This is a genomic window from Campylobacter volucris (genome assembly GCF_008011665.1).
Taxonomy (GTDB): domain Bacteria; phylum Campylobacterota; class Campylobacteria; order Campylobacterales; family Campylobacteraceae; genus Campylobacter_D; species Campylobacter_D volucris_A.
Map to the genome: position 1 here is coordinate 1 of NZ_VOWJ01000021.1, position 57671 is coordinate 57671.

Here is a 57671-nt window from a genome sequence, read left to right on the forward strand (position 1 = left end):
TAGGTCAAGCACTTATAAAAGCTAATAAAACTTGGTATAAGGGTGGATATATTAAACTATGGTTTGAGGTTAGGAAGATAAGAAATCAAAAGAAAATGGATAAAATAAAGATACTTCTTTTATCTAAGTATCTTTATTTCAGTTTCTGTTGCTATTATGTCTTTATTATAGCCACTGTTTCTTAGATATTTTATAATTTCTTGTTCATATAATGGAGCAGCTATTATAATACAATCGATATTTTTTAAATTTTCTATGCAAGGTTGTATAATTTTTGCATTAGAAAATTGTAAAAATTTACCTTGTTTTCTTTCATCAAGATCAAAACATTTTTGTATTTTTTGTTTGTTTGTGTTTGATAAGAAATTTATTAAAGAATTTCCATGAGCTCCTGCACCATAAATAGCTATATTTTTATAATTTAAAAGCATCTCGTTTAATTTATTTATATGAAAGTCAAAATGGAAATTTTCATATAATTGAATTGGATATTTTGACTTAGTAAATGTTTTCATTTTTTTAAAAAATAAACCCATATGCTGTTCTCTAAATGGATATATTTCATTAAATAGAGTAAAGCCAAAGATATTCATTGTATTTACTAGAGTATTTTTTTGATAGTACCCACAATGATCGTTAAAAAATTCATAAAATCTATTATGTTTTAGTATTTCTGTAAGATTTGGTACCTCGATGTAAATAATAGTATCGTTATTAGCTATTTTGCAAATATCTTGCAAGAAAATATAAGGTTTATCTATATGTTCTAATAGATGTCTAAAAATAATAAAATCTATATCATATTTTAATTTATTTTTTATAAGATTATAATCAAAGAAATTTTGTATATGAAATATATTATCGATTCCTTTTATTTCTAGTGATACTATAGATGGATCTATTGTGTAGTATGTATCAGCATTTATTGCTAAAGATGCAGCTAAATCTCCGCTACCAGGAGCTATTTCTAAATAATTTTTTTTATTGAAAAATAATATCTTATCTCTTAAATTTTTTATAATGTCACTCATTGAGTTAGATACAATTTTTCTTGAAAAATAGTTATTTGAAGAGTATTCTTTTTTGATCAATTCGAAGTTAAAATTTTTATTATAAATATATCCACAATTTTTGCACTGAATTAAGGTTATATCTGTAATCCTCCCCCCCCCCATATTATTTATATTTAGAGCTTCTTCATAAGATATATCATTTAATTTTCCTGAAGATACACAGCATTTACTATTAAATAAAATATTTTCATTGTGAAAATTATTGCATAATGGACAATTCATTTTTAATTCCTTTTAATATTTATTTAGTTATTATACTTAAAAATAATAAAATATGGAATTTATTGTGAAACAAATCATAATTGATTTAGATGGAACTTTAACTATTGATAGCAAATGTGATTATGAAGATAAACCGATCAATACAAAAGTACTTAAGCAGATTAGGTATTATAAAGATTTGGGATTTAAAATTGTGATCTTTACTAGTAGAAATATGAGAACTTATAAGGGTGATGTTAAAAAAATACAAACTTATACTTTGCCAATTATAATAGACTGGTTAAAAAAAAATGATGTACCTTATGATGATATTATCATAGGAAAGCCTTGGTGTGGATTTGATGGTTTTTATGTTGACGATAAAGCCATTAGACCTTCGGAATTTGTAAAAAAAACCTATGATGAAATTTTAGAGATTTTAAAAACAGAAAATCCTCATAAAGATGGAGGAAATAGATGATTATTATTATGTCTGCAGCTTATTGTTCTCCTGATTTTGAATTAGAATTTGGTAAAATTCCTCCAACTTTTTTACCATTAGGAAATAGAAGATTATATGAATATCAGATTAATTTATTTAAAAATATAGATGATAGTATCATAATTGCTCTACCAAAAAGTTTCAAAATTAGCAAATATGATTTTCAAAAAATTACTAGCTTTGGAGTTAAAATACTTTATATACCAGATAGTCTATCTTTAGGAGAAGCCTTGGTTTATGCAATAAATATGAATTCTCCAATAAATGAAACTTTATATATATTTCATGGGGATTCATATTTTGAGCATATAAGTTTTAATAAAAATTCACTTACAGTTACAAAAGTTAGAGAAAACTATAAGTGGGCTTATTTGTTTGATGGTGAAAATTTAAATTATAGCATCAAGAATAATATAGACATAGATAATGAATTAATATTATCTGGCTTCATGAATATTGAAAATCCGTATATTTTAGTAAAGTGTATAATAGAAAGTAATTACTCATTTATTGAAGCTTTAAAGCAATATTCTATCTTTTGTCCTTTTGAAATTTTAATTAATTATAGCTGGCTGGACTTTGGTTTAATAACTAATTATTTTCATTCAAAAAAAGCAATTAGTTCTCAAAGATGTTTTAATAAATTAAAATTTTGTAACGATGGATATATAATTAAAACTTCAAAATGGGATAAAAAAATACAATCTGAAATTAATTGGTTTTTAAATTTTCCAAAAGAATTAGATATATATATACCTAAATTTAAAGAGCAATCAAATCAATCGTATAAAATTGAATATTTATACAATAATACATTATCAGAATTGTTTGTATTTGGTAGTTTACCATCGTATGTTTGGGAAAATATATTTAAATCTTTAAAATTTTTTTTAGATAAATTACATCGGTATAAAAATATTGATACAAATATATGTTTTGACTATAAAAATAAAACATTAGAAAGATTAAAATTCTTAAATGATGATAGTTTTTTTAATGATTTAATAAATAAAAAGTATTGCTATAATGAAAAAAATCCTATATCGTTAAAAGATATATTAAATGATATAAATTTATATCTTGTTGATAATAAAGAATATTCTATTATTCATGGCGATTTTTGTTTTAGTAATATAATGTTTGATTTTAGATCAGGTTTTATAAAAGTTTTTGATCCAAGGGGTATGGATTTTAAAGAAAATATAACAATATATGGTGATATGCATTATGATTATGCAAAATTAGTTCATTGTGTTTTTGGAATGTATGATTTTATAATATCTGGCTTTTATACTTGCAAAATAAAAGACAATAAGATCTATTTTGTAATAGATATGCCAAATGAGATTTATAACATTCAAAGAAAATTTACAGAAATTTTTCAGTTAAATAAAAATATTTTTGCTATCACTTTGCATCTTTTTTTATCCATGTTGCCTTTGCATCATGATAGCAAAGAAAGACAAAAAGCATTGTTTGCAAATATTTTTAGGTTATACTTTTTATTTAAAGAAGAAGGTTTATTGTGATAATTGTTTTTCCTATGGCAGGGCTTAGTTTGAGATTTTTTAAAGCTGGATATAAAAAACCTAAATATATGCTAGATGTAATGCAAAATTCCGTTTTTTATCATGCTGTTATTGGATTTAAAGAGTATTTTAACGAGTGCACTTTTTTATTTATTTATAGAGATATTTTTGAAACTAGAAAATTTATTGAAAATGAATGTAAAAAAATGCAAATAAAAAATGTAATTTTTATTGAATTAGATAAAGAAACTCAAGGTCAAGCACATACTGTGATGCTTGGATTAGAAAAAGCAAAAATTAGTGATAATGAAAGTATTTTGATTTTTAATATAGATACTTTTAGAATTAATTATAAATTGCCAAATTTTGATTACGATTATATTGATGGTTATTTAGAAGTATTTAAAGCAGATGGAGAACATTGGTCTTTTATTTTACCAGGTGATGATAATAATGTTTTAAAAACAACTGAAAAAGAAAGAATATCTAATTTTTGTAGCAGCGGATTGTATTATTTTAAAAGAACAAAAGATTTTAAAGATATATTTTATATGATAAGGAAAAATAATATTTTGATAAAAAATGAATTTTATATTGCTCCTATGTATAATTATTTAATACAAAAAGGTAAAATTATAAAATATTATGAAATAAATATAGATGAAATTATATTCTGCGGGACTCCCGAAGAATTTAGGAATATTAAATTATGAAAAAAATAGCAATTCAATTGTATGGTCATATGAGAACTTATAAATACACATATGAAAATTTTTTTAAGTATATCATATTTCCTAATATAAATGATGGTTATGCTGTGGATATTTTTATACATACTTGGGAGCAGTTTAATAGATATAAATCTTGTTGGTATGATCATAATTTAGCATTTCCAACTTTAAATAATAAATTATTAACAGAAAATGATATAGATGAAATTAAAGATATATATAAGCCGGTTTGTTTTTTGTTAGAGGAGCTTGGAGAGAATGTTAATGGTCAATCTATTTCTTTAGATAGGGTAGCTAATTTGCGTTTAGAATATGAAAATTATAATAAAATTAAATATGACTATATATTTACAACCAGACCAGACATATTGTTTTATAGAAAGATTAGGATAAAACATTATTTAGATTTATATGAGAATGAAGTTGAATTAAAAGGTACATTGCCAAATAAATTTTTGTTTTCTAGTACTATATTATTCCGTTTAGGTGTTATAGATGGTAGATATGCTAATGAAGGTGATTTGGTATTTTTTTCAAATTTTGATGCAAGATGGTCAGATATTTTTAGAGGAAATATTCCTAGGATCTTTATGTGTGCTTATGGTGATGATTTTATAATGCTTAGAGAAAATATGTTAAACGAAGAGTATCTTATTCCACCAAAACAAAGACAAATTAAAATTTTGGAAGATTATTTTTTGAAAGAAAATAAGATGTGTAATAGAAATTTGCTTTCTTTCCAAACCAAACACGGCACAGCTAAATCTAGAATTCAAAACCAACTCTCCTATAAACTAGGTCAAACTTTAATAATAAATTCAAAAAGTATATTTGGCATACTATGTATGCCAATATATATAATATCAACTATAATAAATCATAATCAAGAACAAAAAATATATAAAGCAAAAATAAAAAAAGATCCATCTTTAAAATTACCTCCATTAGAATCTTATCCTGATTATAAAGAAGCTATTAAACTTAAAAATCATCTTTCTTATAAATTAGGACAAGCTTTAATAAAAGCTAATAAAACTTGGTATAAAGGTGGATATGTTAAATTGTGGTTTGAGATTGGGAGATTGAAGAGGGAATTTAAGAAAAAAATAAACTTTATTTGATGAAAGTATTGTATAATCCATTCTTTATAAAAAAGGAAACTAAATGCTAAATCCACATAGCGCAACAAGTAGAATCAAAAATCAATTAGCTTACAAGTTAGGTTCATGTGTAATAGAACATAATGCCAATGGCGGGGGGGGGTATTTAAGCTTAATATATAAATTATATAAAATAAAAAAAGAAAACTTTAAAGAAAAAAAACTATATAAACAAACTATAAAAATATTTCCAAATCTTATATATCCTGATATAAAAACATTAAACGATTATAATGATAGCATAAGAATTAAATTTCATCTTTCTTATATGCTAGGACAAACTTTAATACAAGCTGATAAAAACAAATTTAAAGGTGGATATTTTGCTTTATTTAAAGATATAAAGCAAACTAAAAAAGATTATAAAATAATAAAAACATTATTAAGTGATTTCAATGTTGTATCTCCTAGTATGTGCAATGCAATAGCAGATAATAAAAAAATTTTTATTAAAAACCTTAATAAAATAAATAATATTATTCAAACTCATAAAAACTATCAAGCTATAATAGATAATATCTTTCATAATTTTGACTATGTATTAAAACATTTAGATTTAATACAAGAATGGCTATTATCAGATGATTTTTATCAAAAATATAAAAAAGAAAATCATCCTTATCCTTCATTGCTTGATCCTAAAAAATTAAATGACGAAAATGAAGAGATTAATTATAATAATATATCAGCTGAACTTGCTTGGGAAATGAATTTGCCTTTGCCGGAGAATTATGGGTTTGTATTTTTAGTGATACATGGAGCAGGAACTAGTGCTGCAACCTATTATTTTAGACTCTGTCAAGTTACTTTAAATCGTCATTATGGAGATCCCCTATATCAATTTTTAGATTCTTATAAAATGCTAGTAAATAATAAAAATACATTTAATGCAATTATATTAGCCGGAAGAGATTATGGTCATAAAAAAGAAATCGCAAAATTTTATTCGTTGATTCAAAAAATAGTTCCTGCGGTTTGTTTCATTAGAGATCCCATTTCTGTTTTAAAACCTATTTTAAATCATTTTGGAAGATTAGATTTTTCCATAATCAAGAAAGAAATCCCTGTGTTTTTTCCATACGACAAGCTTTTAAATATTAAAATAGATTATTGTTACAAAGACAAAGATGGAAATCCAAATATAGAAATTTTAGATGCATATTCTAGAGATTATGATAATTATAATATTTTAAATGAAAGGATAAAGAAAATAAAGATTTCCAAGATATATTACATAACTATGGATGAAATCTTGCCGAATAGAGCTTTTGATACCTTTGAAAGTTTATCAAATAAGTTAAATTTTTTCTCTCCAAATAAAAAAGATAAAAATAATTTTTTAAATTTTTCTAATGCTTCTAATGATCATGCTGATCATTATTTTTTTCCGAAAGAGTTTTATTATATTTTGGAAAATCAACATAAGATTGTTTTTTATGTTGAAAAAGATTATAGTAGAAAAAATTATATCAATTGTATTGAAGAATTTCTTGATACATCATTCTTTTTAGATAAAAGAATCTCTGTCAATATTCAAGAAGAAGAATTAAATTTTTTAAGAAAAAATAAAAAACTTTGGGAAGATATTGTTCAATATTTTAAAGAATACTTTATTTTATTAGAAAAATTTTATATAAATGAAAGAATAAAGTTAAAGGTAGAAAAAGATATATTGCTATATTTAAAAAATAATTCAGATGTTTTGTTAAGATATAAAAATAAATTTGATGAAGATTTAGAGCATGTTAAACAACACCGTCCAGACATCGTAGCTTCATGGAGGTATTATCAAGAATTTGAAAAAATGTGTGAAGAGCTAGATGGTAAAGATAAAATAGAACAAGAATAAATAAAAAATAAAATAAAAATATTATAATTGTAAATAATTTTCAAAGGAGTTTCATGAAACAAGGTGATTTTAGCGAAGTTGCAAAACATTATCATAATAGACCTGCATATTCAAGTATGCTTATAGAAAAACTTATAAAATGCGTAAATGATAAAAACAAACCTATCTTAGATGTAGTAGAAGTTGGAGCTGGTACAGGTAAGCTAACTAAAATGCTAGCTGATGATTTTAATCTAAATATAAATGCCATTGAGCCAAATGATAACATGAGAGAAGAAGGTATAAAATTTACTCAAAATTCTAAAAATATTATTTGGCACAAAGGAAGTGGAGAAGAAACAAATATGCCTAGTGCTAGTGCTGATTGGGTTATTATGGCTAGTTCTTTTCATTGGACTGATCCTAAAAAATCTTTACCCGAATTTGCAAGAGTGTTAAATGGGGGGGGTATTTCACTGCTATATGGAATCCACGCCATATAATTAAAGGTTCTGTGTTTTATGAAATTGAAGAGGAAATTAAGAATATTATACCAGAGCTTAATCGTGTGAGCAGTGGTACTCAAAATGTTAAAAAATGGGAAGAAACCTTAGTAAGCACAGGAGATTTCAAAGATTGCTTTTTTATGGAATGTGATTATTTTGAGCTTATGGATAAAGAAAGATATCTTGGGGCTTGGCATTCTGTAAATGATATTCAAGCACAAGCTGGAAAAGAAAGATGGGAAGAAATTTTAAAAATGATAGAAAATAAAATTTCTTCTATGGATATTATAAAAATACCTTATAAAATTCGTGCATGGACGGTTAAAAAGGCATAAAATCAATATCCTTTGACTTTTTAGGCTTGTTGCTTTTAAAAAGTTAAAGGATAAAAATGGAAAAAATAGTAGAACAAGTGTGGGATTATACAAAACATGCAAAATTTTATAGTTATAGACCAAATTATGCATCACTTAGCATAGATATGTTAGTTGAACTTGCTAAAAAAACTAGCAAAAGTTCTAAAATAAAAGTTGCGGATATTGGTGCTGGAACAGGAAATTTAAGCATTATGCTTTTGGAAAGAAATTGTGAAGTGGTTGCTGTTGAACCAAATGATGCCATGAGAGAAATTGGCATAGAAAGAACAAAAAATCAAGATATAACTTGGGTTAGAGCTACTGGGATTGATTCTACCTTAAAAGATGGTGAATTTGATTGGGTTAGTTTTGGAAGTAGCTTTAATGTTATGGATCGATCTATGGCGTTAAAAGAAAGCTATAGACTTCTTAAAAAGGGTTGTTATTTTACTTGTATGTGGAATCATAGAGATTTAAACGATCCTATTCAAAAAATAGCAGAAGACGTAATAATTAGTTTTGTTCCAAATTATACAAGAGGAACAAGAAGAGAAGATCAACGCCCTATAATAGAAGCTCATAAAGATATTTTTGATAATATTATTTACCTAGAAGAGGATTTCTATTTTCATCAAAGTGTTGAAAATTATATAAATGCGTGGAGAAGTGTTAAAAATCCTTATTGGGATTTAGAAACACAAGAAGGTAATGAGTTATTTAATAAAATAACAAATAAATTAAAACAAGAATTGCCAAATGAATTTGATATAAAATACACAACAAGAGCATGGGGCGCTAAAAAAATATAATTAAAAGAGGAAGCTATGGAAAAACTTAAATTTAATACAAAGGCTCGTAATTTAATAAATTTAAAAAATAAATTAAAAAGTGCTAAAGTTTTAGATTTAATAATTTGTTCGTTAAATGATTTAAAAAAAGATAAAAAAAATATTATCAATAAAATAAAATCTCTAAACAGTGATAAATTAATAATCCGTAGCTCCTCTAAAAATGAAGATAGTTTTGCAAATTCAAATGCTGGAGCATTTTTAAGTCTTGCTAATATCAATTCAAAAAATGAAAAAGAAATAATAAAAGCCATAGAAGAAGTTGGAAATTCTATGCCTTTTAAAGATGATGAAATTTTAATACAACCTATGCTTAAAAATATAAACAAATGTGGAGTTGCTTTTAGTGTAGATAAAGATAATTTTGCTCCTTATTTTTGTATACAATACGATGAAAATGGCTCAAACAATGCTATAACAGATGGAAGTGCTAAAAATGCTAAAACTTATTTTCATTATAAAGATGATGAAAATATCAAAGATTATCATATGAAAAAAGTCATTTTTATGATTAAAGAATTAGAGCTTTTATTTGATTGTCATTTTATAGATGTAGAATTTGCTTTTAATGATAAAAATGAACTTTTTTGCTTGCAAGTTAGACCACTGATAATGCAAAATAAAATTAATTTATACAAAAGCATAAAAAAAGAAGCTTTAAAAAGATTACAAAAAAGATTTATATCCTTGCAAGATCCAAGACCAAGAATTTTTGGCAAAAGAGCTATTTTTGGAGTTATGCCTGATTGGAATCCAGCTGAAATTATAGGACTTAGGCCAAAAAGACTAGCTTTTAGTCTCTATAAAGAAATAATCACTGATAATATATGGGCCTATCAAAGAGATAATTATGGTTATAAAGATTTAAGATCTCATCCTTTAATACATTCTTTTTTAGGCATTCCTTATGTTGATGTGAGATTATCTTTTAATTCTTTTATACCTAAAGATTTAGATGATGAAATAGCTAAAAAATTAGCAAATTTTTATCTTGATAAATTATATAAAAATCATGATTTACATGATAAAATAGAATTTAACATAGTATTTTCTTGTTATGATTTTAATATAAGTAAAAAATTAAAAGAATTATTAAACAATGACTTTAATGAAAACGAAATAAAACGCTTAGAATTTTCATTATTAAATCTTACAAATTCTATACTAAGTCCGAAAAATGGATTATGCTTCAAAGATATAGAAAAATCAAAAAAGATGATGCTTTATTATGAAAATATAATCAATTCTAAACTTTCTTTAATAGATAAAATATATTGGCTTATAGAAGAATGTAAAAGATATGGAACGCTACCTTTTGCTGGGGTTGCAAGAGCTGCTTTTGTGGCTATGACCATGCTAAATTCCTTGGTAGAAATAGGATTTTTTTCAAAGGAAGAAAGAAATGATTTTTTAAATTCTTTACACACTATAAGCAAAGATTTAAGTGAAAAAATAAATAATTTAGAAGAAAAAAATAAAAAACAATTTTTAAAAGAATTTGGTCATTTAAGGGCTGGAACTTATAATATATTATCGCCTAGATATGATGAAGATTTTGAAAACTATTTTGATTTAAATAAAAAATCAAAAAAAGAAGAAAATAAAAAATTTAAACTAGATAAAGAAAAAATAATAAAATTAGAAAAAATATTAAAAGAACATGGCATTTTGATAAATACAAATGAATTTTTTAACTTTTTAAAAATAGCTATAGAAGGAAGAGAATTTGTAAAATTTGAATTTAGCAAACTTCTTTCAAAAGCCATACAAATGATAGGAGAACTTGGAGAATATTACGAAATTTCTAAAGAAGATATGGCGCATTTAGACATAAAAAGTATATTAAATCTTTATTCTACTTTATATTCTAAAAATCCTAAAAATGCATTTTTACAACAAATTAAAGAAAACAAAGAAGAATATAATATAAGTTTAGCTTTAAAATTACCATCATTGATTACAGATGCTGAACAAATTTTTGGTTTTTTTGCAAGCAATATAAATCCAAATTTTATAAGTCAAAAAAGCATAAGTGCTGATACAGCTTTAGAGAATGATAAAAATCTAGAAGGTAAAATAGTCTTAATATATGCGGCTGATCCCGGATATGATTATTTATTTACTAAAAATATAGCTGGTTTTATAACTTGCTATGGAGGAGCAAATTCACATATGGCAATTAGAGCTTCAGAACTTGGTATGCCGGCTGTTATAGGAGTTGGTGAAGAAAATTTTAAAAAATATTTAAAAGCAAAAAAGATAAAAATAGAATGCCAAAACGAACAAATAATTTGCTTATATAAGGAATAATTTTGAAATTTATAGCTATTAGCCAAAGAATTATAAAAAATAATACTTATTTTGAATTAAGAGAATGCTTGGCTTTAGAATGGGGAGAGTTTTTTAATAAAAATTTGCAAAATTTTTTACCATTGCCATTAAGCTATGAAATTGACTTTAAAAAGTATGCTCGATCAATTAGTGCTGTGATTTTAAGTGGTGGAAATGATTTATATGAATTTGATAAAAATGATATATCAAAAAAAAGAGATGAATATGAAAGCAATATTATAGCTTATTGTATAAAAAATGATTTACCACTTCTTGGAATTTGTAGAGGAGCTCAAATGATAGCTTCTTATTTTAAATCACACTTCATAAAATGTGAAAATCATATACAAAATCATGATATTTATATAAAAAATAAAAAAATAAATGTAAATTCATTTCATAATTTTGCTATAGATAAATTATCTGATGAATTTGAAATTTTAGCTAGGGCAAACGATAATACCATAGAAGCATTTAAACATAAAAATTTAAATATATATGGCATAATGTGGCATATGGAAAGACAAAATGGATTAAATGAAGAAAATATTTTTAAAGATTGGCTAGGAAAAATAAAATGAGAGCTATTATACTTGCAGCAGGGTTTGGTTCAAGACTTATGCCGCTTACAAAAAATAATCCAAAATGTATGGTAGAATATAAAAATAAAAAAATAATAGATTATGAAATAAAAGCTCTAAAAGCAAATAATATAGATGAAATTTGTATAGTTGGCGGATATTTATTTGAAATTTTAAAAAAGTATCTAAACGAAAAATATAATATAAATTTATTTTATGAAAACAAAAAATATGATAAAACTAATATGGTTCAAACTTTATTTTGTGCTAAAGATTTTTTGCAAAAATGTATAAAAGATAAACAAGATTTGATAATATCCTATGCTGATATAGTGTATTTTGAAAATAGTATTAAAAAATTAAAAAATGATAAAAGCGATTTTGCCATATTAATAGATAAAGATTGGAAAAAATTATGGAACAAAAGATTTAAAAATCCTTTAGATGATGCTGAAACACTAAAAATAAAAGATAATTATATAATAGAACTTGGGAAAAAAGCTAAAGATTATGATGAAATTCAAGGTCAATATATGGGATTGTTTAAATTTTCTCATACTTTTTTAAAAGAAGTGATTAATATATATGAAAATTTAGATAAAAACAAAGATTATGATGGTAAAGATTTTGAAAATATGTATATGACTAGTTTTTTACAAATTTTGATAAATAAATTTAACAATGCGACAGCTATATACACAAATGGTAATTGGTGCGAAATTGATTTTATGAGTGATTTGAAAGTAGAGATTTAATGAAAAAGCCTTATATTATATGGTTTACTGGTTTAGCTGGTAGCGGTAAAAGTACCATAGGAAAAGCTTTATATAAAAAATTAAAACAAGAGTATAAAAATATTATTTATCTTGATGGGGATGAATTAAGAGATATAATAGGTCATTATGGATATGATAAACAAAGTCGCATAGATATGGCGCTAAAAAGGGCTAAATTTGCCAAATTTTTAAATGAGCAAGATATGATAGTAATAGTTACGACTATTTCTATGTTTAATGAAATTTATGAATATAATAGAAAAAACTTTGAAAATTATATTGAAGTTTATATTAAATGTGATTTGCAAGAACTTATAAAAAGAGATCAAAAAGGACTTTATACTCAAGCTTTAGAAGGAAAAATAAAAAATGTAGTTGGAATTGATATAAAATTTGATGAACCAAAAACTGATTTTATTATAGATAACTCTTTGCAAAATGATTTAGATGATAAAGTGGATAAAGTTTTAAGCAAATTGTATGGCATTTTATAGCACTTCAAAAAAACTTATAGCCAATGTTAACAATTTTTATAAAGTAATTTTTTTTAGTATATTTAAATCTATCAATAAAGAAGATATCTTTTTAGGTTGGGGTAGGAAAAAGTCAGGCTTTAAGGCTATAAAATTAGCCAAAAAGCATAATTGTAAATTTTTACTTTTAGAGGATGGTTTTTTGCGTTCTTTGAATTTGGGTATAGAAAATAGCCCTAGTTTTTCTATAGTTAAAGATGATGTGGGAATTTATTATGATGCGACTGCACCATCTAGACTTGAAAATATTTTAAATACATATAAATTTAATGAAAAAGAATTAAAACAAGCAAAAAAAGCTATAAAGCTCATAAAACAAGAAAAATTAAGTAAATATAACAATAATTTATCCTTGCCAAAAGATTTGTTTAGCCAAAATGAAAAGCGAGTATTGATAATAACTCAAGTTTATAATGATGCTTCTTTAAAATACGGCCTAGCAGAAAATTTTTCTACGCAAGAAATTATAAATGATGCTATAAAAGAAAATCCTCAAGCTAAAATTTATATAAAAATTCATCCTGATGTGTTAAGCGGCAAAAAACAAAGTGATTTTGATGTTAAAGATATTCCAAAAGAATGTATCTTAATAAAAGAAAATTATAATCCAATAGAGCTTTTATCCTTTTTTGACAAGGTTTATACAAAAACTTCTGGCATGGGTTTTGAGGCTTTGATGATGGAATTGGAGTGTATTTGTTATGGCAAGCCTTTTTATGCTGGTTGGGGTTTAACTAAAGATAAGTTAGAGTGTAAAAGAAGGTTTAAAAAAAGAAAACTAGAAGAGGTTTTTTATGCTGCTTATATTTTGTATAGTGAATATTTTAATCCTTATTTAGATAAAAAAAGCGATATTTTTGATACCATAAATACTTTAGCAAAATATAAAAAAATAGAGCAAATAAATTCAAATAATTTATATTTTTTAGGATTTACTTTATGGAAAAGATGGTTTATAAAACCTTTTTTTCAAACTAAAAAAAGTAAAATTATATTTTTAAATTCTTTTGATGATATATTAAAATATAAAATTAATGAAAATGATAAATTTTTTATATGGGGACAAAGATTTAAAAAAAAAGATTTACAAATTTATTTAAATCAAAATAATATAAAAAATGACAATATCTTTTTAGTTGAAGATGGCTTTTTGCGATCAGTTTTTTTAGGATCTGATCTTACTAGGCCTTTTTCTTTAGTGGTAGATAGTAAGGGTTTATATATAGATCCAAATCAAGAAAGTGATTTAGAATATATTTTACAAAATTATGAATTTGATGAAAATTTAAAGCAAAGAGCTAAAAATTTAATAAATACTATAATTGCAAATAAATTTTCAAAATACAATGGCTTAAAACATGAAGATTTGAAATTTAATACAAATAAAAAGATCATTTTGATTCCTGCTCAAGTAGAAGATGATGCTTCTATGATTTTAGGTGGAGCTGGTTTTGATACCTTAAAACTTTTGCAAGTTGTAAGAAAAAATAACAAAAATACCTTTATAGTTTTTAAGCCTCATCCTGATGTTTTAAGCGGAAATAGAAAAGGTTTAAAAGATAAAGATATAATTTTAAAATATTGCGATGAAATAATTGAAAATGTAAGTATAGATAGTGCTATAAATGTAAGTGATGAAGTGCATACCATAACTTCTACTAGTGGCTTTGATGCCCTTTTGCGTGGTAAAAAAGTTTTTACTTATGGCAAGCCTTTTTATGCTAATTGGGGTTTAACAAATGATATGCATAATATATCAAGAAGAACTAAAAAATTGAGCTTAGAAGAATTAGTAGCTGGAGTTTTGATAATTTATCCAAGATATATACATCCAAAAACTAAAAATTTATGTGAAGTTGAAGTTGCTTTAGATATAATGTTAAAAATGCAAGAGAAATATTTTTCAAATTTTTATTATAAGATGATTTTGGATTTTAGAATTTTTATACTTAGAAAAATTAGAAGAGCAATAGAGTTTGTTATAGGTAGATGAATTTAGGTAAAAAATTAAAAAAATTTTCTGGAAAAAATGTTTTATTACTTCAAGGACCAGTTGGAAGGTTTTTTTATAAAATTTCTAAAAAGATACCCGATGCTAATGTATATAAAATAAATTTTAATGGCGGAGATTTCTTTTTTTATCCTTTTAAAAGTGTAAATTATAGAGGTAGTTTAGAAGATTTAGAAAATTTTTATATTAATTTTTTTAAAGAAAAAAATATCCAAATTATTATCATGTATAATGATTGTCGTAAAATTCATGAAATAGCCATTAAAGTGGCAAAAGAAATGGGTATAGAAATTTGGATATTTGAAGAAGGTTATATAAGACCAAACTTTATAACCTTTGAAAAAGATGGAGTAAATGCAAATTCTACCCTACCAAGAGATAAAGAATTTTACTTAAATCATAAAAAATTTGATAAAGAATACGAAATAAAAAATTTTTCTAGCACTTTTAAAAATATGGCTTTTGCTTCGTTTTTGTATTGGTTTTTTTCTGCTTTGTTTGCTTGGTATTTTAATAATTCTTTGCATCATAGATCTTTAAAGTTTTTTGATTTTACTCCTTGGCTTTTGTCTTTATATAGAAAGAAAAAATATAAAATCACTGAAAAATCAATCAATGAAAAAATCATTAGTCTTAAACAAAAATATTTTTTAGCTATTTTGCAAGTTTTTAATGATACACAATTATCTCATCATTATAAAAAAACTACGGAAAAATTTATAGAAGAAGTGATTATTTCTTTTGCTAATCATGCTAGAGCAAAGTCTTATTTAGTTTTTAAACATCACCCTATGGATAGAGGTTATAAAGACTATACTAAATTGATAGAAAATTTGAGTTTAAAATACAATGTAGAAGGTCGAATTTTATATGTACATGATTTGCACTTGCCCATGCTTTTAAGCAATGCTAGAGGCACTATAGTCATAAATAGCACGGTAGGGCTTTCAGCCTTGCATCACGGGAGTCCTTTAAAGGTTATGGGAAAAGCATTTTATGATATAGAAGGACTGACCTATCAAAAAAGTTTGCATACTTTTTGGAAAGAATGTAGAGCTTATAAACCTGATGCAAGATTGCATGCTAAATTTAGAAATTATATCATTTATAAAACCCAAATAAATGGGAATTTTTTTAAAAATACTAGCTTAGATTAAATTTTCTTTTTATAATTTTTAGCAATTTTTTTAAGCTTAAAAGGCAAACTTATATAGCCAATCTTAAAAGGAGTTCTTGAAGCTTGCAAAAGTGCATTTCCTAAAAGATAAGGCAAATGAGTTTTAGCAATTTGAGCTTGTTTGTAATCAGCATAAGCTTTTAGAGGTGGTAAGTCTTTAGTGTTTGTTTGGTTTTTTAAATGATGTTTTTTGGTTTTTATTAATTCAAAAGGCATTTTTAAATACCCTGTAAAACTTTTACTATTTTTAATAATTACTTCTCCAAGTTTATAGCTTAATTTGTCTTTGATTCTTAAATTAGCTCCGTAAAGCTTGGTATTTTTAGATATAAAAAGTTCAAATTCAGCTTTTAAATTTTTATGTGTTAAAAATTGCATGAGATTGTGATTTTGACTTTGCAAGAAAGATTGTTTATCAAATTTAATATTTTCTTCGTATTCGTAGATTAATTTTGCATAAAATTCTATAGGAGGGATTAAAAAATTTTCATTTTTTTTCTTAAGATTTAAATTGTTTTGACGAAAATCATCATTTTGTAAAAGCAAGATTCCTATTAGATCGGCATAGTTTAACTTAGTGGTATTTTTGCTTATGCTAACTCCACCACTCGATTCATTTTGCGTGATATTTTGAGTATTAACATAAAAACAAGTTTGTGTGTCTATAAAAGCTTTATCATTTTGCAAATCTTGAAAATTATTAATCGTATTAAAATTTTTATGGATTTTAAAATTAGCACCTTCAATGCTTATGGTAGATATAGCATGAGTAATTAAATTAGTTTGAGTCCAAGTGTGAATTCCTAAAATTTGACATCCTAGGTATTCTTGTGGGAAAAATATTTTTTCTAAAGCATTAATTCTTACTACTTTTTCACAAAAAAATGAATTTTTATGTTCAAATTTAGCTAAATTTGGAGTAAAAATAAAATATTTTCTCTTAGAACAAGAAATATTTTCTTTAGATTTTTTAAAATAATCTAAATGATTGATGATATTTTTACCAAGCTCTTGCATAGCAAGTGGCATAGGATGGAATTTATAGTTTTGATCAAAAGCATAAAGATTGTTTTGCTTAAAATAAAGATCTACATCGATTAAATTAAAACCATAGTGATAGCAATTTTTCCTATGAGTTTCATTAATAGCTTTAGCTTTATCATTTTGCACAGGTATAGGTAAGATTAAAACAATAGTTGTTTTTTGCATTTTATATAATTGCTCATAAAAATAATCAATATTTCTAAGCAAAATAGCTGTATTGATAGGACTTAAATACTCATTGATATTTGATTCGCTGATGATAAAATCAGCATTTTTTATGGTTTTTTCATGGCGAATTAATTCATATAAATTTTGCAAAGAAGTACTAAGCCCTAGGGCAAAATTATGCAAGATGGTATTTTTGTGTTCAAGTCCTATTCTAAGACCATTTTTAACAACACTATTACTCCCACCTAGTAAAACTATCTCCATAGCACCTTCTTTAATTTTTATTTATGAATTTTATAAAATATTTTTTAATAAATAATGTAAGAGTAAAAAACTCTTTTAGTCTTAGTATTTAAGCATTTGACAAAGATAATAACTTTAGCTATATTTTTGAGTTATTTTTAAGTTGGGTTTGCTATGGAAAAAGAGTGTAAAAAAAGAGATGTTTTTTATATAGCTGGTTATGATCCTAGAGGATATAGGCATTATTATACTATGTTTAAAAAGAATTTATCTTTGCAAAATGAAATTTTAAAATACAACTATACAATTTCAAAAAGCCAAATAAAACCCAATTTCTTTCCTTTTTGGGAGATAAATACTGAAAAAACTCAGATTAGATATACTTTTTTAAGCTGGAATGATATAGTTAAAAAAAATTGGTCGCAAGATTTAAAAGATGCTTTGTATGATTGTTATAGTTTTTTTAGAATTTATACCATCACAGGGCTTTTTATAAAATTTGGAAAAGAATCTTTTAATCAACTTGCTACAGGGTATTATCCATTTTTTTATGTATTATTGAGTTTGATTTTTACTTTAAGTTGTGCTTTTGGAGCTTTGTTTTATCTTAAAAATTTTCATTTAGTATTAGGAATTTTAGCTTTTATTGCGTGTTTATTTGTTTTGCCAAAAATATTATTTAAATTTGGAAAAAAACTAGCCGTGTTTTGGATAGCTAGAATTTGTTCATTTTGTGCAAATTGGGAAAAAAATAGACAGGGTCAATTAGAACAAAGGATGCAAGAATTTTCTCAAACAATTTTTGAAAATTTAAAAACTCATTCTAAAGAAAAAGATTATGAATTAATTTTAATAGCTCATAGTGTAGGAACGATTTTATGTATCAATGTTTTGACTAAAGTGCTAAAAAAATGCGAGCAAGAAAATATTGATTTTTCAAATTTAAAAATACTCACTTTAGGAGAGTGTATTCCACTAGTAAGCTATCAGAAAATATCACATGAGTTTAGAAAAGATTTAGAGTATTTAGGAAGTAAAAATTTAATATGGTATGATTTTACTTCTATCATTGATGGAGCTTGTTTTGCACAGGTTGATTTCATACGCACAAGTGGAGTAAAAGCTAACTTTAGTCCAAAATATCTTTCAGCTAAATTTCATACTTTATATCACAAGCAAGATTATAAAAAAATCAAAAAAGACAAATACAAAGCACATTTTTTATATTTATTTTCTACGCAAATTAAAGGCGTATATGACTTTTTTGACTTTATAATGGGCAAAAATATGCTAGAAGAAAAAATCAAATAAAGGAGCAAATCATGGATCAATGTCCTTTTCATCCAAAGCCTTATAAAAATAAGGCTTCCACTCTTATGACTTTTTTGCTCAAAAGAAGATCTTGGCTTGATGGGTTGTATGAAAGAAGTTATAAAATGATGATGGGTAGAGTCCAAATGCCTGGTTTTGATCTTTATGTAGTAAATGATCCAAAAGAAGTAAGACGCATTATGGTTGATGAGGTAAGAGAATATCCAAAAAGTCAGCTTTTACATGAACTACTTGAGCCGCTTTTGGGTGTTAGTATCTTTACTACTAATGGCAAGGTTTGGGAGAAACAAAGAGAGCTTTTAAGACCATCTTTTGAAATGACTAGAATTTCTAAGGTGTTTGGTTTGATGAGTGAAGCAGTGTCTGATATGATGACAAGATTTGATAAATATGAAGATGGTGCCATCATTGAAGTAGATGAAGCGATGACTTTTGTGACTGCAGATGTGATCTTTAGAACTATTATGTCTTCAAAATTAGATGAGGTTAAAGGAAAAATAGTCTTAGATGCTTTTATAACTGTGCAAGAACAAACAGTCAAAACTGCTATGAGAAGAATGTTTCGTTTTCCAACTTGGCTTTCAAATCTTTTGGGTGAGAAAAAAAGATTAAAAGCTGGTATGACTATAAGAAAAGTTTTATCTGATATTATCAAACCAAGATACGAAAATGCTTTAGCTGATAAGGGAAAATATGAAGATATTTTATCTTCTTTACTTATGGTGGTAGATGCAGATACCAATGAAAGATTTTCTTTTAATGAAATTTTAGATCAAGTAGCAATGTTGTTTTTAGCAGGTCATGAAACTACTGCAAGCTCACTTACTTGGACGCTTTATATTTTAAGTATCAGTGAAAAAGAACAAGAAAAAGCTTATGAAGAAATCATGCAAGTTGCAGGTGATAAAAAATTTACCATAGAGCATATTAAATCGATGAAATATCTTACTAATATTTTCAAAGAAAGCTTAAGACTTTATCCTCCTGTGGGATTTTTTGCTAGAGAAGCAAAACATGAAAGTAAAATGCGTGATAAGCTTATAAAAGAAGGTTCGGGAGTAGTGGTAGCTCCTTGGCTTATACACAGACATGATAATTTTTGGGAAAATCCGCATGAATTTGATCCAAGTCGTCATGAAGATAAAAGTAAAATCAAAAAAGATACTTATATGCCTTTTGGTATGGGAGAGCGTATTTGTATAGGGCAAGGTTTTGCTATGCAAGAAGCAATTTTAATTTTAGCAAATATTTTAAGGACTTATAAGCTACAATTAGAAGAAAATTTTACACCGGATGTTGTGGGAAGACTTACTATAAGATCAGCTAATGGTATGAATATTAAATTTATCAAAAGGAAAAAATGAAAGAAAAATTAGCAGGAACAATTTTACTTTGTGCTATTGTTCCTTTGGCAGTGATTAGCTATCTTTTTATAGTTATAGTCGGTACTTTTGGAGATGCAGCTAGGGTTAGACAAGGTGTTAGAGCGTTAGATCATTTTGTCAATGCGACTTTGTTTAATGGCTATGCTTGGGAGTCTTTGTCTTCGCATGCTTGGAGAGAGCGCCATAAAAGATGGGCAAAAATAGTGATAAAAATAACAGATTTTTTTGATAAAGATCATTGTCAAAAGGCTAATAAAAGAGAGCAAGCCATAGTTGATTTAGTATTAGAAAAAAAACTTACCGAGCAAACTGTCGGTAAGCAGCTTTAGCTTTCTCCAAACAAAGCTTTAAGATTTTTAAATGCTTCTTCTTGATTTAAAGTTTTATTCTCACTATTTACCTCATTAAGTTCTATTTCATAACCAAGTAGCATCGTAGCTAAGCGTATATTGATACCACTTTTTCCGATGGCTTTGCTTTTTTGCTCACTATTGATGCTAACAATGGCTTTTTTATCTTCAATTTGCACTGAATTTATAATAGCAGGGGCTAAGCTTCTAGTGATTAAAATTGCCATTTCATTAGAATACTCAATACAATCAATGTTTTCATTTTTTAATTCTTTGCTTACAGCATTAATTCTCACCCCTTTTATACCTACAGTTGCACCTACTGCATCAACGCTTGGGCTATTTGCTTGTAAGATGATTTTAGCGCGTTCACCTGGAATTCTAGCACTTGCATAAATATTAATTAACCCATCTTTAATTTCAGGAACTTCAGCCTTTAATAAAGCTTCTAAAAATTTAGGGCTAGTTCTACTAAGTTCCATTCTCATGCCAGTTCTATCTATATATACATGTCTAATTACAGCTTTTATTACATCACTAACTTTAAATTTTTCACCTTTAATACGATTTTTTCTAGGCAAACAAGCACGAAATTCATCAATTTCTACATAAGTATTTTCTTCATTATCTATTCTAACAACACTACCAAATACCATATGTCCAACCATTTTTTGATATTTTTCGTATATTTTTTCTTCTAAAAGTTTTTGTATGTTGTATTCTAATTCTTTGTGTAAGATATTTACAGCAGTGCGACCTAAATTTTCCAAAGAACACTCATAGGTTAATTCATCTCCTATTTCTACATCTTTTGCTTCTGCTTTTGCTTTGCTTAGAGCAATAAAATGCTCATTTTCATTCCCTAATCTTTCATCATCATCAGCAACTACAATGATTTTTTGATAAAGTTGTAAATTTTTTCCTGAATCAACAAAAAATTCATATTTATCGCCATAAATTTTTTTAGCTGTATTAATAAGTGCTTTTTTTACTCTTTGACGCACATCTTCAATTTGTAAATTTTTTTCATTAGCAATGGACTCTATGATATCTGTGATTTTTTCCATAATGACAATACTACCTTAATTTTGGGATTTTAATTTTTGTAAGGGTTAAATTATATCTTTAATAAGTTTAATTAAAAGTAAAATTTGTTATAATTTTAGATTAAAACATTACGAGGATGATGATATGGATTTAAAAATAGCAAGAACCTCTGTGGATGAAAAGCCAAAAAGTATAAGTTTGGAAAGTATTGAAAAGGTTATAGATAAAGAAGGTCAGAAATTTTTTTATTTTGATAAAGATAACGCACACAAACAGCTTATAGCTTTGGTTGAGCACTTTGAAAAAAAAGGAAAATGTGTTTATCATAGAACAATTAAATATGGCTTGGATGAGGCTGATTATATGTATGAGGTGCATATTCTTTGAGTAAAAAACTTTTTATACAAACTTTAGGTTGTGCTATGAATGTAAGAGATTCAGAGCACATGATAGCTGAACTTAAAGAAAAAGAAAATTACGAGCTAACCCAAGATGCCAAAGAAGCAGATTTGATTTTAATCAACACTTGTTCGGTGCGTGAAAAGCCTGTACATAAGCTTTTTTCAGAAGTTGGAGGTTATGAAAAAATCAAAAAAGATGGGGCAAAAATAGGAGTTTGTGGATGCACTGCTTCTCATTTAGGAGATGAAATTTTCAAACGCGCTCCTAATGTGGATTTTGTTTTAGGCGCTAGAAATGTTTCTAAGATCACTCAAGCGGTTAATACCCCTAAATTTTTAGGTAATGATATAGATTTTGATGAGAGCAATTATGCTTTTGCTGATTTTAGAAATAGTCTTTATAAAACTTATGTAAATATTTCTATAGGATGTGATAAACATTGTACTTATTGTATAGTACCACATACTAGAGGGGATGAAATTTCCATACCTTTTGAGATTATTAAAAAAGAAACATTAAAAGCTGTTTCAAATGGTGCTAAAGAAATTTTTTTATTAGGACAAAATGTTAATAATTATGGTAAAAGATTTTCAAATGCTCATGAAAAAATTAATTTTTCTGATCTTTTAGAAAGACTTAGTGAGATAGAAGGTTTAGAGCGTATTCGCTTTACAAGTCCACATCCTTTGCATATGGATGATAGATTTTTAGAAGTTTTTTCAAAAAATCCAAAAGTGTGTAAATCTATGCATATGCCATTACAAAGTGGTTCGAGTGAAATTTTAAAGGCCATGAGAAGAGGTTATAGCAAAGAATGGTATTTAGATAGAGCCTTAAAACTTCGTTCAATATGCGATAAGGTGAGTATTTCTACTGATGTTATTGTAGCTTTTCCAGGTGAGAGTGATAAAGATTTTGAAGATACTTTAGATGTGCTTGAAAAAGTGCGTTTTGAACAAATGTTTTCTTTTAAATATTCTAAAAGACCGCTGACTAAAGCAGCAACTATGCCAAATCAAATTCCAGATAATATTGCTTCAAAGCGTTTGAGTGTTTTACAAGCTAGACATACTGAAATTTTAGACGAAATTGTTTTAAGACAAAAGGACAAAGAAGTAGAGGTATTATTTGAAGAATTAAGAAGTGAAGGAAATATTGCAGGCAGAAGTGATAATAATTTTTTAGTTCAAGTAAAAGGAAGTGAAGAATTATTAGGTCAAATGAAAAAAGTAAAAATCACCAATCCTAAGCGTATGGTGTTAAATGGCGAAATCATTTAAAATTGATTGTATAGCTTTTGGAATTTTTTTACTTCAATGGCTGATTTTTTTAACTTGCAAAAAGGTATATTTAGGAGAGGCATTACCTAAACAATCTTGCGTTATACTTTTTTGGCATGGGAGATTGGCTTTAATGCCTTTTGCATATAAAAAAATGGGTATTAAAGAAAAAAAAGCTTATGTGATGATTTCTCATCATAAAGACGGAGAAATCATTGCTAGAAATATTGCATTTTTTGGCTTAAATACTTTAAGAGGAAGTACAAGTAAAGGAGCTTTGGCTTTATTAAGGCAATCTTTTAAAATTTTAGATCAAGGAAATGACATCATCATTACTCCTGATGGACCAAGAGGACCATTTCATAGTATTTCAGATGGATCTGTGATGATAGCGTTGAAAAAACAAACTCCTCTTTTTTTATTAAATTATGAAGCAAGTTCATTTTGGGAATTTAAAAGTTGGGATAAAATGATACTCCCTAAGCCATTTTCAAAGATTACTTATAGATTAAGTGAAGAAATTAAAATTCAAAATTTAAATTTAGAAGAAGCTAAAGTATTGATACAAGAAAAATTTGATATTATAAGTCAAATGGATAAAGGCTAATTATGCTATCTTTTCTTAGAAAATACATTTTACAACTTTTAGTATGCATATGTTATGATAAAAAACAATACACCATTAGATGTCATACTTGGAAAAATTCTAAAGCTGTTGATACTTTTGAAAAAACTTTTGAAGATAAAACTAGAGCTGTTGAATATGTTAAAAATTTAAGTAAAGATTTTCAAATTTTTTATATCAATACTTTTTTTACTTCTATAGCTCAAGGTGTAGCTCCAAGTTCTAATTATAAAGATCTTCATAAATTTGGAGTTGATGTAAATACGGTAAAATGCTTATCATTAAATAATACTTTAGTATATGTAGCAAATTCTTCTTTGGAATTTTACCAGCAAGATTTTGAAGATTTTGGTGGGCTTGATTTATTGTATTCCCCGTTTTTTTTGCTATATCATTGTATAGAAAAAAAGGGTTTTGATGATAAGGTAGGTTTATATGTGTATAGATACCATGATTTTGTAGCAATGTTAATTTGTAAAAATAAAGAAATATATTTTGGTAGTTATTTTGATATAGCTAGTCAAGATTATAATGAAGAAGAAGTTTTTGAAGATATGCAAGATGAAGAAGAGCCTTTAGAATTGACCCAAGAACTAGAAAGTGAAAAAAATGAAGAAGATATTGAAAATACTGAAGAAAATTATGAATTAAAAAGTTTAGAAGAAATGGGTGAAGATTTTGATAAAATAGAATCTTTAGAAGATCAAACAGAACAAACACCTATAGAAGATTTAAAAAATTTCAGCACCAATATGAAAATGATAGAATTTATCATTGATAGTGTAAAAGAATTTTATAGCGATCCTTTGTATAATAATAGTTTTTTGGAAAAAATAGTGATTTTTGATGAAGAAGAGTTCAGTAATACATCGCTAGATTATTTAGAAAATGAGCTTTTTATAAGACCAGAAGTAGAGTTAATTGATACTCTTGATATCATGAATGAACTTGTAGTAAGGGATCTAAAATTATGAAATATAGTTTGATAGAGCCTAAGGCAAAACCTGTATTTAATCTTTTTACTAGAATTTGGATTTATTTTACACTAATTAGCGTTTCTTTGATTTTGATGGTTTTTATGATAGTTATTTTTAAAAGTTCATATGCTTTTATACAACTTAATAATAAACAAGAAGAACTTACTCAAATTTTATCTCAAATTGAAAACAATAAATTGAAATTTGCCGAGCTTCAAAAGCAAAATTTTCAAGCTGTGGCTGTTGTAGGCGATGATGATGAAGATGGAAAAAATTTAACCTTATTAAAAAGTGTGAGAAATTTATTTACTTTGGTTCCAAAAGATATCTCTTTAGATGAGGTTATTATAAAGGATGATTCTTTAACTTTGCGAGGTATAACCCCAACTAAAGAGATGTTTTCTTTGTTATTAGAAGCCCCATTGAAAAGTATTTTTACGATTTCTAAAACGAGTTATTATCCACTTGAAAATGGTTGGTATAGATTTGTAAGCATTAATACATCTGGGGATAATTATGAATAAAAAAGATAGAAGTCTTGAAGAGGTAGATATATTAAAAATTTTGATTTTTTCTTTTTCTTTTATTGTTGTTTGTGCGGTATTAATTTTGTTTTTAATTGTTCCTTTTTTAAAAGATTACAAGCTCACTCATTCAAAACTTGCTAGACAAGAAATTCAAAATACAAAAGCATCCAACGAGCTTGAGAGTTTAGAAAAAATTATTGCAAGTTTTCAAAATACCAACCAAATTCGTTTAGCTCAGATAAATTCTGAATTTTCTACCAAAGATTTTTTAAAATTTATGCAAAATTATTTTGAAGAAGTACAGTTTGTGTCAGTCCCAATTTCTAAACCGAAAGATTATTTAAAGTATAAATTCATTATTAGTGCTAAAATTAAAAGCCCTCAAGCTTTTTTTTCTTTTTTAAATGATTTGGAAAAATACAAAAATTTGATAGAGATTGATTCTCCGGTTGAATTTAAATCTAAAGAAAAATACATTGAGTTAAAATTTAACGCAAATGTATTTTATGCTAAAGCTATTGAAAAATAATCACTTCATTATTTTGATAAGGATTTGATTCTTTTGTCGTGTTAGTGTCTTCTTCAATTAAACCTTGTGTTTTTATTTCTGTGGTAATTTTTTCATATTTTGGGATAGAAGTTTGCAAATTTGCACTCATTTCTTTATAAAATTTGATAAATAAATTATCTACTTCTAAAACACTAGCTGAAGTATTTTCATTGATTTGAGTAGGAACAGTACTATAAACTTGTCTAAAAGTATCAAAACCTGCTTGAGATTTGATTGGATAATTGATTGTAATAGCATCATCAAATTTAGTAGAACTACTAATAGAAGTAGTATTTCCATCTAAACTTGCTAGGGTATTTTGTGCTTCAAGTATCAGCATAAAAGAAGATTCGACATTTTCTCCGCCAAGACTTGAATTTCTTAAAACCTTATCTTCATATAAACTTGCGTTTATAATCATCATAAAAGTATAATCAGCATCATCTTGGGCTATTTGATAACCTTTGTTTTCTAAGATAGTTTTTACATCTTTTATGAGTTGATCTTTTAGTAGTTGTAAGCTTTTATCTATTCTTTGATTAAGAGTTGATTGCTCAAAATAAGAACTGTAAAAAGTATTTTTTGAAATTTGAGCTTCTAAAATTTTTACTTTTGGCCCATCGACATTAGTTGTAGTATTATGCTCTTGAATTTGGGTTTTAAAACTAGGCATAGAAATATGATAAGTTTTTTGATTATCAGCACAAGCTATGAAAGATAGTATTGTTATTAAAAACATTAATATTTTTTTCATACATAAACCTTAAAAATTAATTTTTATAATTATAACAATTTTTTGATATATTATGACTTTTATATAAAGGTGTATTATGGAGTATTGGCAAAATATTTATGCAAATTTTGATGTAGTTGCTTTTGAGCTTTTTGGTTTAAAAGTTCATTGGTATGGCATAATGTATGTTTTAGCTTTATTAGTCGCATTGTTAATAGCAAAGTATTTTGCAAAAAAAGACAAGATGGGAATTTCAAATTCCATGCTTGATAGTTATTTTATATGGGTTGAAATCGGAGTGATTTTAGGAGCAAGATTAGGGTATATTTTAATTTATGATGCAAATACTTTATGGTATTTAGCAAATCCTTGGCAAATTTTTAATCCTTTTTACAATGGTGAATTTGTAGGTATTAGAGGTATGAGTTATCATGGTGCTGTAGTGGGATTTTTAATTGCAACTTATGTTTTTTGTCAAAAATATAAACAAAATATGTGGAAATATCTTGATTTAGTGGCCATTAGTGTTCCTTTGGGATATGTTTTTGGCAGGATAGGAAATTTTTTAAATCAAGAATTATTTGGAAGAGTTACAGATGTGTCTTGGGGTATTTATGTGGATGGAGTATTGCGCCATCCTTCACAACTTTATGAAGCATTTTTGGAAGGTTTTGTAATTTTTGGAATTTTAGTTGTTGCTAGAAAATTTAAAAAATATGATGGCCAATTAATCATTTATTATACTATGCTTTATGCTTTAGCTAGATTTATTTGCGAAGCATTTAGAGAGCCTGATTTTGGTTTAGGGTATGTATTTATAGGACTTAGCATGGGTCAGATATTAAGCATTATAATGTTTGTATTTGGACTATTTTTATCTTTTTATTTAAGAAATATTAAAAAAAATTTTTAATTTTTAATTTTTTTAAGAAAAAAAGTTTTATAATGACTTGATGTTAAATTTATTAACTTTTCAAAGGAGCAAACATGAGTCAACTCATTGAGGGTTTTTTAGGCAAAAGTGTTGATGGTAAAAAAAGTAAAATACCAGCAAAACTTGATTATATTCAAAGTGCAACAGGTTTAATCTTAGGATTATTTATGTGGGCACATATGTTTTTCGTTTCTACCATTTTAGTTAGTGATGATTTTTTTAATTCAGTTGTTCATTTTTTAGAACTAAAATTTATTATTGATAGCCCTATGATGAGTTATATCACTTCGTTTTTAGCTACCTGTGTTTTAGTAATTTTCTTTGTGCATGCAGGTCTTGCAATGAGAAAATTTCCTATCAATTTTAGACAATATCAACTTTGCAGAACACATTTAAAATATATGAACCATGGCGATTCTTCTTTATGGTGGGTTCAAGCTTTTACTGGTTTTGTAATGTTTTTCTTGGGTTCGGCTCATTTGATATTTGTGATTACAAATGCGGATAAAATCAGTGCTGATATGTCAGGTGAGAGAGTTGTGAGTCATTTTATGTGGTTGTTTTATCTTGCTTTATTAATCTGTGTTGAGCTACATGGAAGCATTGGCCTTTATAGATTATGTGTAAAATGGGGTTGGTTTGAAGGAAAAGATGCGAAAGAAAGTCGTAAAAAACTGAAAAAAGCAAAATGGTTTATAAGTATTTTCTTCTTGATTTTAGGATTATTAAGCTTAGCTGCTTTTGCAAAAATAGGTTTAAAAAATTATCAAAATAATTCTGTAGCACAAATAGCAAAAACTTATGATGGAGCTAAATATGAATATACAATATAGTGATGCGTTGGTTATTGGTGGAGGTCTTGCTGGGCTTAGAGCAGCAATTGAAGTTGCAAAAAGTGGTCAAAGTGTAACACTTTTAAGTATTTGTCCTGTTAAAAGATCTCACTCGGCTGCTGTGCAAGGTGGTATGCAAGCAAGTCTAGGAAATAGTGTAAAAGGTGAAGGTGACAATGAAGATGTGCATTTTGCTGATACTGTTAAAGGATCTGATTGGGGCTGTGATCAAGAAGTAGCTAGAATGTTTGCTCAAACTGCTCCAAAAGCTGTGCGTGAGCTTGCTGCTTGGGGGGTTCCTTGGACTAGAGTCACAAAAGGACCTAGAACTGTTGTTATAAATGCTCAAAAAACTACTATTGAAGAAAAAGAAGAAGCACATGGTCTTATAAATGCAAGAGATTTTGGTGGCACTAAAAAATGGAGAACTTGTTATATCGCTGATGCAACAGGACACTGTATGCTTTATGGTGTTGCAAATGAAGCAATTAAACATCAAGTAAAAATTATCGATAGAATGGAAGCAGTTAGAATTATCCAAGATGGTAAAAAATGCTTAGGTGCTATTGCTAGAGATTTAACTAATGGAGAATTAATCGCTTATGTTGCTAGAGGAACTATGATAGCAACGGGTGGTTATGGAAGAATTTATAAACAAACTACGAATGCTGTGATTTGTGAAGGAACTGGGGCAGCCATTGCTTTAGAAACTGGACTTTGTAGATTATCAAATATGGAAGCAGTTCAGTTTCACCCAACTCCTATAGTTCCTAGTGGAATTTTATTAACCGAAGGTTGTAGAGGTGATGGTGGTATCTTAAGAGATGTTGATGGATATCGTTTTATGCCTGATTATGAACCTGAAAAAAAAGAACTTGCAAGTAGAGATGTTGTAAGTCGTAGAATGATGGAGCATATTAGAAAAGGAAAGGGTGTAAAAAGTCCATATGGTGATCATTTATGGCTTGATATTTCAATTTTAGGTCGTGCTCATGTTGAAAAAAATTTAAGAGATGTTCAAGATATTTGTAAAACTTTTAATGGTATAGATCCAGCTGATGAAGGTCCAAAAGGCTGGGCTCCTGTTTTACCAATGCAGCACTATTCAATGGGCGGAATTAGAACCAAACCAACTGGCGAGAGTCAATGGCTAAATGGTCTTTTTGCATGTGGCGAAGCAGCTTGCTGGGATATGCATGGTTTTAATCGTTTAGGTGGAAATTCATGTTCTGAAACTGTTGTTGCAGGTATGATTGTTGGTGATTATTTTGCACAATATTGCAAAGACAATGGCTCAGAAATTGATACTAATATTGTTAAATCTTTCCTTGCTAAAGAATATGATTACTTAAAATCCCTTGTAAGCAAAGAGGGTAAATATGATGTGTTTGAAATTAAAAATAGAATGAAAGACATTATGTGGGAAAAAGTTGCTATTTTTAGAACGGGTAAAGGACTTGAAGAAGCTGTTAAAGAGCTTGAAGAGTTATATCATAAATCATTAGATTTAAAAGTACATGATAAAGAGCTAAAATGTGCTAATCCTGAACTAGAAGAAGCTTATAGAGTACCAAGAATGCTTAAGATTGCTCTATGTGTTGCTTATGGTGCTTTACTTAGGACAGAAAGTAGGGGAGCTCATTATAGAGAAGATTATCCAAAGAGAGATGATTTAAATTGGATGAAAAGAACTAATACTTACTGGGTAGAAGGGGAGAGTATGCCAAGAGTTGAGTATGAAGATCTTGATATTATGAAAATGGAAATTCCACCTGCATTTAGAGGATATGGTGCAAAAGGAAATATCATAGAAAATCCATTAAGTGAAAAACGCCAAGCTGAAGTAGATGCAATTCGTGAAAAAATGGAAGCTGAAGGCAAAGGAAGATATGAAATTCAACATGCGTTAATGCCTTATGAATTACAAGCTAAATTTAAAGCACCAAATCAAAGAATAGGAGTTGATTATGAGTAGAAAATTAACAATAAGAGCATTTAAATACAATCCATTGAGTAAAATCTCTAAACCTCATTTTGTTACTTACGAGCTTGAAGAAACTCCATTTATGACTATTTTTGTGTGTTTAACTCAAATTAGAGAAAAAATGGATGCGGATTTGAGTTTTGACTTTGTTTGTAGGGCAGGAATTTGTGGAAGCTGCGCTATGATGATCAATGGTAAGCCAAAATTAGCTTGTAAAACTTTAACAAAAGACTATGAAGATGGTGTTATAGAGCTTATGCCAATGCCAGCATTTAGACACATAAAAGATTTAAGTGTAAATACAGGTGAGTGGTTTGATAGTATGTGCAAGCGCGTTGAAAGTTGGGTACATAATGAAAAAGAAACTGATATTTCTAAACTTGAAGAGCGTATAGAACCTGAAGTTGCTGATGAAACTTTTGAGCTTGATCGTTGTATAGAATGTGGAATTTGTGTTGCTTCTTGTGCTACCAAACTAATGAGACCTAATTTTATAGCGGCTACTGGACTTTTAAGAACAGCTAGATATCTACAAGATCCACATGATCATAGGACGATAGAAGATTTTTATGAGCTAGTTGGCGATGATGATGGAGTATTTGGTTGTATGTCTTTGCTTGCATGTGAAGACAATTGCCCTAAAGAGCTACCTTTACAAAGTAAAATAGCTTATATGAGAAGACAGCTTGTCGCTCAAAGAAACAAATAATCCTAGCCCCCAAGAAAAAGGGGCTATTAAAACATTACTCAAGCAAATTTGGCAAAATTATAGTGTTTTTCTTAATACTAATTGTATGTTTGAACAAAATGTTATAGATACTCAAAAAGCTGCAATTATTTTAAGTACAAATTTGAATAATTATGAAAGATTTAGCGCTTTAAAAGAATTTAAAAAAATTATTAAAGATTTAAATTTGCGTTTAGATCTTTATAATATACAATACGCTCAAGTTTGTTTTATTAATGCTTTAAAACTTGCAATGATTGATAAAAATGAAGTTTTAAAATTTTTAGAAAATTTGCAAAAAATTACAGATAATTCTTTAATGTATGTTTTTATCTTAGGTATGGACAGTGTAAAAAAAGACTATAAAAAAGAAATTTTTAATGCACATCAAAATTTAGACTTAATTAATCAAAATTTACAAAATTTATGCAAAGATGAAAATACTAAAAAAACCTTGCAAGAATCTTTACTCAAATTTGCACAAGTGGATTTTTCCATAGCAGTCACAGGCGTGGTGAATGCTGGAAAATCTAGTATGCTTAATGCACTTTTAAAAAAGAACTTTTTAGGAGTGTCTAATGTCCCTGAAACAGCAAATTTAACCATTTTAAAATACGGACAAAATCAAAAAGCTAAAATTTATTTTTGGAATCAACAAGAATGGCAAAATATTTTAAAAAGCTCTACTAATAAAGAAGATATGCTAAATTTACTCAAAGAGTTAAAGCATGATTTTAATCTTGATGAGTATATCAAAGAAGAAAATAAAATCATAGAAGTTGATTTTGATTTATTAAAAGAATATACTAGTGCAAAAAATAAAATTTCAGCATTAATCAAGCAGATTGAAATTTATTCTTTACTTGATTTTTTAAAAGATAATGTTTGTATAGTTGATACCCCAGGTCTTGATGATATAATCATTCAAAGAGAACTTTTAACAAAAGAATACATCCAAAAAGCTGATTTTTTAATCCACCTTATGAATGCTTCTCAAAGTTTAAGTCAAAAAGATTGTGATTTTATTATAGAATGTTTGCTAACTTCAAGAGTAAGTAAGCTTCTAATAGTGCTTACTAAGGCTGATTTGTTAAGTGAAAAAGACTTGCAAGAAGTGGTTGCTTACACTAAAAATAAACTCAAAGAATCTTTAAAAGCAAAAAATTTAGATGTAAATTTGATTCTAAATATAGAATGTATTTGTATTTCTTCTAAATTTGCTAATGATTTTTATCAAAAAAATGAAGGAAATTTAGAAAAAAGCAATATCTTGTCTTTAGAGAATTTAATCCATAAAAGTTTATATGAAAAAAATACCATTGCTATGCAAGCTTATAAAAAAGAATTATTGCTTATTACTAACTTGCTTATACAAAAAATTGACACAGAAAATAAAATGTTAAATTTTAAAAATTATGAGTTAGGTGAAGAAAATCAAAAACTTATTGATGAATTTAAAAATTTGCAAAATAAATTAGAGCAGGTTAAAGAAGAATTAGAACACATTTTTACTTTAAAAGATGATGGTAAAGATGAAACTAGCACTCTTTTGCGTTTGCTTGCTAAAAAATTACAAGAAAAAATCATCGATGAGTTAAAATATAATCAAAACAATAAAAAGAAAAACGATATATCTCGTTTAAATACCATTATAGAAACGACTTTAAAAGATGGAATTTTTGATCTTTTAAGAGAATTAAAATATGAAAGTCAATTAAAATTAGATGAAATTAAAAATAATTTAAGTTTAAAATATGACTTTTTAAATGATATATTAAAATCAAATCATAGCGATTTTAAAAATTTAGTCCAAGAAAAAATTGATAATATCTTTAATAATGATATATTATTTAATTTAAAAGCTAGTTTGATTGAAAGTATTCATCAAACAAATGATATATATAAATTGCATTTAGAGCAACAAATTTTAGATAAATTAAATGAGTTAAATATACAAAATTTAGCCCAAAACATCAAAAATAATCAAGAATTTATTATACTTTTAAAAACAAAACTAGCCCAATATGAAAAAGAACAAGAGCTAAAATTTAAAGATTTAAAAGAGCTTATTTTAAGTGTAGAAAATAATGAGCAAAAATCAAAAGAACTTTTAAATCAAAATCAAAAAACACTAGAGCAATTGCAAAATTTAAAAATGGAACTTTTAAATGCAAAATAATTTAATTTTTGATTTTATAAAAGCTTATGAGAATTTATATTGTCAAAAATTTGATGAGAATTTCCAAGGGCGATTGCTAGCTATAAAAACTAGTTTTTGCGAACCTAGTTTGCGTTTGAATTTAGAATTTTTAAAAGAAATTGATGAGATTATTTTTAGCTATAAAAGACCTATTAATATAGCAATCATAGGTCAATTTTCAAGTGGAAAATCCACACTTTTAAATTTAATTTTACAAAAAGAATGCTTACCAACTGGTGTGGTGCCTGTGACTTTTAAACCTACATTCTTACGATATGCAAAAAATTATTTTTTAAGAGTTGAATATGAAGATGGAAGTGATGAGATCGTTGATATAGAAGAGCTTTGTAAATTTAGTGATCAAAGAAATGAGATCAAACCAACTAAAAGTTTACATCTTTTTGCTCCTATTGAGCTTTTAAAAAATATTACCCTTATAGACACTCCTGGTTTAAATGCAAACGATATTGATACGCTTACTACCTTTAAAGAACTTTCTTTTATGCATAGTGCTATATGGTTAAGTTTGATTGATAATGCTGGTAAAAAAAGCGAAGAAGAGGCTATAAAGGCAAATGCTTTGCTTTTAAAGCGTGGTGGAATTTGTGTTTTAAATCAAAAAGACAAGCTGAGCGAAAATGAATTAGAAAATGTTTTACAACATGCTCATTTAGTGTTTGATAAGTATTTTACAAAGCTTATTGCTATTTCTTGTAAAGAAGCTAAAGAAGATTTGCAAAAGTCTAATGTGCCTTTGCTTTATCAGTATTTACAAGAGCTTGATTTTGAGTATATAAAAAAAGAATTTATCAAAGAAAAGCTTGAAAAATTATGTTTTGTATTACTCGATCAATATGATTTTTTTATAAAAAATTTAGAAAATTTAAATGCTAAATTTGATTCTTTTGCAAAAAATAAGAATTTAGAAGAACAAATTAATATCTTAAATCACACTTGCCTTGAAAAATTAAAAATAGTTAGCGATAAAATCGCAAAAGAGATTTTGAAATTTATCAAAGAAAAAGATAGTAGTTATTATAAAAAAGCACAAGGTTTGTTTAAGAAAAATTTATATGAAAAGGTTAATTATAAAGCTCCGTATTTATCTAGCGATGATGCATTTTTAGCGATGTTTTATAATAGTGATACGATGAATAAAGAATTTAAAAAAATGAAAAATGAAATTGCTTTGGAATTTAGCGAGTTTAAAAAAGGATTTTTAGTATCTTTTTCGAATTTACAAGAACAAATTTTACTTTTTAAAGCTCAATTTTCCAATTTGCAAAAAGAAGAATCTTTGCAAAGTGATGACGAATTTGCTTATTTTAGAAGTTTTGCTAGTGCAGCTGAAGAAATTTTTATAAAAGATTTTAAAGAATTATTATTTGAGAGTGAATTAGAACTTGATTTGTTTTTGGAAAAATTAAATTTAAAAGCATTAGCCAATTATGAAAGTGCAACTAAGCTTGCATTAGGGTTTTTTAGCACTAAGATGAATGCAAGCAAAGAATTTTATGAGCTTGATAGTGCTGAATTTAGTTTGTATCATCCAAAAGCAAGTGAAATTTATCAAAGAGTATTGGTAGAATTAAATGTGCATGAATTTGAAGATTTACTTTTAAACAAACCTGTGATTTTAAAAATTTATAAAAATTATATGCAAGTTTATGAAAAGCTCACCCAAGATAAAAAAATATATATACAAAATTTAAAAAATGAATTTGAAATTAAAAAAGAAATGGTGTTAAAAATTAAAGAGCAAATTTCTAAACTTAATTAACAGAAGTGTGTTTTAAGATAAACTTAAAACACTAAAATTATTTTTTATTATTTTTTTCTTTACTTTTTTTCCAAAAGTGTAAAACTAATCCACATAAACCACCTACTATGGCAGCAAGAAAAAGTTGAGTTATAAAATCCATATAAATCCTTTGTTGTAAAAATATTTGGTATTATATTTATTTATAATTAATAATTTAATATTTAATTGATTTTTTATTGTAATTAGTATTCTAGTAGGCTTTGTAAATTAGCACTTTCGCTTTTTTGTTTGAGCTTAAATAAAAAGCATCTGTCTTAGCTTCATTTAAAGTTGCACTTGCTAAAAATGGCAAAGTCATATTTTTTAACGGATATTTTAAATTCTTAGAATTAAATTTTATATTTTTATCAAAACAAAATATGGATATTTGTTCGCCTTTATAACTTTGTATTTTGCAAGGAGTTTCATAAAATTTAAATTCTCCATAATCACTTTTTATGGTTAAATTTTTGCAATCTTTGCTGTATTTTATCATTAAAGAAATATTAGCTAAGGTATGATCTTCTCTTTTTCCAGTGCTTGCTAAAAATATAAACTCATCAAAACCTAAATTTAAACAATGATAAAAAGCTTTTGATAAATCATTACTCATTTGTTCTTTTATGTGTATTAGTCTGTCTTTATATTTTTCTTTTAATTCTTTGCTTATGCTATCTAAATCGCCTATTATTAAATTTGGCATTATTTTTAATTTATCAAGATACTTAATAGCCCCATCGCAAACTGCTATAAAATTTGCTTTTTTTAGTTCGTTGATGATAGATTTTTTTGTAGGAAATTTTCCATTTGCTATTATATAAGCTTTCATTGTGCTTGTTTTTTCCATATAAAAAAATAATAAATTCCTATAATAAAAAATACTAAAGTATTTAAAAGTTGGGCTATGCTTTCTTTGCTTTGTTCAAAAATCAAAAACCAAATTATTAAAGAACTTATATTTGCTAAAGTTACTAAAAAATAACTTTCCATATATCTTTTAACTTGCATATAAAAGGCTATTAATTGTCCTATAACAGCAAAAGAATTTAAATAGACAAAATTAGCATTCATATTTTTTAAAATATAAGCATAAATTATAGTCGATACGATTGTTATAAGAGCATATATTAGTCTTTGATTATTTTTTAATTTTGTTATTATGATTTTAGTTTTTTCTTTATTTTGATTATTTTTCCAGTTGTAAATTCCATAAATGTTTATGGGTAAATAAAAAAGATTTAACATAACATCACCATATAATTTCAGCTCATAAGCTATGTATATATAAGACATAGAATATAAAATTCCAAAAATAAAACAAATCATCTTACCAGCACCGGCAAAAAATACATATAGCACAGCACAAAATGCACTAAAAAGACTTAAAATAGAGCCATTGGCAATGTTAGTTAATATGCCAATTATCAATAAAGTTGAAAAAAGTATTGTATAAAACTTAAAAGATATTTTTAATTGAGAAAGCACAACTCATCCTTTAAGAAAAAATATACAAAAATTTATATGATAATTTGGCTTATAAATTGTTTATTTTTTATGATAATTATGCGGACTTTGGCCTTTTGCTTGACTGATGCAACCATCTTTTAGATCATATGCTTGTCCAAAACCTTTGACAAATCTTCCTTCTTTGAAATTGAGTTTTATAAGATGAAAATCTTGCATATTTCTTATCATTTTGATTCCATGATCTTCGCCAGTTTGATTTTCAAATTCATCATATATTTGATCAAATTTTTCATTTCTTTGAGTGAATTCTATTTCGCATTTATATCTTAATCTTTTTCTTAATATACAAGAAGCTGCTTTGCTTTCATCTTCTAAAAACATAATTTCTATATTTTTAGGATTATTTTTTATATTTAGAAAATGTTCAGAAGCTTCACTTATGTATATAAAAAATCCATATTGGCTTTTTATAAATGGCGCATAAGAACACATTACTTCATTATCCTTGCTTAAAGTAGCCATACAAACTGAATTAAATTCATCTATAAAAGCTTGAATTTCTTTATTTATATGAGATAAATCTTTTTTCTCTTTAGCATCTGTGCATAATTTTATAATCATATCTTTTATAGTGTTTTCATCTGCTTTTTGAGGAAATTTTACTTTTAAATTTTTATCATCATATGATATATTTAAGCCCTCAAAATCAACACTTTCTAAGCTTACTTCATCCACTTGACTTTCATTTGCAAATTTTTTACATAAAGATTTTAGATCTTCTTTATGGTGATCGTTCATGTGTTCAATAATTGTTGAAAAATCCATATCTTTCCTTTTGTTGTAATTTATTTTGAAAATGATATATGTTATCATATTAAAAAATACTTAATTTTCTATATATTTTTTGTGTCAATAATTAGTTAAGTGTATATTAATAAAAATAGTATTAATATTCTAATTTTTATTTTATTGATAAAGATTATTATTATGAAAAAAATATTTATTGTTATTTTTTAATATTGACTTTGCACGCTAAAGAAGTCAATAATATTTTAGAAAATAGCATTGTAGAAAGGATTATCTTTATATATTAGATAATCACAATACAAATGATGACAATAATTAAAATTTAGAAGATGCCTTAAGTAAAATTGGTAGTGTTAATTTTGTTGATTTTGGATTAAGTAAAAATATAGACATAAAAGATCAAGGCAAAAAAGTAAACATAGGTATTAAAATTATAGTTATCAGGAAAAATATTAATATACTAAAAGTGACTTATGGTGTGACAAATTTAAATTTTTAGACTTGAACAATATAGAAAACATGGAAGTTATACTAGGTGATGGATTTGTATTTATATGGCATTGAAAACAAGAGGTGGTAGTGTGATAATTAAAACTAAAGATTTTAAAAAAAAGATTATTTTTCTATTTTACTTAAAGATAATTTTCCTAAATGTAGTAGATTTATCAACTTTTACTTTTTTATCGTAATAGCTAAAAAATAAATAGTAAGAGGTTTTTTGGAAAAAAATACTATGCATATTAAAATGTAAAAGTAGATAAATATTTAATAAGAAATGGAAGAAATTATTATGTGGATTTTAAATATGTTTTCTAAAAATGTGCTTATATTTTTATTTTTAATCTTTTTATATATTATTTTCTATTTTCTATATTTTGATTTTAATGATATAGATATTGTATTTTTTGAAATAAAATTGCCAAGATTTATTATGGCTATATTAATAGGTATGATACTATCAATGTCGGGCTTAATAACTCAAAATGTATTTGCCAATCCAATAGCTGATCCTTATATTATAGGTATAGCCCAAGCTGCTTCTTTTGGAGCTATATTGGCTTTTGTTTTGCAAATGAGTGATTATTATTATGGAATTTTTGCTTTTTTAATATCAAGTGTTTTTTCTTTTTTAATTTTTAAAATATCAAAAAATAAATCTATGGCAATTTTGCTTATTATAGGAATTTCTTTCTCTTCTTTTTTGGGAGCATTCTCTTCTTTTTTTATTTATTATATGGGAGAGGATTCTTTTAAAATCACTTCTTGGTTTATGGGGTATTTAGGACTTGCTTCTTGGGATAAAATTCTAATATTAGCATTACCTTGTTTTGCAGCTTTTGTTTATTTTTTTATACATAAAAATGAACTAAATATTTTACTTAGCAATGATGATGAACAAGCTTTAAGTTTGGGTGTTGATTGTGCTAAATTGAAAAGAAATTTATTAATAGTATCGTCTTTAATTATATCTTATGCTATATCTTTTAGCGGTATTATCGGATTTGTGGGTCTTATAATACCCCATATATCAAGGTTGATTTTAAAAACTCATGATAATAATATCATTTTACCATTTTGTACTTTATTTGGTGGTTTATTTTTATTAATGAGTGATTATTTTTCTAAAAATTTATTAAATCCTGTAGAAATTCCAATAGGAGTTGTCACTTCTTTTTTTGGTGCTCCATTATTTTTATATTTGGCTTTAAAATTAAGAGAACATTGATGTTTAAAATTCAAGATTTAGGTTTTAAATATAAAAACAGTGATTGTTTAAAAGATATAAATTTATGCATACATAATGGTGATTTTTTAGGTATTTTGGGCACTAATGGATCTGGCAAAAGCACTTTGATGAAAAATATGCTTAAAATTTTACATCCTTATAAAGGAAAAATAGAATTTTTAGGTTTAGATTTAAAACAATACCCTATTAAGGAATATTCTAAACACATAGGATTTTTACCTCAACATTCAAGTATAAATGTATCCTTAAAAGTGATTGATGTTTTGCTTATGGGGAAGTATGCTAATTTAAAATATTTTTTTTCTAATTATTCTAAAAAAGATTATGATGATATTTATACTCTAGCAAGTTCTTTGAAAATTGATCAATTTTTACAAAGAGATATTTTAAGTTTAAGTGGAGGAGAATTTCAAAAAGTTTTGTTAGCTAGAGCTTTGTTAAAAAAGCCAAAGATTTTATTTTTAGACGAACCAACTAGTGCTTTAGATATCAGTGCTTCTATGGAAATTTTATCTTTGTGTGAAACATTAATAAAAGATCAAAATATAGCAGTAGTAGCGATTTTACATGATATAAATTTAGCCTCTTTATTTTGCAATAAATTGATTTTTCTAAAGAATGGAATGATTAAGTATCAAGGATTTGCAAATGAGCTTTTAAACAAAGAAGTGATAAGGGATATTTATAATATAAATTGTGAAATTATAAATCAAAACAATAAAAAATACATTTTGATATCAAAGGAAAAATAATGAAAAAAATTTTATTTTTAATGTTTATTTGTTTAAATTTTTTGTATTCTAAAGAAAGATTGATTGTTTTAGATCCTGCTGCGGTTGAAATTATTTATATGTTAGGTGCTCAAGATCAAATCAAAGCTATAGCCTCATTAAAGCATTCTAACATATATCCGCAAGAGAAAACTTCTAAATTAAATAGTGTTGGAACTTTTTCCAATCCTTCTTTAGAAAAGATAGTTTTGTTAAAACCTAGTTTAGTTATATTAAGTTTTTATTCTTTAGGTTTAAAAGAAAATTTAGATAAATTGAAAATTAAATCTTTGTATTTAAAAGCGCAAAATCTCAATGATATAAAAGAAAACATAAAGATACTTTCAAAAATTGTAGATAAAGAAAAAGAAGGCGAAGAATTAATACAAAACTATGAAAAAGATTTGGAAAATTTAAAAGAAAACAAAACTGATAAGCGAGGGATTTTCTTATATTCTAGCAATCCTTTAATGGCTTTTGCTAAAGATAGTATTATTTATGATATTTTTGAAATTTTAGGTATAAAAAATTTAGAATTAGATACAAATATTAAAAGACCCATAGTTTCCAATGAATTTATTTTAAAAAATAATCCAGATATAATAATACTAGGTATTAGCGCAAATAATATCAATGACTTAATAAAATTAAATCCTTTTATTAAGCACACCAATGCTTATAAAAATAATCAAATATATTTTTACAAAAATACCCATACTTTATTAAGACTTAGCCCTATGATAACAAAAAGAATACAAGATTTCAAAACTAATATAAAACTAAAATAATAAAATTAAATATAGCAAAGATAACACCAATAGTGTTATCTTTTATGCTAATATGATGATTTACTCATCATTCATATCAATAACATAGCGAAATTTAGCCTTGCCATTTGTAAGATTTTCATAAGCTTGATCAATTTGCGTTGGCTTTATGATTTCAATTTCTGGATAAATTTCATGTTTTAAAGAAAAATCAAGCATTTCTTGAGTTTGTTCTATACCACCTATTAAAGAGCCATATACTTTTTTATTTGCGTTAAATACAAATTCATTTGCGCTGATTTTAGGGCTTATATCATGTGGTGGTAAGCCAACTATACAAAGCTCTCCTCCTATTTTTAAAAGCTTCATATAAGTATTTATATCATAATAGGTTGGTATTGTAGAAATTATTAGATCAAATCTTTCATTTATATTTTGAGTATTTGTGTAAAAATTGCTCGCTCCAAGTTCTAATGCTTTTTGTTTTTTATTATCATTTCTTGCAAAAATACTTACTTTAGCTCCCATCTTAATAGCATATTTTAAAGCCATTACTCCAAGACCACCAAAACCTGCTATAGCTACTTTTGAGCCTTCTTTGATTTTAGAAAATTTAAGTGGTGAGTAGGTGGTAATACCCGCACAAAGTAAAGGTGCTACCTTTTCTAAAGGTGCGTCTTTTGGTACTTTTATAGCAAATTTTTCACTTACTACTATATTGTTAGAGTATCCTCCATAAGTGTTTTCATTATTGTGAAATACATCTTTGCTATTGTAAGTGTAAATAGTCTTTCCATTTTGACAAAATTGCTCTAATGACTCTTTGCAAGCTTCGCATTCTCCGCATGAATTTACCATGCAACCAACTCCTGCCAAATCGCCAATTTTAAATTTGCTGACCTTTTCCCCTATAGCTATAACTTCTCCTGCTATTTCATGTCCTGGCACACAAGGATAAGTAGCTTTTCCCCATTCACTTCTTGCTGTATGTATATCGCTATGACAAATTCCTGAGTATTTTATTTTAATTAAAATATCATTTTCGCCAATTTTGTGGCGTGTAAATTCAAATGGGGTAAATTTTGCATCTTTGTTAAGCAAAGCATAGCCTTTGCTTTGAATGCGTCCGTTGTCTAAAAACAATTTAGAATCCATTTTCTCTCCTTTATATTAATTAGTTTAATTGTAAGTGTTAAAAGCAAACCAATGTTATTTTGTAAAAACTATTGCAAGGATTCTTCCCATTCCATCAAAGAACATCTATTTTCGCCACAAGAATTTGCATTTCTTGGATTAAGATTTAATCCATTTCCTCTTCTTCCATTGCTACCTTCTCCACTGCAATTATTTTGACTCAATAGAGTGCTTAATGCATCTTCTATAGGACCTCCCATTTGCAAGAAACTCATACCTGTAATGGTATAAGAATGATTAGTGGTGAGTCTATTTAAGACTTCATCTATAGTATTTACAGGAGTTATAAAATTTGCATAATCTGTAAAGTTTGTATTGCTAATGTTTGTAGGTATAGCAATAACACCTTGATTTGTCCTAATGATAGGCATAGCATGGCCATCAAAAGCACTAGTGCGACTTGTGTTTAATAAGGCTATAAAAATACTTCCTGGAGTAGAATTTATAATTCTTTGTATTTCTTCTCTCATTAAATCGTGAGTAAATACAGGTATGCTTATGCTCCAAGTTCTTCTAGGTAAAACTATTCTAGTAGCTGACTCCACTGCCCTTGAGGCTCTTAAATATAAAGGCTCATTTGGGTAAAAAGAACTTCCCCAGTAATTAAAAGCAGAAGTTAAAAGATTACTAAGCGAGGGAGAACGCATAGCAAAAGAATTCAAAGGATTTGTATTTGAGGCATAATTAAAAAAATACCCAACATTAGTTACAGGGGCTTCTTGAACTCTAGGAAATATTTCTGTTAAAAGTGCTACTATTTCATAACTTTGTAGTAAGCAATATCCACAAATTCCATTAAAATTATTTATACCATCTGTGGAAGTTGAAATATCAAAAAATTTCTTTCGCCATCCACCTTTTGTGGGATCAAAAGTTGCTATTGAGCCGCTAATTAAATCCCTTTTAATTCTTTTTTCTTTACCACAAGTGTCATTTTGGAAAGATATATTGCGTGCTATAAAATTTCTAAGAGAATCAAAATATTTATTAAAGATAAAAAGACCGCTAAAATCAGAGGTGTGTAAGCCTTGTTTTGCAAATTCTTGCTTTGTAACAATAAAAAGCTTACCAAATTCACTACCTCTTGCAACATCTAAAATATTCCCATTAGTATCGAGTATAAAAGAATTGCTTGAAATATCAAAATTCCACGCATAAGGATCAGTGCTTGGTGCAAAATTAATTTGAGGACAATTGGCCCACGATATAAAAGAATTTGTTTTGTTATTGAGATTACTCATTAAACAAGCAAAACGAGCATTTTTTGTATCGTATGTTTTTAAATATCCTTTGGTAGGATCATAGAAAAAATCAAATTGTTTTTTGCTTGCACCATTTGGGTTTAAGAAAAATGTTTCGCTGTTTCTTGTTTGAAGATTGATTGTATTAAAGGCTATGGGGGTTTTTATATCATAATTTACAGGAGGAGCTAAAGCTTCTAACCATTCTTTCATAACGGGCTTAAATACTTTAACTTTGTTACCAAAATTAACTTTACTAGCTAAAATTAAATTTTTAAATTCAAATAGCTTAATATTTGGATATTTACTAAGAAAAATTCCATCATCTTTTATATCAAACCATTGTGTATCATCATTTAAAACACAAGGTCTTAAAACTATATGGTCTTTATCGCCTTTTCCTTTTGTAAGTCCATCTCTTAAAGAAAGACAAAGCCAATTATTTTTGTATTTAAAAGCTATTCTTTTAAATACATCATATCGAGCTATACTCGCATCTTTGCATTCTTGAGCTCTTAAAAAAATATCACCATCAAAAGGAATAGGACTTAAACATCTTGGTTTTTCTCCGTGTGTTTGAACTAATAATTTAGAATCTTGTATAACATTAGCTCTTTTTTGTATAACAGAATTTTGAGCATATAGGTAAGATGTTAAAAGTAAGTATATTGCAAGAATAGTTTTCATTTTATTAACCTAAAAAATAAATTTGTTTAAATTGTATCGAATAAATTGTTATTCTATTAGTTAAATATTTTATTTTAAAGAAGTTATGCTTATAATATTATAAATACAAATTACACTTAAAAATTTAAGGAAATTATGAATACAAAATTATTTTCAGAAGATGATACTAGAGTCAAATTTATAGATACAAAGCTTTATGAGAGTTCTTATAAAGAAGGAAATATCATAAGAAATTATTATTTTACAGATGGTAGAAAACTTTTAGGTGGCAAAAGAGGTGAAAGAAAATTTGCTGATTATTTGCTTAGATATGAAGGCAATAACCTCGCTATAATCGAAGCTAAAAAGCTTAGCAAAGATCCACTAGATGGCTTATCTCAAGGCATAGAATATGCAAAAATTTTAAATATATCTTTTGTATATAGTAGCAATGGAGAAAAAATTTACGAATACGATATGAGAAGCCACAAAGGAGAATACATAGACAAATTCCCAAGTCCAAAAGAGCTTTTTGATAGAATTTATGGCAATGTCAAAGAATGGCAATACAGGCTTTTAACTCAAAATGTTATGTATATTCCGCAAAAAGAATTAAGATATTATCAAAAAATAGCCATAGATAAAGTCATAGAAGCTATCATAAATGATAAAAATAGAATTTTACTCACTCTTGCTACTGGCACAGGAAAAACTACTATAGCTTTTAATTTGTGCTATCGTTTGCTAGAAGCAAAATGGAATAAAGAAAACAAAGATCAAAAACCTAAGATATTGTTTTTATGTGATAGAGTTAGCTTAAGAGATCAAGCTTTAGGAGAATTTAACCCTATAGAAAGTGATTGTAAGGCAATTAGCGCCCAAGAGATAAAGAAAAATAATGGAAAAATCATAACAAATGCAAATGTTTTCTTTGGAATTTATCAAAGCTTAGCCGCAAATTCAAAAGAAGAAGAAAACACTCAAGAAGAACAAGAGAGTAAATTTTATCTTCAGTATCCAAAAGATTTTTTCGATCTTATCATAATAGATGAGTGCCACAGAGGTGGAGCAAACGAAGAAGGAAGCTGGAGAGCTGTGCTTGAGCATTTTTCTTATGCGACTCAGCTTGGCTTAACTGCTACTCCAAAAAAAGAAGAAAATATAGACACTTATGAGTATTTTGGTGAGAGTGTTTATGATTATAGTCTTAAAAGTGGTATTGAAGATGGATTTTTAACACCTTATAAAGTCAAACTCATAAAAACAACTTTGAGTGATGGCTATACTTATAATCCTGATGATTTGATACAAGGTGAGCTTGAAAAAGGCTTTTATAAACAAAGTGAATTTGAACGAAATATCTTTTTGCCAAACTATAATGATTTTATAGCTAAGAAAATTTTAGAGTTTATAAATCCTATGGATAAAACTATAATCTTTTGTGCAAATCAAGCTCACGCAAGTGAAGTAAAAAGAGCTATAGATAAATATAAAAGTGTTAAAAGAGATGATTATTGTGTAAGAGTTACTAGCGATGAAGGTAAAATAGGGCTTGATTATTTGAAATTGTTTCAAGATAATGATAAAAGCTATCCTGTCATACTTACTAGTTCTAAAATGCTTACAACTGGAGTGGATGCAAAAAATGTGCGAAATATAGTATTGCTAGCAAATATAGGTTCTATGGTGGAATTTAAGCAAATCATCGGGCGTGGCACTAGGGTTTATGAAGGTAAAGACTTTTTTACTATACTTGATTTTGTAGGCACTACTAAGCTTTTTTATGATCCAAAATGGGATGGTGAAAAAATAGAAGAGCTAAAAGAAAATGATGAAAAAGAAAAAATTACTAAAGAGCATATAAAGCAAGCAAAGGAAGAAAACAAAGAGAAAAAGAGCGTAACTATACATTTAAAAGGCACGAAATTAAAGGTTTTAGATATCACCACAAGTTATGTAGGAGCACAAGGAAAGCCACTTAGCACTAAAGAATTTTTGGAATTTTTAATAGGAAAGCTTGGTGAGTATTATGATGATGAAGCAAAATTGCGTGAAATTTGGAGTGATCAAAAAAATAGAGAAAGATTTTTAAAAGCCCTTGCAAATGATGGAGTAGATGAAGATGCTTTAAAAGATCTAAGAGAAATTTTTCAAAAAGATTGTGATATATATGATGTTTTGGCACATTTAAGTTTTAATAGCGAGATAAAAACAAGACAAGAGCGTGTTTTGCAAGTAGAAAATAGTGAGTTTTTAAAACGCTTTCAAAAAGAAAAGGCTATAAAATTTATAGAATTTTTACTAAATAGATATCAAGAATACGGCATAAAAGATTTTGATGATGGCTTAAAACCGCTTATAGAGCTTAGTTCTTTAGGCAATGTAAGAGAATTAGCCGATGAATTTGGTGGCTTAGAAATTCTAAAACAAAGCTTTGATGATTTACAAAGGGAGATTTATTTAAATTAAAGGATAATTTATGGAAGAAATACAAAAAGAAATAAGTAACATAAGAAGTGATATTTTAAAAAAATATAAATACATACAAGAAAAATATAATTTAATTTGTGGAGAAGATAATGACAAATCTTTATATAACCAAATAGAAGATATAAGAAATGATATAGATTATAAGTTAAAAGATTTAGATAGTCAAATTAGTAATTTTAATAAATTTTATGATGAAACTTTTGGAGAATTTGAAGCAGAAAATAATGAAAGAAACGGTGGGTTAAAAAAAGAATTACAAGATTTAAAAGAAAATATAGAAGAGCTTGAAAATGAAGCAAATGATAAATTTGAAGTAATACAAGAAAAATATAATTTAATTTGTGGAGAAGATAATGACAAATCTTTATATAACCAAATAGAAAATGTAAAAAGTGATATAGAAAAACAATTACAAGATTTATCAACTAAAACCAATCATTTTAATAGATTTTATGATGAAACTTTTGGAGAATTTGAAGCAGAAAATAATAAAAGAAACGGTGGGTTAAAAAAAGAATTACAAGATTTAAAACAAGAATTACAAGATTATATTAAAATACAAAAAGAAGCATTTGAGTTATATGAAAAAGAGAAAAAGGATAAATTTATTGAAATAGAAAAAGAGATTAAAAAACTATTAGGTGGTGCCACTAATGGTTCTTTAGCACATTCTTATGAAATATCTAAAAAGAGTTATTTTTGGCCTATTGTAGGTTGGAATTGTGCAGTATTTGTTTCTATAATTTCAATAATTGGCATTTCAGGCGAGTTAATAATCAATCAGTTAAGTAAGATAAATGCTAATGATTATATGAATATTCTTAGTTTAGCTGTATTAAGACTACCTATTTATATTTCATTAGTTTGGTTAGGTATTTTTTCGACTAGAAGACGCAATGAAATAAAAAGACTTCAAGAAGAGTATAAACATAAAGAAACGGTTGCTAAAACATACTATGGATACCAAGAGCAAATGAAAAAATTAAGCGATAATGAAAAAGCAAAAGAGTTACAAGAAAGACTAATGTCTAATTTGGTAGATATGATTAATCAAAATCCAAATATAACTTTAGACAAAATAAAACAAGAAAATGCACCTATGATAGATTTTGTAGAAAAAATATCAAAACTACCAAAAGATGGGCAAGATATAGTAAAAGATATGATAAATAAAATAAGCATTGGAGTAAAATGACAAATTTACCGCAGGGTTGGGAATGGAAAAGCTTGGGTGAAATATTGTCAAACGATAAGTATTCCATAAAAAGAGGACCATTTGGAAGTGCTTTAAAAAAAAGTTTTTTTGTTGAAAATGGTATTAGAGTATTTGAACAATATAATGCTATAAATAATGACCCTCATTGGAAAAGATATTTTATCTCTTATGACAAATTTAAAGAATTAGAAGCATTTAAGGCGATTGAAGGTGATTTGTTAATTAGCTGTTCTGGAACTTTAGGAAAAATAGTTGAATTGCCTAAAAATACTGAAATAGGAATTATAAATCAAGCTCTTTTAAAAATAAGATTAGATAGTACAAAAATTTTAAATAGTTATTTTATTTATAATTTTAATTCTCCGATAATGCAGGGAAAAATTTTAGAATCTACTTTGGGTTCAGCAATTAAAAATATAGCTAGTGTCAAAATTTTAAAGCAAATTAAAATCCCACTACCACCACTTAAAGAGCAAAAAAGGATAGTGGGAATTTTAGATGAGAGTTTTGCAAATATAGATGAGAGTATAAAAAATTTAGAGCAGGATTTGCTAAATTTAGATGAGTTAATGCAAAGTGCTTTACAAAAGGCTTTCAATCCTTTAAAAGACAATGCTAAGGAAAATTATCAACTTCCACAGGGTTGGGAATGGAAAAGCTTGGGTGATATTGCAGTTACTAGCAGTGGTGGAACTCCGTTAAGAAATAAAAAAGAATATTGGGAAAATGGAACAATTAAATGGTTAAAAAGCGGAGAATTAAATGATGGATATATTGATTTTATAGAAGAAAATATAACTCAAGAAGCTATTAAACATTCATCAGCCAAGATATTTTCTAAGGGAACATTGCTAATTGCTATGTATGGAGCTACAGCTGGAAAATTGGGTATTTTAGATTTAGATTCAGCCACAAATCAAGCAATTTGTGCATTTTTGCATAAAGATAATGAAAATATTAAATTTTTTGAAAAATTTCTTTTTCACTTTTTATTTTTCATAAGAGATAAAATTATCAAAGATTCTTTTGGTGGAGCTCAACCTAACATAAGTCAAACTTATATAAAAAATTTACAAATCCCTTTACCACCTTTACAAGAGCAAGAACAAATCGCATCATATTTAGATAAGCTTTCTTTAAATATCAAAGATTTAAAGCAAAATTATCAAACACAGATAAAAAATTTACAAGAGCTTAAAAAATCATTGTTAGATAGAGCTTTTAAAGGAAGATTGTAAATGTTAAAAATTTTTGATTTTTTTAACATATTTTTTGAAGGATAAAAATGCAAAATAAAATAGATAAAATCACAGATATTTTAAGAAGAGATGATGGCATAAGCGGTGCTATGCATTATAGTGAGCAAATTAGCTGGATATTGTTTTTGAAATTTTTAGATGATTATGAGACAAATTTAAAAGATCTAGCCTTTTTAGATGGTAAAGATTATAAAAGCATTTTAGAAGAAAAATTTAGCTGGAGTGTTTGGGCAGCACCAAAAAAAGATGGCAAACTCGATGTAAAAAATGCTTTAAGTGGTAAGGATTTACTTGATTTTGTAAATAATGAATTATTTGTTTATCTTAAAAATTTTAAAAGCAATGATGATTTTAAAAGTATAGAATACAAAATAGGTGGAATTTTTGAATTTATAGACAATCGCATCGCAAACGGCCATACCTTAAGAGAAGTGATAAATATAGTCGATGAGATGAGTTTTAACAAAGAAGATGATGTTTTTGCCTTGGGTGAAGTTTATGAAAAGCTTTTAAAAGATATGGGTAGTGATGGTGGAAATAGTGGAGAATTTTATACTCCGCGTCCTTTGATAAAAGCTATGGTAGAGGTTATAAACCCTAAAGCAAAAGAAAGAATTTATGATCCTTCTTGTGGGAGTTGCGGCTTTTTAGTAGAGAGTTTTTTGCATATTTTGTATAAAGATAGAGCCAAAGGAAAAAAGGCAAATTTGAGCGTAGAAGAGCTTGAATTTTTAAAAAATGATGCGCTTTTTGGGCAAGAAAAAACCCCACTTAGTTATGCAATGGGCGTTATGAATATGATACTTCATGAAATTTCAAGCCCAAACATCATAAAAACAAATACTTTAAGTAAAAAAATCACAGATATAACAGAAAGCCAAAGATACGAAGTTATCTTAGCAAATCCACCTTTTGGTGGCAAAGAAAAAGAGCAAATTCAAGAGAATTTTCCTATAAAGTCAAATGCTACCGAGCTTTTGTTTTTACAGCATATTTTAAAATCTTTAAAAAACAATGGAAGATGTGCTATAGTAGTGCCCGAAGGTGTGCTTTTTCAAAATTCAAATGCCTTTGTGAGTGTAAAAAAAGATTTACTGGAGGATTTTAACCTAGAGTGTGTTTTGAGTTTGCCAAGTGGGGTATTTTTACCTTATAGTGCAGTTAAGACTAATGTGCTTTTTTTCTCTAAAGGTAAAAAGTGCATTTGTGAAGGCGATGGAGTGTATTATTATGAGCTTATACCGCCTTTTAAACTTACTAAAAATAAGCCTTTAGAATATGCACATTTTAAAGAATTTCTAAAATGCTATAAAGAAAGAAAAATCACGCCAAATTCTTATATGGTAAGCTTAGAAGAATTAAAAAATAGAAATTATGATTTAAGTGCTAAAAATCCAAATGTAAAAGAAGAAAAAGCTTTGCGTGAAGTAGAAGAAATTTTAGATGATTTAAAACAAAATCAAGAAAAAGCTAAAGAGCTTTTAGAAAAAATTCAAAAAACTCTAGTTTAAGACATTAAAACAATATCTACTAAATCATTTTCTTTTATATCATCATTTGCTATCATAAGTGCAGCTTTGTTGTTTAGGTTGTTTATGATAGCACTTGAACCTTCTTTTTTGCCTTTTAAATTTGCATAAATTTTTCCATCTTTAAATTCTATATTACAAGCTACAAATTCCAAATGCAGGCTTTTTTTCTTATAATCAGTATTTAAAAATGCTTTAAATACATAATCTTTTTCTTGCAAAAGCCAAGCATTTAAAAGTTCTCGAACATATAAATTAAACATTACCATCGCTGAATATGGAAAACCCGGTAAAGCAAAGATAAATTTATCTTCAAATTTAGCTATTTTTATGTGTTTTCCTGGTTTGATATTTACTTTATCTATGATGATTTGATATTCTTTTATAGCTTGTTTTAAAAAGTCAAAATCACCCATAGAAACCCCACCTGTAGTGATTAAAATATCACAAGAATTTAAAGCTTGTTTTAAAGTGGAATTTGTTTTTTCTTTATCATCTTTTAAAAGTGGAAAAATCCTAACATCACAATTTAATTTTTTTGCCATATTTGCTATGGCTACATGGTTTGATGAGCGGATTTGAGCAGGATTGTCTAAGCTTTCTCCAAGATCTTTTATTTCATTGCCACTACTTAAAACTCCTATTATAGGTTTTATAAAAACACTTATATGAAAATATCCAAGTTCAGCTAAAAGTGCTATTTCACTATAATTTATCTTTGTGCCTTTTTTTAATAAAATTTCACCTTTTTTATAGCTTTCTCCTATTTTCCTTACAGCAAAGCCTTTGCCAACCTTTTCTTTTATGGTTAAAATATCACCCTTTATCTCTACTTTTTCTATAGGTATTAAAGTATCACTTCCTTCACTCATCAATGAACCCGTAAAGGTTTTAACACATTCTTTATCTTTTAAATTAAAACTAGGAAAAATTCCTGCTGGTACTTCTCCTATGATCTTCAAATTCTCATTTTGATCTTTAAATTTTATAGCATATCCATCCATAGCTGAAGTTGGAAAATTTGGATAATCTTGCAAGGCTATGATATCTGTTGCTAAAATTCTATTTAAGCATTCTGTTAATGCTATTTTTTCTATCTTTTCATAAGAATTTATCGCTTGTTTTAAGCTTTTTAAACTATCTTCATAATTTTGCATATTAATCCTTTAAAATTCCTGCGCCTTTAAGTTTTAAAGAACGCTCTTTTGCATAAATTTTTTCTCCATTTATAATATCATATTTCCATATAGGAGCACTAGCTTTAAAATCTTCTACAAAATCATTTATAAGTTTTAAGCCTAGTTTTCTTTGTTTGCTTAAAACTCCGGCAAAATAAGAACTCTCATGCACCTTAACTTCGCTTATAGAGTGAGCAAACATTAATATAACTTTATCTTTTTCTACTTTTTTACACCACGCATCAAACCAATTTTTAAGCAAAGGCTCATATATATCAAAACTTAGCGCGCTTATGTTATCTTCAGCTCTTACTATGCCACAAAATGTTATCAAAGCTCCGCAATTTTTGCTTTTAGAAAAATCATACCATTTTGTATAAATTTCATTTATTTTTAAAGCACCATTATATAGCTCAAACATTTTAACCACCACACACTGGAGGGAGTAAGCAAATTTTATCTCCATCTTTAAAACTTGCATTTTCATCAAAAAGCATTTCATCATTTAAAGATATAGCACAAAGTTCTAGCCATTCTTTTAAACTTTCATCTTTTTGTAAAATTTCTTTTAATTGTTTTAAATTTTTTACATCAAGCTCTATGCTTTCTTTATTTATAGGGCCTAGAAATTCTATTTTTATCATATAAATCCTTAATTATGCTAATAAATTATATAATATCAAAAATCAAATTAAAAAGGGCAATGATGCAAATTCAAAATCACTTAAATGAAAATTTTACCACTCCTGCTTACATAATAGAAGAAGATAAACTAAGAAAAAATTGTGAGCTTTTGGCTAAAGTAGGTGAAAAAAGTGGAGCAAAAATTTTACTTGCCTTGAAAGGTTTTGCTTTTTCAGGAACTATGGATATAGTTAGTGAGTATTTATCAGGTTGTACTTGTAGTGGTCTTTGGGAAGCAAAATTTGCAAAAGAATTTATGGATAAAGAAATCCACACTTTTTCTCCAGCATTTAAAGATGATGAAATAGATGAGATTATAGAGCTTTCAAATCATTTAGTCTTTAATTCTTTTAATCAATTTAAAAAATATAAAAATAAGGCCAAGATTAAAAGCATAGGATTGCGTGTAAATCCTGGAATTTCAGTAGCTCCAAAAGAAATTTATAATCCTTGTGGAAGATATTCAAGACTTGGTATAAAAATAGATGATTTTGAAAATGAAGATTTAAGCGATGTAGATGGTTTGCATTTTCATGCTTTATGTGAAGAAAGCGCACATTCTTTAGAGCTTGTTTTAAATGCTTTTGAGTCTAAATTTGCAAAATATATAAAAAAAATGAAATGGGTAAATTTTGGTGGCGGTCATCATATAACTAAGCAAGGTTATGATGTAGAAAAACTTATAAATCTTTGTAAAAATTTTGCTGATAAATATGGAGTGCAAGTATATCTTGAACCAGGAGAAGCTATTGGGTGGCAATGTGGTACTTTGGTAGCAAGTGTAGTGGATATAGTAAAAAATGAAAAAGATATAGCTATTTTAGACACTTCAAGTGAAGCTCATATGCCAGATACGATAATAATGCCTTATACTAGTGAAATTTTAGATGCAAAAATTTTAGCAAATCGTGAAGGCGAAAAATATAATGAGCTATCAAAAGATGAATTTGCATATTTACTTGGTGGTAATACTTGCTTAGCAGGAGATATAATGGGAGAATATGCTTTTAAAGATAAGCTTAAAATAGGTCAAAAGATAGTATTTTTAGATCAGGCTCATTATTCTATAGTAAAAAATACTACTTTTAATGGCGTCAAGCTTCCAAATTTGATGCTTTTAACTAAAGAAAATAAACTTGTTATGGTTAGAGAATTTTCTTATGAAGACTACTCAAAAAGAAACTAAAAACAAGTTTAATTTGATGTTTTTGTAAAAATTTATTTTTTTTAAATAAAACTTTTTTTAGAATAAAAACCAAAACTAAAAATAAATAAAATTACAATGCTCTTTTTGTAAAAATATGTCTTGTAAAATGCTAGGAGATGATTGATGTATAAGGTTTTGTTGGCTTTTTTTACCTGTTTGAATTTTTTGTTAGCTAAAGAAGCTTTTACTCCAAAAAATACACAAATTTGGGACGAACAGCGTGTGTTAAATATAACTCATTATGAGACTTTTGGTGCTTTATGGACAAAACTTCAAGGTGAGTATATAGCAAGTGCTGTATTTGTGATACTTCTTGTAGTGATATCAGCATTTGCTTTACATTATATGGTTATAGGACCGAAAAAATTTTCTCACGATGGAAAGAAAATTTATGCTTTTTCTTTGTTTGAAAGATTATTTCATTTTGTCGCTGCTATATCTTGGATCATTCTTGTGCCAACAGGTTTGGTTATGATTTTTGGATCTTATTTTGGAGGTGGATTTTTTGTAAGAATGTGTAAAAATTTACACGGCATTGCTACGATTTTATTTATCATTTCTATCATTCCTATGCTTGTGTGTTGGATTAAAAGAATGCTTCCTGCAAGCTATGATCTAAAATGGATGATGATGGTTGGTGGCTATTTAAGCAAAGAAAAAAAGCCCGTTCCAGCAGGTAAATTTAATTTTGGACAAAAATCATGGTATTACATAGCAGTTTTTGGTGGTTTTATGATGATAACCACAGGTGCTTTTATGTTTTTTTTAGATTTTAATTCTTCATCCTTACAATCAATTTTTGGAATTTCTCATATAGACATTTTAAGAATTTCAGCAATCATCCATAATATTTTAGGAATTTTATGCGCGGTATTTTTTGCTATACATATTTATATGGCTGTATTTGCGATTAAAGGTAGCATACATTCTATGATCAATGGTTATAAAGAGGAAGAAGAAGTTTATATTTTACATCATTATTGGTATAAAGAATTAAGCGAAAAAAAACAAATCAATCCTACTTTTGCTAGTGATTTTGAAACAAAAAATAATCTTTAAAATAACATATAATTAAGGAAAATATACTATGATTGAAGATATAGATCTTTCTCGTAAATATTTTTATGAATTTTTTTCCAAGGTTTTTAATTTTATAGATGAAAATGAATTTAATATTTGGCATAAGCAACTTTTAATTTTAGCTAAAAGTCCATTAGATGAGAGTTTAGTAAGTGATTTTAACAAACTATGTGAGTGTGATTTTGCTCAACTTAAAGCTGAGCAAAATGCTGTATTTTTTGATTTTTCTTATGTTAATGTTCCTATAAGTGCTTCTTTTTATGATGAAGGAAGAGATGATGGCAAAATGAAATTGCAAGCTTGTGAAATTATAAGAAAAAGTAAATTTAGAAAAAAAGAAGAATGTAGACAAAGCGAGGATGAATTTGGATTTTTGTTTGCTTTTATGGCCAGTGTTATAGAATATGATTTGAAAATAGCTCAGCAGTTGTTTCGCTTTGTGATTAATCCTGTGATTGATGAATTTATACAAAAATTACAAATTCATAAAAATTCTAATCTTTATATTTGTATAGCAAATATTATGAAAGTTTTTTTTGCAAATGAAAGAGCTTATCTTGAAATTCAAGCTCCTGTAAAAAAAGAAGGTAAAAGCATTGCCGATGAGGCATTAGCGCGCTTACCATACGAACCACGACTTCCTACTAAATTTAGTAAAGTTAATATCGAAGAGCTTAGCAAGCTTTGATTTTTTATGTATTTTGGTAACAAAATACATGCTATCGATTAATCTTTTTTAATAAAATAAAAAATAAATAAAACCTTAAGTGAAAATATGCAAAAGTTATGATGTTTAGTGTATAAAAGCTTTATATATAAAGTTTTTGCAGTTATTCTTGACTTTTTTTAAAGGAGAGTATATGGAGACTAATCAAAGAAGAGAATTTTTGAAAAAATCTTTGAAGATTGGTGCTTTAGGTGTGGTAGCTGGTGCGAGTGTAAATGCTTTAGCTAAGGATGATTATCAAGAGCAAAATACCGTAGTTTTGGGAAAAAGTACCAAAAAAGAAGTGCTTTATAAAAAAACTATGCACTGGGAAAAATACTACAAAATAGCGTATTAATTTCAAAGAAAGGAAGAACATGGCGTTAGCAAGAAGAAATTTTCTTAAGCTTGCTGGTATTGCTGGTCTTGGAAGTGCTGCATTTGGTAGTGAAAATAAAACTATTAGAAATGCTAGTGAAGAAGAGATTGCAAATCCTTATCCAGATTCTAAGATTGTTAGAACAATTTGTAGCATCTGTAGTGCAGGCTGTGGAATCAAAGCAGAAGTACAAGATGGTGTTTGGGTGCGTCAAGAAAATGCTATAGAGCATCCTATTTCTCAAGGATCTCATTGCTGTAAGGGGATAGATCAAATCGATCTTACAAAATCTAAACAGCGTATTAAATATCCTATGAAAAAAGAAAATGGTAAATGGATTCGTTTGACTTGGGAGCAAGCTATCGATGAAATTGGCGATAAAATGCTTCAAATACGCAAAGAAAATGGACCAGATAGTGTGATGTTTTTAGGCTCTGCTAAATTTAATAATCAGCAAGCTTATTATTTTAGAAAATTTGCAGCTTTTTGGGGAACAAACAATATAGATCACGTTGCTAGAATTTGACACAGCGCAACAGTCGCCGGTGTGGCGAATACATGGGGTTATGGCGCTATGACAAATCATTTTGGTGATGTAACAAAACATTCAAAAATGATGATTATTTTTGGAGCAAATACTGCTGTAGCTAATCCTATTGGATTTAAACATTTATTGCAAGCTAAAGATCGCAATAATGCAAAATTAGTTGTTGTAGATCCTGTTTTTACAAAAACTGCTGTGCATGCAGATGAGTATGTAAGAATTCGTCCAGGAACTGATATAGCGTTAGTTTATGGTATGCTTCATTTGATATTTAAAAATGGTTGGGAAGATAAAGAAATCATCAAAACTAGAACTTATGGAGTAGAGGAAATCAAAGCAGAGGCTGCTAAATGGACTACTGAAGTTGTAGAAGATGTTACAGGTGTTAGTGCTGCTCAACTTGAAAAAATTACAAGAATGCTAGCAACAATTAAACCAGCAACTTTGTTTTGGGCTTTGGGTATTACTCAGCATTCAGTAGGTAGTTCAAATACAAGAATTTTAGCGATTTTACAACTTGTTTTAGGAAATATTGGCAAACCAGGTGCAGGAACAAATATTATTAGAGGTCATGATAATGTTCAAGGTGCTACTGATATGGGTTGTTTGGCTGATACTTTGCCAGCATATTATGGATTAAAAGATGATGCATGGGATCATTTTGCTAATTTTTGGAATGTAGATAGAGAGTATTTAAATTCAAGATTTTATTCCAAAGAATGGATGCATGAGAAAGGATTTTCACTAGCAAAATGGTGGCAGGGTGTATTGCATGAGGAAAAAACTTATTCTAACTCACCTATTAGAGTTCTTTGGGTTCAAGGAACGGGTATCACTTCTATGGCGCATACTGTAAAAATTCAAGAAGCACTTAAAAAACTTGATATGATAGTAATTGCTGAACCTTTTGTTAATGAAGTAGCAGTTTTAGCTGATCGTCCTGATGGAATTTATATTATCCCAGCATGTACTCAATTTGAAACCGAAGGATATGTTACAGCTACAAATCGTGCTATGCAGTGGCGTTCTCAAGTAGTAAAACCAATTTATGAAAGCAAAGAAGATCAAGAGATTATGTTTGCTTTTGCTAAAAAATTTGGTTTTTATACAGAATACACTCGTGGTATGAAAATGGAACTAAAAGATCATAAACTTGTACAAATAAAAGATGATGCAGATGATACTTTCATATGGCCTGATGATGCTACAAGAGAAATGAGTAATGGGCTTTTAAGTATAGGTTTAAGAGGAATTTCGGCCCAGAGATTAAGAAAACATCAGCAAAATTGGGAACATTTTGATCCTGATACTCAAAGAGGTTTAGGTGGTGATGTTAAAGGTGAATATTATGGATTGCCATGGCCTTGTTGGGATGAAAAACACCCAGGGACTTCTATCATGTGGAATGTAGATATTCCTTATGAGGAAGGTGGCATGGGCTTTAGAAATCGTTTT

The 57671-nt window shown here is 27.1% G+C and carries 52 protein-coding genes and 1 pseudogene (1 of these 53 running past the window's edge); 41 read left to right on the forward strand and 12 right to left on the reverse strand.

What is annotated here, in order from left to right:
• The first annotated feature begins 14 nt into the window (after positions 1-14).
• On the forward strand, positions 15-185 hold the full coding sequence (locus FPD38_RS08465) for a hypothetical protein (RefSeq protein WP_508609925.1): 171 nt from the start codon (positions 15-17) through the stop codon (positions 183-185).
• Here FPD38_RS08465 and FPD38_RS03285 read toward each other — a convergent pair.
• Positions 120-1295, reverse strand: a complete 1176-nt coding sequence (locus FPD38_RS03285) for a class I SAM-dependent methyltransferase (RefSeq protein ID WP_147555364.1) — start codon at positions 1293-1295, stop codon at positions 120-122. The genes FPD38_RS08465 and FPD38_RS03285 overlap by 66 nt on opposite strands.
• Before the next feature lie 64 nt (positions 1296-1359).
• Here FPD38_RS03285 and FPD38_RS03290 point away from each other — a divergent pair, with 64 nt between their 5' ends.
• From FPD38_RS03290 to kpsS, 13 genes and pseudogenes are all read left to right on the forward strand, one after another.
• The gene (locus FPD38_RS03290) at positions 1360-1755 is read left to right on the forward strand and encodes an HAD hydrolase family protein (RefSeq protein ID WP_147555365.1); all 396 of its coding nucleotides are present in this window, start codon (positions 1360-1362) and stop codon (positions 1753-1755) included.
• Entirely contained in the window at positions 1752-3305 is a 1554-nt protein-coding gene (locus FPD38_RS03295) for an aminoglycoside phosphotransferase family protein (protein ID WP_147555366.1), read from the forward strand. The genes FPD38_RS03290 and FPD38_RS03295 overlap by 4 nt, the downstream gene beginning before the upstream one ends.
• Positions 3302-4018 (forward strand): glycosyltransferase family 2 protein, encoded by a 717-nt coding sequence (locus tag FPD38_RS03300; RefSeq protein WP_147555367.1) that lies wholly within the window; start codon positions 3302-3304, stop codon positions 4016-4018. Before FPD38_RS03295 ends, FPD38_RS03300 begins: the two co-directional genes overlap by 4 nt.
• Positions 4015-5157, forward strand: a complete 1143-nt coding sequence (locus FPD38_RS03305) for a DUF8374 domain-containing protein (protein ID WP_147555369.1) — start codon at positions 4015-4017, stop codon at positions 5155-5157. Before FPD38_RS03300 ends, FPD38_RS03305 begins: the two co-directional genes overlap by 4 nt.
• 43 nt (positions 5158-5200) lie before the next feature.
• Positions 5201-7045 carry an O-methyl phosphoramidate transferase gene (locus FPD38_RS03310; protein WP_147555370.1) on the forward strand — a complete coding sequence of 615 codons (1845 nt, stop codon included), beginning with the start codon at positions 5201-5203 and terminating at the stop codon, positions 7043-7045.
• Positions 7046-7098: 53 nt separating this feature from the next.
• Positions 7099-7865, forward strand: a pseudogene (locus FPD38_RS03315) (class I SAM-dependent methyltransferase).
• A gap of 56 nt (positions 7866-7921) precedes the next feature.
• A complete protein-coding gene (locus tag FPD38_RS03320; protein WP_147555371.1) occupies positions 7922-8695 on the forward strand; it encodes a class I SAM-dependent methyltransferase in 774 nt (257 codons plus the stop codon).
• A gap of 15 nt (positions 8696-8710) precedes the next feature.
• On the forward strand, positions 8711-11044 hold the full coding sequence (locus FPD38_RS03325; RefSeq protein ID WP_147555372.1) for a PEP-utilizing enzyme: 2334 nt from the start codon (positions 8711-8713) through the stop codon (positions 11042-11044).
• Positions 11045-11046: 2 nt separating this feature from the next.
• Positions 11047-11646 (forward strand): gamma-glutamyl-CDP-amidate hydrolase, encoded by a 600-nt coding sequence (locus tag FPD38_RS03330; RefSeq protein WP_147555373.1) that lies wholly within the window; start codon positions 11047-11049, stop codon positions 11644-11646.
• Positions 11643-12401 (forward strand): phosphocholine cytidylyltransferase family protein, encoded by a 759-nt coding sequence (locus FPD38_RS03335; RefSeq protein WP_147555374.1) that lies wholly within the window; start codon positions 11643-11645, stop codon positions 12399-12401. The genes FPD38_RS03330 and FPD38_RS03335 overlap by 4 nt, the downstream gene beginning before the upstream one ends.
• Positions 12401-12916: an adenylyl-sulfate kinase gene (locus FPD38_RS03340; RefSeq protein WP_147555375.1), complete on the forward strand. Its 516-nt coding sequence runs from the start codon at positions 12401-12403 to the stop codon at positions 12914-12916. The genes FPD38_RS03335 and FPD38_RS03340 overlap by 1 nt, the downstream gene beginning before the upstream one ends.
• The gene (locus tag FPD38_RS03345; RefSeq protein WP_147555376.1) at positions 12903-14948 is read left to right on the forward strand and encodes a capsule polysaccharide biogenesis protein; all 2046 of its coding nucleotides are present in this window, start codon (positions 12903-12905) and stop codon (positions 14946-14948) included. The genes FPD38_RS03340 and FPD38_RS03345 overlap by 14 nt, the downstream gene beginning before the upstream one ends.
• Positions 14945-16123, forward strand: coding sequence for a capsule polysaccharide modification protein KpsS (kpsS, locus tag FPD38_RS03350; protein ID WP_147555377.1), 1179 nt, complete (start codon positions 14945-14947; stop codon positions 16121-16123). Before FPD38_RS03345 ends, kpsS begins: the two co-directional genes overlap by 4 nt.
• On the opposite strand, the gene FPD38_RS08135 is transcribed toward kpsS, so the two are convergent.
• A complete protein-coding gene (locus FPD38_RS08135; protein WP_187153091.1) occupies positions 16120-17619 on the reverse strand; it encodes a DUF8374 domain-containing protein in 1500 nt (499 codons plus the stop codon). The genes kpsS and FPD38_RS08135 overlap by 4 nt on opposite strands.
• A gap of 153 nt (positions 17620-17772) precedes the next feature.
• Here FPD38_RS08135 and FPD38_RS03360 point away from each other — a divergent pair, with 153 nt between their 5' ends.
• From FPD38_RS03360 to FPD38_RS03370, 3 genes are read left to right on the forward strand one after another with little or no spacing between them, the layout of a single operon-like run.
• On the forward strand, positions 17773-18909 hold the full coding sequence (locus tag FPD38_RS03360) for a DUF829 domain-containing protein (RefSeq protein ID WP_147555378.1): 1137 nt from the start codon (positions 17773-17775) through the stop codon (positions 18907-18909).
• Between the two features lie 11 nt (positions 18910-18920).
• Positions 18921-20294: a cytochrome P450 gene (locus FPD38_RS03365; RefSeq protein WP_147555379.1), complete on the forward strand. Its 1374-nt coding sequence runs from the start codon at positions 18921-18923 to the stop codon at positions 20292-20294.
• Positions 20291-20644, forward strand: coding sequence for a hypothetical protein (locus tag FPD38_RS03370; protein WP_039665149.1), 354 nt, complete (start codon positions 20291-20293; stop codon positions 20642-20644). Before FPD38_RS03365 ends, FPD38_RS03370 begins: the two co-directional genes overlap by 4 nt.
• Here the strand turns inward: FPD38_RS03370 and nusA are convergent.
• On the reverse strand, positions 20641-21732 hold the full coding sequence (gene nusA / locus FPD38_RS03375) for a transcription termination factor NusA (RefSeq protein ID WP_147555380.1): 1092 nt from the start codon (positions 21730-21732) through the stop codon (positions 20641-20643). The genes FPD38_RS03370 and nusA overlap by 4 nt on opposite strands.
• Before the next feature lie 124 nt (positions 21733-21856).
• Between nusA and FPD38_RS03380 the strand changes: the two genes are divergently transcribed.
• From FPD38_RS03380 to FPD38_RS03405, 6 genes are read left to right on the forward strand one after another with little or no spacing between them, the layout of a single operon-like run.
• Positions 21857-22099: an HP0268 family nuclease gene (locus FPD38_RS03380; RefSeq protein ID WP_147555381.1), complete on the forward strand. Its 243-nt coding sequence runs from the start codon at positions 21857-21859 to the stop codon at positions 22097-22099.
• Positions 22096-23394 carry a tRNA (N6-isopentenyl adenosine(37)-C2)-methylthiotransferase MiaB gene (gene miaB, locus FPD38_RS03385; RefSeq protein ID WP_147555382.1) on the forward strand — a complete coding sequence of 433 codons (1299 nt, stop codon included), beginning with the start codon at positions 22096-22098 and terminating at the stop codon, positions 23392-23394. Before FPD38_RS03380 ends, miaB begins: the two co-directional genes overlap by 4 nt.
• Complete coding sequence (locus FPD38_RS03390) at positions 23378-24001, forward strand: lysophospholipid acyltransferase family protein (protein WP_147555383.1); 624 nt, start codon at positions 23378-23380, stop codon at positions 23999-24001. Before miaB ends, FPD38_RS03390 begins: the two co-directional genes overlap by 17 nt.
• 2 nt (positions 24002-24003) lie before the next feature.
• Positions 24004-24993 (forward strand): DUF8341 domain-containing protein, encoded by a 990-nt coding sequence (locus FPD38_RS03395; RefSeq protein WP_147555384.1) that lies wholly within the window; start codon positions 24004-24006, stop codon positions 24991-24993.
• Positions 24990-25520 (forward strand): hypothetical protein, encoded by a 531-nt coding sequence (locus tag FPD38_RS03400; RefSeq protein ID WP_147555385.1) that lies wholly within the window; start codon positions 24990-24992, stop codon positions 25518-25520. The genes FPD38_RS03395 and FPD38_RS03400 overlap by 4 nt, the downstream gene beginning before the upstream one ends.
• The gene (locus FPD38_RS03405) at positions 25513-26052 is read left to right on the forward strand and encodes a hypothetical protein (protein WP_147555386.1); all 540 of its coding nucleotides are present in this window, start codon (positions 25513-25515) and stop codon (positions 26050-26052) included. Before FPD38_RS03400 ends, FPD38_RS03405 begins: the two co-directional genes overlap by 8 nt.
• Here the strand turns inward: FPD38_RS03405 and FPD38_RS03410 are convergent.
• Positions 26039-26827 carry a hypothetical protein gene (locus FPD38_RS03410; RefSeq protein ID WP_147555387.1) on the reverse strand — a complete coding sequence of 263 codons (789 nt, stop codon included), beginning with the start codon at positions 26825-26827 and terminating at the stop codon, positions 26039-26041. The genes FPD38_RS03405 and FPD38_RS03410 overlap by 14 nt on opposite strands.
• A gap of 76 nt (positions 26828-26903) precedes the next feature.
• Here FPD38_RS03410 and lgt point away from each other — a divergent pair, with 76 nt between their 5' ends.
• The 6 genes from lgt (at position 26904) to FPD38_RS03440 (ending at position 35264) form a co-directional block, all read left to right on the forward strand.
• Positions 26904-27719 carry a prolipoprotein diacylglyceryl transferase gene (gene lgt / locus FPD38_RS03415; RefSeq protein ID WP_147555388.1) on the forward strand — a complete coding sequence of 272 codons (816 nt, stop codon included), beginning with the start codon at positions 26904-26906 and terminating at the stop codon, positions 27717-27719.
• 74 nt (positions 27720-27793) lie between these two features.
• The gene (locus tag FPD38_RS03420) at positions 27794-28573 is read left to right on the forward strand and encodes a fumarate reductase cytochrome b subunit (protein WP_147555389.1); all 780 of its coding nucleotides are present in this window, start codon (positions 27794-27796) and stop codon (positions 28571-28573) included.
• On the forward strand, positions 28557-30548 hold the full coding sequence (locus FPD38_RS03425; RefSeq protein ID WP_147555390.1) for a fumarate reductase flavoprotein subunit: 1992 nt from the start codon (positions 28557-28559) through the stop codon (positions 30546-30548). Before FPD38_RS03420 ends, FPD38_RS03425 begins: the two co-directional genes overlap by 17 nt.
• Positions 30541-31266: a fumarate reductase iron-sulfur subunit gene (locus FPD38_RS03430; protein WP_147555391.1), complete on the forward strand. Its 726-nt coding sequence runs from the start codon at positions 30541-30543 to the stop codon at positions 31264-31266. The genes FPD38_RS03425 and FPD38_RS03430 overlap by 8 nt, the downstream gene beginning before the upstream one ends.
• A complete protein-coding gene (locus FPD38_RS03435) occupies positions 31244-33463 on the forward strand; it encodes a dynamin family protein (protein WP_147555392.1) in 2220 nt (739 codons plus the stop codon). The genes FPD38_RS03430 and FPD38_RS03435 overlap by 23 nt, the downstream gene beginning before the upstream one ends.
• The gene (locus FPD38_RS03440) at positions 33453-35264 is read left to right on the forward strand and encodes a dynamin family protein (RefSeq protein WP_147555393.1); all 1812 of its coding nucleotides are present in this window, start codon (positions 33453-33455) and stop codon (positions 35262-35264) included. Before FPD38_RS03435 ends, FPD38_RS03440 begins: the two co-directional genes overlap by 11 nt.
• A gap of 232 nt (positions 35265-35496) precedes the next feature.
• On the opposite strand, the gene FPD38_RS03445 is transcribed toward FPD38_RS03440, so the two are convergent.
• The 3 genes from FPD38_RS03445 to FPD38_RS03455 are packed head-to-tail and all read right to left on the reverse strand — an operon-like array spanning position 35497 to position 37577.
• Positions 35497-36114: a thiamine diphosphokinase gene (locus FPD38_RS03445; protein WP_147555394.1), complete on the reverse strand. Its 618-nt coding sequence runs from the start codon at positions 36112-36114 to the stop codon at positions 35497-35499.
• Complete coding sequence (pnuC, locus tag FPD38_RS03450) at positions 36111-36770, reverse strand: nicotinamide riboside transporter PnuC (protein ID WP_147555395.1); 660 nt, start codon at positions 36768-36770, stop codon at positions 36111-36113. The genes FPD38_RS03445 and pnuC overlap by 4 nt, the downstream gene beginning before the upstream one ends.
• A 60-nt stretch (positions 36771-36830) precedes the next feature.
• Positions 36831-37577, reverse strand: a complete 747-nt coding sequence (locus FPD38_RS03455; RefSeq protein ID WP_147555396.1) for a HugZ family heme oxygenase — start codon at positions 37575-37577, stop codon at positions 36831-36833.
• A gap of 772 nt (positions 37578-38349) precedes the next feature.
• Between FPD38_RS03455 and FPD38_RS03460 the strand changes: the two genes are divergently transcribed.
• From FPD38_RS03460 to FPD38_RS03470, 3 genes are read left to right on the forward strand one after another with little or no spacing between them, the layout of a single operon-like run.
• On the forward strand, positions 38350-39285 hold the full coding sequence (locus FPD38_RS03460; protein WP_147555503.1) for a FecCD family ABC transporter permease: 936 nt from the start codon (positions 38350-38352) through the stop codon (positions 39283-39285).
• Positions 39285-40058: an ABC transporter ATP-binding protein gene (locus FPD38_RS03465; RefSeq protein ID WP_147555397.1), complete on the forward strand. Its 774-nt coding sequence runs from the start codon at positions 39285-39287 to the stop codon at positions 40056-40058. Before FPD38_RS03460 ends, FPD38_RS03465 begins: the two co-directional genes overlap by 1 nt.
• Entirely contained in the window at positions 40058-40864 is an 807-nt protein-coding gene (locus FPD38_RS03470; RefSeq protein ID WP_147555398.1) for an ABC transporter substrate-binding protein, read from the forward strand. Before FPD38_RS03465 ends, FPD38_RS03470 begins: the two co-directional genes overlap by 1 nt.
• A 60-nt stretch (positions 40865-40924) precedes the next feature.
• Here FPD38_RS03470 and FPD38_RS03475 read toward each other — a convergent pair whose 3' ends face one another.
• A complete protein-coding gene (locus FPD38_RS03475) occupies positions 40925-41998 on the reverse strand; it encodes an NAD(P)-dependent alcohol dehydrogenase (RefSeq protein ID WP_147555399.1) in 1074 nt (357 codons plus the stop codon).
• Positions 41999-42066: 68 nt separating this feature from the next.
• A complete protein-coding gene (locus FPD38_RS03480) occupies positions 42067-43965 on the reverse strand; it encodes a DUF1561 family protein (protein ID WP_147555400.1) in 1899 nt (632 codons plus the stop codon).
• A 135-nt stretch (positions 43966-44100) separates the two neighbouring features.
• On the opposite strand from FPD38_RS03480, the gene hsdR reads away from it, so the two are divergent.
• The 4 genes from hsdR to FPD38_RS03500 are packed head-to-tail and all read left to right on the forward strand — an operon-like array spanning position 44101 to position 50420.
• Entirely contained in the window at positions 44101-46413 is a 2313-nt protein-coding gene (gene hsdR / locus FPD38_RS03485) for an EcoAI/FtnUII family type I restriction enzme subunit R (protein WP_147555401.1), read from the forward strand.
• 10 nt (positions 46414-46423) lie between these two features.
• Positions 46424-47629 carry a GumC domain-containing protein gene (locus FPD38_RS03490; RefSeq protein ID WP_147555402.1) on the forward strand — a complete coding sequence of 402 codons (1206 nt, stop codon included), beginning with the start codon at positions 46424-46426 and terminating at the stop codon, positions 47627-47629.
• Positions 47626-48888: a restriction endonuclease subunit S gene (locus tag FPD38_RS03495; RefSeq protein WP_147555403.1), complete on the forward strand. Its 1263-nt coding sequence runs from the start codon at positions 47626-47628 to the stop codon at positions 48886-48888. The genes FPD38_RS03490 and FPD38_RS03495 overlap by 4 nt, the downstream gene beginning before the upstream one ends.
• A gap of 47 nt (positions 48889-48935) precedes the next feature.
• Positions 48936-50420: an HsdM family class I SAM-dependent methyltransferase gene (locus FPD38_RS03500; RefSeq protein ID WP_147555404.1), complete on the forward strand. Its 1485-nt coding sequence runs from the start codon at positions 48936-48938 to the stop codon at positions 50418-50420.
• Here the strand turns inward: FPD38_RS03500 and FPD38_RS03505 are convergent.
• The 3 genes from FPD38_RS03505 to FPD38_RS03515 are packed head-to-tail and all read right to left on the reverse strand — an operon-like array spanning position 50417 to position 52260.
• On the reverse strand, positions 50417-51595 hold the full coding sequence (locus tag FPD38_RS03505; RefSeq protein ID WP_147555405.1) for a molybdopterin molybdotransferase MoeA: 1179 nt from the start codon (positions 51593-51595) through the stop codon (positions 50417-50419). The two genes, FPD38_RS03500 and FPD38_RS03505, sit on opposite strands and share 4 nt — an antisense overlap.
• Position 51596: 1 nt before the next feature.
• Positions 51597-52037, reverse strand: a complete 441-nt coding sequence (locus tag FPD38_RS03510) for a molybdopterin synthase catalytic subunit (protein WP_147555406.1) — start codon at positions 52035-52037, stop codon at positions 51597-51599.
• Between the two features lies 1 nt (position 52038).
• Positions 52039-52260, reverse strand: coding sequence for a MoaD/ThiS family protein (locus FPD38_RS03515; protein ID WP_133373965.1), 222 nt, complete (start codon positions 52258-52260; stop codon positions 52039-52041).
• Positions 52261-52322: 62 nt separating this feature from the next.
• Between FPD38_RS03515 and nspC the strand changes: the two genes are divergently transcribed.
• From nspC to FPD38_RS03545, 5 genes are all read left to right on the forward strand, one after another.
• Positions 52323-53486 (forward strand): carboxynorspermidine decarboxylase, encoded by a 1164-nt coding sequence (gene nspC, locus FPD38_RS03520; protein ID WP_147555407.1) that lies wholly within the window; start codon positions 52323-52325, stop codon positions 53484-53486.
• Positions 53487-53630: 144 nt separating this feature from the next.
• The gene (locus FPD38_RS03525; protein WP_147555408.1) at positions 53631-54566 is read left to right on the forward strand and encodes a formate dehydrogenase subunit gamma; all 936 of its coding nucleotides are present in this window, start codon (positions 53631-53633) and stop codon (positions 54564-54566) included.
• Positions 54567-54594: 28 nt separating this feature from the next.
• The gene (locus FPD38_RS03530; protein ID WP_147555409.1) at positions 54595-55275 is read left to right on the forward strand and encodes a TorD/DmsD family molecular chaperone; all 681 of its coding nucleotides are present in this window, start codon (positions 54595-54597) and stop codon (positions 55273-55275) included.
• 172 nt (positions 55276-55447) lie between these two features.
• Complete coding sequence (locus FPD38_RS03535; RefSeq protein WP_147555410.1) at positions 55448-55651, forward strand: Tat pathway signal protein; 204 nt, start codon at positions 55448-55450, stop codon at positions 55649-55651.
• 19 nt (positions 55652-55670) lie between these two features.
• A protein-coding gene (locus tag FPD38_RS03545; protein ID WP_261798281.1) for a formate dehydrogenase subunit alpha crosses the window boundary here: on the forward strand, positions 55671-57671 show its 5' portion. It continues 822 nt past the right edge of the window; only the first 2001 of its 2823 coding nucleotides appear in the window; the start codon lies at positions 55671-55673; its stop codon lies off the right edge, out of view.

Excerpts from the sequence above, each read along its gene's own strand:
- FPD38_RS03285 (WP_147555364.1), bottom strand. The coding sequence starts at position 1,295 with ATGAATTGTCCATTATGCAATAATTTTCACAATGAAAATATTTTATTT.
- FPD38_RS03295 (WP_147555366.1), top strand. The coding sequence starts at position 1,752 with ATGATTATTATTATGTCTGCAGCTTATTGTTCTCCTGATTTTGAATTA.
- FPD38_RS03305 (WP_147555369.1), top strand. The coding sequence starts at position 4,015 with ATGAAAAAAATAGCAATTCAATTGTATGGTCATATGAGAACTTATAAA.
- FPD38_RS03310 (WP_147555370.1), top strand. The coding sequence starts at position 5,201 with ATGCTAAATCCACATAGCGCAACAAGTAGAATCAAAAATCAATTAGCT.
- FPD38_RS03320 (WP_147555371.1), top strand. The coding sequence starts at position 7,922 with ATGGAAAAAATAGTAGAACAAGTGTGGGATTATACAAAACATGCAAAA.
- FPD38_RS03325 (WP_147555372.1), top strand. The coding sequence starts at position 8,711 with ATGGAAAAACTTAAATTTAATACAAAGGCTCGTAATTTAATAAATTTA.
- FPD38_RS03335 (WP_147555374.1), top strand. The coding sequence starts at position 11,643 with ATGAGAGCTATTATACTTGCAGCAGGGTTTGGTTCAAGACTTATGCCG.
- FPD38_RS03340 (WP_147555375.1), top strand. The coding sequence starts at position 12,401 with ATGAAAAAGCCTTATATTATATGGTTTACTGGTTTAGCTGGTAGCGGT.
- FPD38_RS03345 (WP_147555376.1), top strand. The coding sequence starts at position 12,903 with ATGGCATTTTATAGCACTTCAAAAAAACTTATAGCCAATGTTAACAAT.
- kpsS (WP_147555377.1), top strand. The coding sequence starts at position 14,945 with ATGAATTTAGGTAAAAAATTAAAAAAATTTTCTGGAAAAAATGTTTTA.
- FPD38_RS08135 (WP_187153091.1), bottom strand. The coding sequence starts at position 17,619 with ATGGAGATAGTTTTACTAGGTGGGAGTAATAGTGTTGTTAAAAATGGT.
- FPD38_RS03360 (WP_147555378.1), top strand. The coding sequence starts at position 17,773 with ATGGAAAAAGAGTGTAAAAAAAGAGATGTTTTTTATATAGCTGGTTAT.
- FPD38_RS03365 (WP_147555379.1), top strand. The coding sequence starts at position 18,921 with ATGGATCAATGTCCTTTTCATCCAAAGCCTTATAAAAATAAGGCTTCC.
- FPD38_RS03370 (WP_039665149.1), top strand. The coding sequence starts at position 20,291 with ATGAAAGAAAAATTAGCAGGAACAATTTTACTTTGTGCTATTGTTCCT.
- nusA (WP_147555380.1), bottom strand. The coding sequence starts at position 21,732 with ATGGAAAAAATCACAGATATCATAGAGTCCATTGCTAATGAAAAAAAT.
- FPD38_RS03380 (WP_147555381.1), top strand. The coding sequence starts at position 21,857 with ATGGATTTAAAAATAGCAAGAACCTCTGTGGATGAAAAGCCAAAAAGT.
- FPD38_RS03390 (WP_147555383.1), top strand. The coding sequence starts at position 23,378 with ATGGCGAAATCATTTAAAATTGATTGTATAGCTTTTGGAATTTTTTTA.
- FPD38_RS03395 (WP_147555384.1), top strand. The coding sequence starts at position 24,004 with ATGCTATCTTTTCTTAGAAAATACATTTTACAACTTTTAGTATGCATA.
- FPD38_RS03400 (WP_147555385.1), top strand. The coding sequence starts at position 24,990 with ATGAAATATAGTTTGATAGAGCCTAAGGCAAAACCTGTATTTAATCTT.
- FPD38_RS03405 (WP_147555386.1), top strand. The coding sequence starts at position 25,513 with ATGAATAAAAAAGATAGAAGTCTTGAAGAGGTAGATATATTAAAAATT.
- FPD38_RS03410 (WP_147555387.1), bottom strand. The coding sequence starts at position 26,827 with ATGAAAAAAATATTAATGTTTTTAATAACAATACTATCTTTCATAGCT.
- lgt (WP_147555388.1), top strand. The coding sequence starts at position 26,904 with ATGGAGTATTGGCAAAATATTTATGCAAATTTTGATGTAGTTGCTTTT.
- FPD38_RS03420 (WP_147555389.1), top strand. The coding sequence starts at position 27,794 with ATGAGTCAACTCATTGAGGGTTTTTTAGGCAAAAGTGTTGATGGTAAA.
- FPD38_RS03425 (WP_147555390.1), top strand. The coding sequence starts at position 28,557 with ATGAATATACAATATAGTGATGCGTTGGTTATTGGTGGAGGTCTTGCT.
- FPD38_RS03430 (WP_147555391.1), top strand. The coding sequence starts at position 30,541 with ATGAGTAGAAAATTAACAATAAGAGCATTTAAATACAATCCATTGAGT.
- FPD38_RS03440 (WP_147555393.1), top strand. The coding sequence starts at position 33,453 with ATGCAAAATAATTTAATTTTTGATTTTATAAAAGCTTATGAGAATTTA.
- FPD38_RS03445 (WP_147555394.1), bottom strand. The coding sequence starts at position 36,114 with ATGAAAGCTTATATAATAGCAAATGGAAAATTTCCTACAAAAAAATCT.
- FPD38_RS03455 (WP_147555396.1), bottom strand. The coding sequence starts at position 37,577 with ATGGATTTTTCAACAATTATTGAACACATGAACGATCACCATAAAGAA.
- FPD38_RS03460 (WP_147555503.1), top strand. The coding sequence starts at position 38,350 with ATGTGGATTTTAAATATGTTTTCTAAAAATGTGCTTATATTTTTATTT.
- FPD38_RS03465 (WP_147555397.1), top strand. The coding sequence starts at position 39,285 with ATGTTTAAAATTCAAGATTTAGGTTTTAAATATAAAAACAGTGATTGT.
- FPD38_RS03470 (WP_147555398.1), top strand. The coding sequence starts at position 40,058 with ATGAAAAAAATTTTATTTTTAATGTTTATTTGTTTAAATTTTTTGTAT.
- FPD38_RS03475 (WP_147555399.1), bottom strand. The coding sequence starts at position 41,998 with ATGGATTCTAAATTGTTTTTAGACAACGGACGCATTCAAAGCAAAGGC.
- FPD38_RS03480 (WP_147555400.1), bottom strand. The coding sequence starts at position 43,965 with ATGAAAACTATTCTTGCAATATACTTACTTTTAACATCTTACCTATAT.
- hsdR (WP_147555401.1), top strand. The coding sequence starts at position 44,101 with ATGAATACAAAATTATTTTCAGAAGATGATACTAGAGTCAAATTTATA.
- FPD38_RS03490 (WP_147555402.1), top strand. The coding sequence starts at position 46,424 with ATGGAAGAAATACAAAAAGAAATAAGTAACATAAGAAGTGATATTTTA.
- FPD38_RS03495 (WP_147555403.1), top strand. The coding sequence starts at position 47,626 with ATGACAAATTTACCGCAGGGTTGGGAATGGAAAAGCTTGGGTGAAATA.
- FPD38_RS03500 (WP_147555404.1), top strand. The coding sequence starts at position 48,936 with ATGCAAAATAAAATAGATAAAATCACAGATATTTTAAGAAGAGATGAT.
- FPD38_RS03505 (WP_147555405.1), bottom strand. The coding sequence starts at position 51,595 with ATGCAAAATTATGAAGATAGTTTAAAAAGCTTAAAACAAGCGATAAAT.
- FPD38_RS03510 (WP_147555406.1), bottom strand. The coding sequence starts at position 52,037 with ATGTTTGAGCTATATAATGGTGCTTTAAAAATAAATGAAATTTATACA.
- FPD38_RS03515 (WP_133373965.1), bottom strand. The coding sequence starts at position 52,260 with ATGATAAAAATAGAATTTCTAGGCCCTATAAATAAAGAAAGCATAGAG.
- nspC (WP_147555407.1), top strand. The coding sequence starts at position 52,323 with ATGCAAATTCAAAATCACTTAAATGAAAATTTTACCACTCCTGCTTAC.
- FPD38_RS03525 (WP_147555408.1), top strand. The coding sequence starts at position 53,631 with ATGTATAAGGTTTTGTTGGCTTTTTTTACCTGTTTGAATTTTTTGTTA.
- FPD38_RS03530 (WP_147555409.1), top strand. The coding sequence starts at position 54,595 with ATGATTGAAGATATAGATCTTTCTCGTAAATATTTTTATGAATTTTTT.
- FPD38_RS03535 (WP_147555410.1), top strand. The coding sequence starts at position 55,448 with ATGGAGACTAATCAAAGAAGAGAATTTTTGAAAAAATCTTTGAAGATT.